Origin of the sequence: uncultured Mobiluncus sp. (assembly GCF_963511525.1) — a bacterium.
Classification (GTDB): domain Bacteria; phylum Actinomycetota; class Actinomycetes; order Actinomycetales; family Actinomycetaceae; genus Mobiluncus.
Genome location: NZ_CAUPIY010000015.1, coordinates 1 through 53036 on the forward strand (window position 1 = coordinate 1; position 53036 = coordinate 53036).

43 protein-coding genes are annotated in these 53036 nt (G+C 56.9%); 28 read left to right on the plus strand and 15 right to left on the minus strand.

Annotation, left to right across the window (positions count from 1 at the left end):
* Positions 1-336: 336 nt before the first annotated feature.
* The 3 genes from ppgK to panB form a co-directional block, all read right to left on the minus strand.
* Positions 337-1080 (minus strand): polyphosphate--glucose phosphotransferase, encoded by a 744-nt coding sequence (gene ppgK / locus RQ935_RS09145; RefSeq protein WP_311498118.1) that lies wholly within the window; start codon positions 1078-1080, stop codon positions 337-339.
* 130 nt (positions 1081-1210) lie between these two features.
* Positions 1211-2131 (minus strand): type I methionyl aminopeptidase, encoded by a 921-nt coding sequence (gene map / locus RQ935_RS09150; protein ID WP_311498119.1) that lies wholly within the window; start codon positions 2129-2131, stop codon positions 1211-1213.
* Positions 2132-2173: 42 nt separating this feature from the next.
* On the minus strand, positions 2174-3004 hold the full coding sequence (gene panB / locus RQ935_RS09155; RefSeq protein ID WP_311498120.1) for a 3-methyl-2-oxobutanoate hydroxymethyltransferase: 831 nt from the start codon (positions 3002-3004) through the stop codon (positions 2174-2176).
* A gap of 154 nt (positions 3005-3158) precedes the next feature.
* Between panB and RQ935_RS09160 the strand changes: the two genes are divergently transcribed.
* Positions 3159-4712 carry a C69 family dipeptidase gene (locus tag RQ935_RS09160; RefSeq protein ID WP_311498121.1) on the plus strand — a complete coding sequence of 518 codons (1554 nt, stop codon included), beginning with the start codon at positions 3159-3161 and terminating at the stop codon, positions 4710-4712.
* 32 nt (positions 4713-4744) lie between these two features.
* A complete protein-coding gene (locus RQ935_RS09165) occupies positions 4745-5650 on the plus strand; it encodes a diacylglycerol kinase family lipid kinase (RefSeq protein WP_311498122.1) in 906 nt (301 codons plus the stop codon).
* 131 nt (positions 5651-5781) lie between these two features.
* Here the strand turns inward: RQ935_RS09165 and RQ935_RS09170 are convergent, their stop codons facing one another.
* Both RQ935_RS09170 and RQ935_RS09175 read right to left on the minus strand, forming a co-directional pair.
* The gene (locus tag RQ935_RS09170) at positions 5782-6654 is read right to left on the minus strand and encodes a YwiC-like family protein (RefSeq protein WP_311498123.1); all 873 of its coding nucleotides are present in this window, start codon (positions 6652-6654) and stop codon (positions 5782-5784) included.
* A 54-nt stretch (positions 6655-6708) separates the two neighbouring features.
* Positions 6709-7767, minus strand: coding sequence for a methyl-accepting chemotaxis protein (locus RQ935_RS09175; protein ID WP_311498124.1), 1059 nt, complete (start codon positions 7765-7767; stop codon positions 6709-6711).
* Between the two features lie 239 nt (positions 7768-8006).
* Between RQ935_RS09175 and pheS the strand changes: the two genes are divergently transcribed.
* From pheS to argH, 10 genes are all read left to right on the plus strand, one after another.
* A complete protein-coding gene (gene pheS, locus RQ935_RS09180; protein WP_311498125.1) occupies positions 8007-9086 on the plus strand; it encodes a phenylalanine--tRNA ligase subunit alpha in 1080 nt (359 codons plus the stop codon).
* Between the two features lie 2 nt (positions 9087-9088).
* Positions 9089-11707 (plus strand): phenylalanine--tRNA ligase subunit beta, encoded by a 2619-nt coding sequence (gene pheT, locus RQ935_RS09185; RefSeq protein ID WP_311498126.1) that lies wholly within the window; start codon positions 9089-9091, stop codon positions 11705-11707.
* 57 nt (positions 11708-11764) lie between these two features.
* On the plus strand, positions 11765-12466 hold the full coding sequence (locus RQ935_RS09190; RefSeq protein ID WP_311498127.1) for a DUF1287 domain-containing protein: 702 nt from the start codon (positions 11765-11767) through the stop codon (positions 12464-12466).
* Between the two features lie 94 nt (positions 12467-12560).
* The gene (gene argC, locus RQ935_RS09195; protein WP_311498128.1) at positions 12561-13643 is read left to right on the plus strand and encodes an N-acetyl-gamma-glutamyl-phosphate reductase; all 1083 of its coding nucleotides are present in this window, start codon (positions 12561-12563) and stop codon (positions 13641-13643) included.
* Between the two features lie 79 nt (positions 13644-13722).
* Positions 13723-14886, plus strand: a complete 1164-nt coding sequence (gene argJ, locus RQ935_RS09200) for a bifunctional glutamate N-acetyltransferase/amino-acid acetyltransferase ArgJ (RefSeq protein ID WP_311498129.1) — start codon at positions 13723-13725, stop codon at positions 14884-14886.
* Between the two features lie 65 nt (positions 14887-14951).
* Complete coding sequence (gene argB, locus RQ935_RS09205; protein WP_311498130.1) at positions 14952-15881, plus strand: acetylglutamate kinase; 930 nt, start codon at positions 14952-14954, stop codon at positions 15879-15881.
* Between the two features lie 38 nt (positions 15882-15919).
* Positions 15920-17170 carry an acetylornithine transaminase gene (locus tag RQ935_RS09210; RefSeq protein ID WP_311498131.1) on the plus strand — a complete coding sequence of 417 codons (1251 nt, stop codon included), beginning with the start codon at positions 15920-15922 and terminating at the stop codon, positions 17168-17170.
* On the plus strand, positions 17163-17654 hold the full coding sequence (locus RQ935_RS09215; RefSeq protein ID WP_311498132.1) for an ArgR family transcriptional regulator: 492 nt from the start codon (positions 17163-17165) through the stop codon (positions 17652-17654). Before RQ935_RS09210 ends, RQ935_RS09215 begins: the two co-directional genes overlap by 8 nt.
* A gap of 84 nt (positions 17655-17738) precedes the next feature.
* Complete coding sequence (locus RQ935_RS09220; RefSeq protein WP_299293529.1) at positions 17739-18971, plus strand: argininosuccinate synthase; 1233 nt, start codon at positions 17739-17741, stop codon at positions 18969-18971.
* A gap of 109 nt (positions 18972-19080) precedes the next feature.
* Positions 19081-20520: an argininosuccinate lyase gene (argH, locus tag RQ935_RS09225; RefSeq protein WP_311498133.1), complete on the plus strand. Its 1440-nt coding sequence runs from the start codon at positions 19081-19083 to the stop codon at positions 20518-20520.
* Positions 20521-20554: 34 nt separating this feature from the next.
* Here the strand turns inward: argH and msrA are convergent, their stop codons facing one another.
* Positions 20555-21178: a peptide-methionine (S)-S-oxide reductase MsrA gene (gene msrA / locus RQ935_RS09230; protein ID WP_311498134.1), complete on the minus strand. Its 624-nt coding sequence runs from the start codon at positions 21176-21178 to the stop codon at positions 20555-20557.
* A gap of 80 nt (positions 21179-21258) precedes the next feature.
* Here msrA and RQ935_RS09235 point away from each other — a divergent pair, with 80 nt between their 5' ends.
* The 6 genes from RQ935_RS09235 to RQ935_RS09260 all read left to right on the plus strand — a co-directional run bounded on the left by RQ935_RS09235 (position 21259) and on the right by RQ935_RS09260 (position 29226).
* Entirely contained in the window at positions 21259-21675 is a 417-nt protein-coding gene (locus RQ935_RS09235) for a (deoxy)nucleoside triphosphate pyrophosphohydrolase (RefSeq protein WP_311498135.1), read from the plus strand.
* A 255-nt stretch (positions 21676-21930) separates the two neighbouring features.
* The gene (locus tag RQ935_RS09240) at positions 21931-23967 is read left to right on the plus strand and encodes an OPT family oligopeptide transporter (protein ID WP_399532390.1); all 2037 of its coding nucleotides are present in this window, start codon (positions 21931-21933) and stop codon (positions 23965-23967) included.
* A 41-nt stretch (positions 23968-24008) separates the two neighbouring features.
* Positions 24009-24497, plus strand: coding sequence for a carboxymuconolactone decarboxylase family protein (locus RQ935_RS09245; protein ID WP_297591020.1), 489 nt, complete (start codon positions 24009-24011; stop codon positions 24495-24497).
* Positions 24498-24505: 8 nt separating this feature from the next.
* On the plus strand, positions 24506-26056 hold the full coding sequence (locus RQ935_RS09250) for an alanine/glycine:cation symporter family protein (protein ID WP_311498136.1): 1551 nt from the start codon (positions 24506-24508) through the stop codon (positions 26054-26056).
* Between the two features lie 175 nt (positions 26057-26231).
* A complete protein-coding gene (tyrS, locus tag RQ935_RS09255) occupies positions 26232-27494 on the plus strand; it encodes a tyrosine--tRNA ligase (protein ID WP_282921795.1) in 1263 nt (420 codons plus the stop codon).
* 112 nt (positions 27495-27606) lie between these two features.
* A complete protein-coding gene (locus tag RQ935_RS09260; RefSeq protein ID WP_311498137.1) occupies positions 27607-29226 on the plus strand; it encodes a succinic semialdehyde dehydrogenase in 1620 nt (539 codons plus the stop codon).
* Positions 29227-29315: 89 nt separating this feature from the next.
* Here the strand turns inward: RQ935_RS09260 and RQ935_RS09265 are convergent, their stop codons facing one another.
* Genes RQ935_RS09265 through RQ935_RS09275 form a run of 3 tightly spaced genes read right to left on the minus strand, consistent with a single transcriptional unit; the run spans position 29316 to position 31339 of the window.
* Positions 29316-29957 (minus strand): dihydrofolate reductase, encoded by a 642-nt coding sequence (locus tag RQ935_RS09265; RefSeq protein WP_311498150.1) that lies wholly within the window; start codon positions 29955-29957, stop codon positions 29316-29318.
* 13 nt (positions 29958-29970) lie between these two features.
* Entirely contained in the window at positions 29971-30771 is an 801-nt protein-coding gene (locus tag RQ935_RS09270) for a thymidylate synthase (protein ID WP_307741352.1), read from the minus strand.
* A gap of 55 nt (positions 30772-30826) precedes the next feature.
* On the minus strand, positions 30827-31339 hold the full coding sequence (locus tag RQ935_RS09275; RefSeq protein ID WP_311498138.1) for a DUF2505 domain-containing protein: 513 nt from the start codon (positions 31337-31339) through the stop codon (positions 30827-30829).
* Between the two features lie 63 nt (positions 31340-31402).
* Here RQ935_RS09275 and RQ935_RS09280 point away from each other — a divergent pair, with 63 nt between their 5' ends.
* On the plus strand, positions 31403-32869 hold the full coding sequence (locus RQ935_RS09280; RefSeq protein ID WP_297346548.1) for a sensor histidine kinase: 1467 nt from the start codon (positions 31403-31405) through the stop codon (positions 32867-32869).
* A gap of 116 nt (positions 32870-32985) precedes the next feature.
* Here RQ935_RS09280 and RQ935_RS09285 read toward each other — a convergent pair whose 3' ends face one another.
* The 3 genes from RQ935_RS09285 to RQ935_RS09295 all read right to left on the minus strand — a co-directional run bounded on the left by RQ935_RS09285 (position 32986) and on the right by RQ935_RS09295 (position 37394).
* Positions 32986-33249 carry a WhiB family transcriptional regulator gene (locus tag RQ935_RS09285; RefSeq protein ID WP_295027371.1) on the minus strand — a complete coding sequence of 88 codons (264 nt, stop codon included), beginning with the start codon at positions 33247-33249 and terminating at the stop codon, positions 32986-32988.
* A gap of 136 nt (positions 33250-33385) precedes the next feature.
* Entirely contained in the window at positions 33386-36658 is a 3273-nt protein-coding gene (locus RQ935_RS09290) for an FtsK/SpoIIIE domain-containing protein (protein ID WP_311498139.1), read from the minus strand.
* 172 nt (positions 36659-36830) lie between these two features.
* Positions 36831-37394, minus strand: a complete 564-nt coding sequence (locus RQ935_RS09295) for a DJ-1/PfpI family protein (protein WP_311498140.1) — start codon at positions 37392-37394, stop codon at positions 36831-36833.
* A gap of 175 nt (positions 37395-37569) precedes the next feature.
* Here RQ935_RS09295 and ligA point away from each other — a divergent pair, with 175 nt between their 5' ends.
* Complete coding sequence (ligA, locus tag RQ935_RS09300) at positions 37570-39963, plus strand: NAD-dependent DNA ligase LigA (RefSeq protein ID WP_311498151.1); 2394 nt, start codon at positions 37570-37572, stop codon at positions 39961-39963.
* Between the two features lie 125 nt (positions 39964-40088).
* On the opposite strand, the gene RQ935_RS09305 is transcribed toward ligA, so the two are convergent.
* The gene (locus RQ935_RS09305) at positions 40089-41411 is read right to left on the minus strand and encodes a phosphatidylserine/phosphatidylglycerophosphate/cardiolipin synthase family protein (RefSeq protein ID WP_399532399.1); all 1323 of its coding nucleotides are present in this window, start codon (positions 41409-41411) and stop codon (positions 40089-40091) included.
* Positions 41412-41656: 245 nt separating this feature from the next.
* Here RQ935_RS09305 and gatC point away from each other — a divergent pair, with 245 nt between their 5' ends.
* The 3 genes from gatC to gatB are packed head-to-tail and all read left to right on the plus strand — an operon-like array spanning position 41657 to position 44975.
* Entirely contained in the window at positions 41657-41953 is a 297-nt protein-coding gene (gene gatC, locus RQ935_RS09310; protein ID WP_311498142.1) for an Asp-tRNA(Asn)/Glu-tRNA(Gln) amidotransferase subunit GatC, read from the plus strand.
* Between the two features lie 2 nt (positions 41954-41955).
* The gene (gene gatA / locus RQ935_RS09315; RefSeq protein WP_311498143.1) at positions 41956-43479 is read left to right on the plus strand and encodes an Asp-tRNA(Asn)/Glu-tRNA(Gln) amidotransferase subunit GatA; all 1524 of its coding nucleotides are present in this window, start codon (positions 41956-41958) and stop codon (positions 43477-43479) included.
* Positions 43476-44975, plus strand: a complete 1500-nt coding sequence (gatB, locus tag RQ935_RS09320) for an Asp-tRNA(Asn)/Glu-tRNA(Gln) amidotransferase subunit GatB (protein WP_311498144.1) — start codon at positions 43476-43478, stop codon at positions 44973-44975. Before gatA ends, gatB begins: the two co-directional genes overlap by 4 nt.
* A gap of 77 nt (positions 44976-45052) precedes the next feature.
* Here gatB and trpB read toward each other — a convergent pair whose 3' ends face one another.
* Positions 45053-46285, minus strand: coding sequence for a tryptophan synthase subunit beta (trpB, locus tag RQ935_RS09325; protein WP_311498145.1), 1233 nt, complete (start codon positions 46283-46285; stop codon positions 45053-45055).
* A 443-nt stretch (positions 46286-46728) separates the two neighbouring features.
* On the opposite strand from trpB, the gene RQ935_RS09330 reads away from it, so the two are divergent.
* The 5 genes from RQ935_RS09330 (at position 46729) to RQ935_RS09350 (ending at position 52650) form a co-directional block, all read left to right on the plus strand.
* On the plus strand, positions 46729-46998 hold the full coding sequence (locus RQ935_RS09330) for a hypothetical protein (RefSeq protein ID WP_311498146.1): 270 nt from the start codon (positions 46729-46731) through the stop codon (positions 46996-46998).
* 134 nt (positions 46999-47132) lie between these two features.
* Positions 47133-48413, plus strand: coding sequence for an AGE family epimerase/isomerase (locus RQ935_RS09335; protein ID WP_311498147.1), 1281 nt, complete (start codon positions 47133-47135; stop codon positions 48411-48413).
* Positions 48414-48593: 180 nt separating this feature from the next.
* On the plus strand, positions 48594-50126 hold the full coding sequence (locus tag RQ935_RS09340; protein ID WP_311498152.1) for an ATP-binding cassette domain-containing protein: 1533 nt from the start codon (positions 48594-48596) through the stop codon (positions 50124-50126).
* An 18-nt stretch (positions 50127-50144) separates the two neighbouring features.
* Positions 50145-51452 carry a sugar ABC transporter permease gene (locus tag RQ935_RS09345; protein WP_295027380.1) on the plus strand — a complete coding sequence of 436 codons (1308 nt, stop codon included), beginning with the start codon at positions 50145-50147 and terminating at the stop codon, positions 51450-51452.
* A 70-nt stretch (positions 51453-51522) separates the two neighbouring features.
* A complete protein-coding gene (locus RQ935_RS09350) occupies positions 51523-52650 on the plus strand; it encodes a sugar-binding protein (RefSeq protein ID WP_295027381.1) in 1128 nt (375 codons plus the stop codon).
* Positions 52651-52743: 93 nt separating this feature from the next.
* On the opposite strand, the gene RQ935_RS09355 is transcribed toward RQ935_RS09350, so the two are convergent.
* The coding region (locus RQ935_RS09355) for a hypothetical protein (RefSeq protein WP_311498148.1) at positions 52744-53036 on the minus strand (293 nt) is incomplete at its 5' end.

Genomic DNA, 53036 nt, shown 5'->3' on the forward strand with positions numbered 1-53036 from the left:
ACTAAATGACGCACAACCTAACTTTCGCGCTCAAATTGACATGAGGCACCACGCCCTCGCCTCCTCAAAAAAATTCCCCGGACTACGTGTTAGAGAGGTCGGGTAACCGGCCTTCCAGAGAAATGGCTACCGGCGCGCGGCGGTAACAAAGCGCGTTACAGAATCCGGCTTACGCCCGGCTTTTCCGCTCAAATCAGCCGGTTCGCAACTGCCGGGGCAAAAGCGGGGGGCGGCAGCCTTAGTGGTCAGTGGCAGTTTCGGGTTCGCCGGCACTGCCGAATGCAAAACGCTCCGGGACGCCGCAGCATCCCGGAGCGAAAAGGCAGTTAGCTCGGTTTACACCCCAGCGGCCAGCGCGGCAGCTCCCGCGATGCCAGCCTGGTTACGCAGTTGAGCGGGAATAATCGGGGTCTTCAGATCCAGCAGGGGCAGGAACTTGTTGTGCTGACGGGACACGCCGCCGCCAACTACGAACAAGTCCGGGCTGAACAGCATCTCGAGCTGAGAATAGTATTTTTGCAGGCGCTTGGACCACTGCTTAAAGGACAGTTTCTTGGCTGACTTTACGCCAGAAGAAGCGCGGCTCTCAGCATCTTTGCCATCAATCTCAATATGTCCCAGCTCGCTGTTAGGAACCAGAATCCCGTTATAAATGAGCGCGGTGCCAATTCCGGTACCCAGGGTGGTGACAATGACCAGGCCGGGCACATCGCGCGCCGCGCCGTAACGGACTTCTGCGTAACCCGCAGCATCAGCATCGTTGACACACTTGACCATGTGACCGGTGTGCTTGCGCAACAGGACGCGGACATCAATGCCAGCCCACCCCTGGTCGAGATTAGCAATAAACGGAACCAAATCATTCTTAACCGGGGCCGGAATCGTCAGGCCCAACGGCATGTCTTCGGGAACGTCCTTTTCCTCAATGATTTTACGGCACACTTCCGCTACGGCTTGGGGGGTCGAATGTGCGGGAGTTTTAATTCTCAGACGATCGCCAATGAAATCGCCAGTTTCCAAATCTACATAAGCGCCTTTAATACCGGAGCCGCCAACATCAATCCCAAATCCAGTTGCCACAAATAGTCCCTTTCGCGTGGGGATGAACTGGCAAATACTCTAGGGTAGAGGCCGTGATTTCACCAAATCACAGCCTGGTACCGGTAAAAATCACGTACTCGCCGGTGACTTTGGACAGTACAAAAGAAAATCAATCCTGATGGTTGCTGGGCCAGGTGAGAATCTCTCCGCCGTCCTCGCGCACCACGAGAGTGTGTTCAAACTGAGCGGTGCGTCCCCGGTCGCGGGTCACTACGGTCCAGCCGTCCCGCCACTGTTCCCAAGCGATTGAGCCCATAGTGAGCATCGGTTCAATGGTGAAAACCATGCCCTCTTCCATAACCGTGTCATACCGGGGGGAATCGTAGTGTGGAATAACCAGCCCGCTGTGGAAGGCCTCGCCGACACCGTGGCCGGTGAAATCCTGCACCACTCCGTATTCAAACCGGTTGGCGTAGGACTCGATAATCCGCCCGATAACGTTGATGGATCGACCCGGTTTGCAGACCTTAATGGCGCGCATCATGGCTTCCTTGGTGCAGTCGATGAGCTGCTGGGATTCGGGGTCAATCGCCCCGACCGGAAACATGGCACAAGTATCGCCGTGGACCCCGTCTTTATAAGCGGTGATGTCCAGGTTGATGATGTCGCCCTCCTCCAGCGGCCGGTCGTCCGGGATTCCGTGGCAGATACATTCATTGACCGAGGTACAGATAGATTTACGAAATCCCATATAGCCCAAGCAAGACGGATAGGCGCCGTGATCGCAAATAAACTCGTGCGCCACCCGGTCCAAAGCATCTGTAGTCACGCCAGGAGCGATGTACTTGGCGGTCTCCACGATGGCATCGGCCGCGATACGCCCAGCTTGGCGGATTTTTTCAATCGTTTCCTCGCTCTTAACATCGGAGGCCGTCACCCGTTCCGGGCCGTCGTGAAACATATATTCCGGGCGGTCAATGTGGGAGGGGACAGGTAAGGTGGCGGAAATGCGTCCCGGTTTCAGGTTTCCCAAGGGCGCACGGAGGGCCAGTTCGTCAGTTCGAGTTTTCTTGTGCAGCACGGTAGTCATTCTTTCGATTCAAAAGTTCTCAGGTCGCCTCTCGGGGACAGCCTAGTTTTCATGGTAGTTTTCCGGGGCCGGGAAAGTCCGGTTCACCACGGCATCACGGTAGCTTTGGGCAGCGTGTTTCAGCTCCGCCCCCACCTGACCGAACACCTGGGCGAACGAGGGTTTCCAGTCCTGCATTCCCGCCATGTCAGTCCACACCAGGACCTGTCCGGCAGCGTCTGGGCCAGCGCCGATACCGATGATGGGCACGTTGAGCTGGTCAATGGCGGCGCGAGTGGTCGCGGCGGGAACCATCTCAAACACAATCGAGAACACCCCCGCCTCTTGCAAAGCCAACGCGTCCGCAACCAAGGCCGGAGCGGCGTCGGCGCGCCCCTGCATGCGTTTGCCGCCCAAGTGGTTTTCGGACTGCGGGGTGAAACCGAGATGCCCCATCACGTTGATACCCGCATCCACAATGGCTTTGACCTGGGGTAGGATACGACGTCCCCCTTCCAGCTTCACCGCGGCAGCTCCGGCTCGCATCAGCGCGACCGCAGTATCCACGGCTTGGGCGGGGCTGGACTCGTAAGACCCAAAAGGCATATCCGCCACAACCAAAGCTCGGGAAGCCCCCGCCGCGACCGCGGCAGTGGCGCGAACCATATCGTCTAAGGTCACCCCGACGGTGGAGGACATTCCCAACATAGTGGTCCCGTAAGAATCCCCGACCAAAATCATGTCGATTTCGGCCGAATCAATAATCCTCGCGGTAATCGCGTCATACGCAGTCAGCATCGTCAGCGGACGTCCGGCTGAGAAGTATTGCTGGACGTGCTGGACGCGAAACGGCTTTCCGGGCTTGGGGCCAATGTCTGGATTATCTTTGTGCATAGTCACTCCTTGAGTCTGTCCCTATACATCCTATGACTTTGCCGGGGGCGATAGTTCCTCAGATAGACTTTCCCTCAGCATCAGATGGCGAAACGTTTTAAGATATTGGCAGACTGGGTACAGTCACCAGCAAGTATTAGAAAGGCGAAAACACATGGGTTGCACGACGATTTTGGTTGGGAAAAAGGCTTCGGCGGACGGGTCGACGATTATGGCCCGAACCGACGACTCGGGACACGGCTCTTTTGAGGCGAAACGATTTGAGGTCATCGCGCCCGAGGATTTGCCAAAAACCTACCGTTCGGTCCTGTCCCACGTGGAAATTCCCCTGCCGGAAACCGGTTTGCGCTACACCCGCTTCCCCGATGCTGATACCCACAAAGGCCTGTGGGCAGGGGCGGGAATCAACTCGGCTCGCGTCTCGATGACCGCCACCGAGACGCTGACCTCGAACGAGCGTGTGCTGGGCGCCGACCCGCTGGTTGAGTTGCGTGAAGCCCAAGGCGAGGAGGGTCAGGACGGTTTCGTGCCGGAACAGCCCGGCGGTATCGGAGAAGAAGACATGGTGGTGTTGGTGCTGCCCTACATTAAGACGGCTCGTGAAGGCGTGCTGCGTTTGGGGGAGTTGCTGCAACAGTACGGTACTTACGAAATGAACGGCATCGGTTTTGCCGATAACGACGACGTGTGGTGGCTCGAGACGGTGGGGGGACATCACTGGTTGGCGCGTCGCCTGCCGGAGGAATGCTATGCCGTCATCGCAAACCAGTTCAGCCTGGACGACTTCGATTTTGACGATGCCCTCGGGGAGGGGCGCGATTACCTGTGCTCGCCCGATTTGCGGGAATTCGTGGCGGATAATCATCTGGATACCGCGCAAACAGACGGCCAGCCGGCTCAGCGTTTCAATCCTCGCCTGGCTTTCGGGTCGCGATCGGATTCGGATCACACCTACAACACGCCGCGAGTGTGGGCATTGCAACGGTTCCTCAATCCCACGGACGTGTCTCGATTTGGTTTCCACGGGGATTCCCGCCCGGATTCAGACGACTTGGATTGGTGCCTGATTCCAGAACGCCTCATCACTATGGAGGACGTGAAATACACCCAGTCCTACCACTATCAAGGCACCCCGTTTAATCCTTACGCGAGGGCGGAACAAGCTCTGATAGGCGGCGCTGACCAGCGCGGTATGTATCGCCCGATTGGGATCAACCGTACCAATTTCGTGGCTGCCCTCCAGATTCGTCCCGAAAAACCCGCCGCCACCACCGGGCTGAACTGGATAGCCTACGGGGCCATGCCGTTCAACGCCCTGGTACCGTTCTATGCCAACGTGCGGCACACCCCGGAGTATCTGGAAGCGACGACTCAGCGGGTCACCACCGAACACCACTATTGGGCGAATCGGATTATTGCCGCCCTGGTGGACGCCCACTATCATCAGACGATTCCGCACGTGGAGCGTTACCAGCAGAAGGTCGTGGCGGCGGCTTTACAGATTGTGGCGCGTACCGACCGGGCGGTGGCTGAGCTGGGTGAGGACGCGGCCAATAACATGGAAGACTCCCGCGTTTACGAACTGCTGGAGGCCGCTAATGCCGAAATTGCAGACCTGCTGAAACGGGAAACGGACGACCTGCTGGATAAGGTTCTGTTTGATGCCAGCCTCAATATGCACAATTCGTTCTCGCGTGATGATGCCTGAACCGGCGAGAAGTTTCAGATGAGGAGCCAAAGTTGAAAAAAGCGATAGTCATTTATAACCCCGTGAAAGTCGGGGACGAAGACGAGTTTACAGCCGGTTTGAACGCGGTGGCCCAACAGCACGATTTCACCGTGGAATACCTCACCACCAGCGTTGACGACCCCGGATTTGCGATGGCAGCGCAGGCTCGAGAGAGGCATCCCGACCTGGTCATCGCCGCGGGCGGGGACGGCACCGTGCGCGTGGTCAGCACCGAGATGCGTCATAGCGAGATTCCGGTGGCGGTATTGCCGGCGGGGACCACGAACCTATTGGCGCGAAACCTCAACGTGCCTTTGGATATGAAAGCCGCCATGGAACTGGCGTTCACGGGGCAAAAAGTCTCGATGGACATTGTGAAGGTGCATAACGATACTTCCCGTAAACCTTGGTATTTCACGGGTATGGCAGGGATTGGGATAGACGCCGAAGTCATGCATCACGTGGATGAGGGGCTGAAAAAGGTGGTCGGTCCCGTGGCCTACGTCATGTCCTTTTTCAGGCAGGTCAACAATTCGGTGCATCGCTGCCGGTTCCGCATCGACGGCAAGCAGATTTTGAAACGCAACGTGATTATTTTCATGGTTGGCAACACCTCGGAGCTGACCGGCGGAATCCAGCTGTTTCCCGATGCCACTCCCTTTGACGGTTCCCTAGATTTGCTGATTGGGGCTCCGCAGGGGGTCGGCGGCTGGTGGCGCGTGGTTAAGAACGTGGTTTTGAGGCTGGGACGGCACAACAGCACGCTGGAGTATTTCAGCGGCAAACGCTTCGAAGTCCTGTTGCATAAGCCGGCGGTGTGGGAGATGGACGGTGACCCGGAAGCGGCGGCGCGGCACTGGGTTTTCCAGGTCGTTCCGCAAGCCATCACGGTTGTCGCCGGGAACCCGGTCTCATAGAACGGATAAAATCGCGAATTCGTTAGAATAGCACGGAAAACTCGGCGTTGCGCGGGGATTTACCACCCGAAACGCGGGGATTTACCACCCGAAACGCGAGGATTTACCACCACGTCAGACTCCGGCAATTTTTACAGCGCCGCTGCCACAAAAATCAATACTGAGATTGCCACTTCGGTCAGCCCGATGACTCGCGGTCGCCAGGGCTTGCCGCGTCGGCGTGCCTGCCAGGGGAACCAAATCGAACGAGCTAATGTCACCAGCCATGCGACTGCTACCAGAGGAGATACCCAAGACAGTCCGGCAAAAAACAGCGCAGCGGCAAAACCTAGGGCGTGCGAAACTATCGAAATGACCAGGAAACGCTGGTTACCACGCTGCCGAAAAATCGTCTTTACGTAGGGAACTGAAGCTGCATAATAGGCTGTGAGCTGCACAGCTACTGATATTGCCGCCGGCCAACCCCGTAAAACAGTGGATAGAGCGTGTCCGCCCAGAGCAGATGCCTCGTGAACCCCGTACATCGCGTCCTGTCCCATCCGCAAAGCCGCAGCCATCAAGCCGCAGTGATAGGCAACTAAGGTCATCAGTCCTGCTGCCAGGATAATCGTCAGACGCGCCCCTAGACCGCGTTCCCGCCTGAGGCGCACCTCACCAGCCCAAATCCCGATGAGGATAGCGAAAGCCGGAATCCAGCAGGAGAGTAGCGGCAGCACCGCCAGGACTCCTATTCCCAGCACCCCAACCAGGATTCCGTAAATCAAAACGGGGTATCGTAAGGATTTCTTCCGAGGATTCTTAATCAGGCGTAGCGCCGAAAATACAAAGAAGAAACCAATCATCCACGTGGAGAGCAGCAGCGCATGCTGCCACGCCCATCCGCCCAGTGTAGCCCCGAATAACGCCGGAACGGTGACGATGAACCAAGCCCCATGCTGATTGGGAAGCCAGGTGCGTAAAACAGACCTGACTTTCCGGTTTTCATGAGCAGGGGGTAGGGTCATGACCTCGAGTCTAGGCTTAATCTGGGAGTAATTGCGAAACCACTAACTGTCGCCCTAGCTATCCATCAACTGATCGAGCAGGGCGCCAACTTTGGCGGAGTTGTCCTCCATAGTCTCCAGATGCTGTTTCATCAGTTCGCTGTCGCCTGCTATAAAGGCCTCGACCGCGGCCTTACCAGAAACGTGGGTACCTTCGTGAACACCCTCGAGCTGTTGGAAACAGGGCTGTCCTGAATAGTCGAGGTGACCGCGCCCCTCGTAATACCACTTGCCCAAGCGGCAAGTGTGCGAGGAGGAAATTCCCTCCGGGTTCGGCTCAGCAATTCCGGTAACTTGGCGGTAAATCCCCAACTTAAAGATGAAGTGGTCGAGTTTTACCACCGAAACAAAAGAATCCGTAGTCACATGCGCAATCGAGTCGGCCATCGAGGAAACTTTATCTCCCACCGCATTCGCCGTCTGACTGGATTTTTCTTCGAATTCTTTGGATTCGTCAATAGCCTCCGTGATGTTTTCCAGGGCGCTGGCGGTGCCCTCGGTGATGGAAGTAACCAAGGCGCCAATTTCCTGTGTGGCACTGGCGGTCCGTTCTGCCAGAGTGCGCACTTCCCCTGCCACCACGGCGAAACCACGGCCAGCCTCACCTGCGCGTGCCGCTTCAATGGTGGCGTTCAGCGCCAGCAAATTTGTTTGCGAAGCGATACCTTCGATTTGCTGCACAAAGTTATGAATCGACTCGGAAGCCTTGGACAAGACCTCCATGTTCTGTCCCATGTCTTGCAGCTTTTTCGAAATGTCCCCGGCACCGTCGGCCATGTCGTGCAAATCACGGGTTGATTCCGCCATGACCCGGCGCGTCTCTGCGGTGTCAGCAGAACCCGCGTCTAATTCGGACACAATCTTTCCCAGGGATTCGCGGACGTTTTCTGCCGATCCGAAGCATCGCGCCAGAGGGTCATGAGTACTCTGGGTGAAGGCATGTTTTTGGCTCAGTTCACTGAGAGCGGTTTCTTGAGATTCTTTCTCAGCCTGAAGCTCGGTGAGCTCAGCGCGGAGACGTTCAATCTCTGCCTGTAAGTGTTGTGTTTCCATTGCGGTTTTGGCTTTTTTCACTTTGGTATCCTTGACTAAAAAAATTCTGGAAAAACAGTAAATAATTTATCTCACCAGGCGCCCTTTCTGTATCCTTTTCGCCGATTTTTTCCTTTCCGGCGCACATTTTATTCGTCCGCCCCCAGAGCGGCGAGGAATCAATGGCAGCATTGAAAAATCTTGATTACCGGGCGGGCTGGCATTTCGACTAAAGTTGAAGGGGTTTTGAGCTGGCTAGGAGTCAAGGAAATCGAGGAAAAATGAGCGAAAACGTGTTGAGTCCGCTGGATACAGAGGGTTTGGAGCGGGAAGTTGCCGCGGCGCTAGAAGCCATCGCGGCGGCGCCCGATGTGGAGTCGCTGAAAGCGGTGCGTTCCCGCTACAACGGCGACAAAGCGCCCTTGACCCTGGCAAAGAAACTTATCGGGAAGCTCGATCCTCAGGACAAAGCCACCGCGGGTCGGAACTTGGGGGCTGCCCAAGGGCGGGTTCGGGCGGCTCTGGACGCCAAACAGATTGAACTGCAGGAGGCCGCGCAGGAGGCGGCTTTGGGGGCGGAAACCGTGGACGTGAGCGTGTTGTCCTCGCGTCATCCGCTGGGGTCACGCCACCCGCTGATGGTGCTGGAAGAGGAAGTCGCGGACTTTTTCGTGTCTCTCGGGTGGGACATTGCGGCCGGCCCCCAGGTGGAACACGAGTGGTTCAACTTTGATGCGCTAAACTTTGACGCCGATCACCCGGCACGGCAGATGCAAGACACGCTCTATGTTGATTCCGCCTCCGTGGGCGGCAGCGCGGAAAACCCCGCCAACCTGGTGCTGCGTACGCACACCTCTCCGGTGCAGGCGCGTCTGTTGACGACCCGCGAGCTGCCGATTTACGTGGCTATTCCCGGCAAAGTGTTTCGTGCTGATGAACTGGACCCCACCCACTCCCCGGTGTTTAACCAGGTGGAGGGCTTGGCAGTGGATAAGGGCCTGACGATGGCGGATTTGAAGGGGACTCTGGATCACTTTGCCCGCGCTATGTTCGGCCCGGAGGCAAAAACCCGTTTCAGACCGTCTTTCTTCCCCTTCACCGAGCCTTCCGCGGAGGTCGACCTATGGTTCCCGCAAAAGAAAGGTGGCCCCGGCTGGATTGAGTGGGGCGGTTGCGGCATGGTGAACCCGAATGTGCTGCGTGCGTGCGGGGTCGACACCGAGGTTTATCAAGGGTTTGCTTTCGGAATGGGCATTGAGCGCACACTGATGCTGCGCCACGGCATAGAGGATATGCACGACATCGTGGAAGGCGACGTGAGGTTCTCAGATCAGTTCGGCGTGAATGGAAAGGGGCGCTAAAAATGGCTTTTGTTTCGATTGAATGGTTGCGGCGGTGGACGGAAGTTCCCGCGGACACCAGCGCGTCCCAACTCGCAAAAGACCTGGTAAAGGTCGGTCTGGAAGAGGAAGCCATCCACACTTCGGGGGTGACGGGTCCGCTGGTGTGCGGCCGGGTGGCCTCGATGGTTCCCGAAACAGCCTCCAACGGTAAAACCGTCAACTACTGCCGGGTAGACGTGGGCGAAGAATTCAACGATGCGCCCGGTACCGGCAAGGAACCCTCCGACATTCCCAGCCGCAGCATTATATGTGGGGCGCACAATTTCCAGAAGGGCGATCACGTGGTGGTCTCTCTGCCGGGAGCCGTACTGCCCGGTGATTTCGCCATCGCCACCCGGAAAACTTACGGCCATATCTCGGACGGCATGATTTGTTCAGCCCGTGAGCTGGGGTTAGGTGAGGAATTCGATGGCATCATCGTTTTGGAGGAATACCTAGGCGAGCGCGGTGTGGAAATTCCTGCTCCCGGAACCGACCTGCTGCCCATCTTGGGGCTGAACCAGGAACTGTTGGAAATCAACATCACCCCCGACCGCGGCTACTGCTTCTCAATGCGCGGGGTGGGGCGTGAATACAGCCACTCCACGGGCGCAAAGTTTACCGACTGGGGCTTGGCTGAAAACCTGAAAAACGGTCTGCCTACGGCCAATGATTCCGGCTTCCCGGTCGAAATCGAGGACTCGGCCCCGATTCGCGGTCATGTGGGGTGCGACCGGTTTGTGGCGCGGATAGTGCGCGGACTGAATCCGAGCGCGCCTACGCCGAAGTGGATGGTGGCGCGGCTGGAATCGGCAGGGATGCGTTCCATTTCCTTGCCGGTCGACGTGACGAACTACGTCATGCTGGACCTGGGCCAGCCCATGCACGCTTATGACCTGGACAAAGTGACCGGACCCATCGTGGTGCGCCGAGCCCGCCAAGGCGAACAGCACACCACTTTGGATGAGGTTCAGCGAACTTTGCACGCCGAAGATTTGCTGATTACTGACTGCCAGGGCGGTCACGGTGAGCGTGTACTCGGCATCGCCGGAGTGATGGGTGGTGCGGACACGGAGATGACCGAAACCTCCACTAACGTCCTATTAGAAGCCGCTCACTTCGATGCGGTGTCCGTAGCGCGTTCGGCGCGTCGTCACAAGCTGCCCTCCGAGGCTTCAAAGCGTTTCGAGCGCGGTAGCGACCCCGAACTTCCGCCGGTGGCGGCTCAATATGCGGCCGAGCTACTGGTGGAATACGGCGGCGGCACCATTGACCCGGGAGTTACTGACGTCAACCACGTCAAGCCCCAACCGACCGTAACTTTGCCTTTTGCGGCCGCAACTCAACTCATCGGGGTGGACTACGCGCCCCAGCGGGTGGAAGAACTGTTGAGCGCCATAGGCTGTAGCGTCACCAAGTCCAGTGACGACACGTTCGCGGTCGTGCCGCCCTCGTGGCGTCCCGACCTAGCTGGCGGCCCCGCCCACCTCATTGAAGAAATTGCCAGGTTGGACGGCTACGACAAGATTCCTTCCGTGGTGCCGGTCGGCCCCGCCAAGATTGGCAACCCGGCGCCGCTGCGAACCCGTCGGGAGGTCAGCGACACTTTGGCTGAAGCGGGCTTGACCGAAGTCATGACTTACCCATTCTTGGGCAATGAACACGATTTGATGGGGTTGCCGGCAGACGACCCGCGGCGAGACACCGTCAAGCTAGCCAATCCGCTGGCTGACGATGCCCCGGCACTGCGCAGTTCTCTGCTGGATACCCTGCTGAACACGGCTTCGCGAAATGTGTCCCGCGGCAATCCGCGAGTGGCGATTTTTGAGCTGGACCAGGTCGTCAGCGCGCAGGGAGTCGTTCCGGCGTCGATTCCCGGCGTGGAGGAAAAGCCCAGTGACGAAGTCATGCAGGCCCTGCGGGCGGGAGTGCCGAAGCAGCCCTGGCACGTGGCGGCAGTGCTGGCAGGAAACGCCATCGAAGCCAGCCCTCACGACGCGGCGCGTGCCTGGGATTGGGCGGATGCCATCGAGTTGGCGATTCGCGTAGCGGTTTCGCAAGGTTTGGCGGTGCGTCCCGAAGCCTTGGGTGCCGGGGGACAAGCCACGGTTGCCGCGCCTTTCCACCCCGGACGGGTCGCGCAAATTCGTGTAGGTGCGCTCACCGGCGGGAAGGTGCTGGGTTACGCTGGTGAACTGCATCCCAAGGTGTGCCAGAACTTCGGCCTGCCGCCCCGGACTTGTGCATTTGAACTGGATTTGGACGCGATTGAAAAGTCCCGCCCCAAGGATGCGTTCCAGCTGCGTCCCGTCTCGACGTTCCCGGCCGCCAAGGAAGACTTGGCGTTCGTCGTGAACCAAGACGTTCCCGCGCTGAAGGTCTATAACGCGATTGCGAAGGCCGGGGAAGGGCTGGTCGAGGAATTACGCCTGTTCGACGTGTTTGAGAATGCGGAGCAACTGGGAGAGGGCCGGAAATCCCTGGCGTTTGCGCTGCGGTTGCGTGCCGCTGACCATACGCTGAGCCCCCAAGAGATCAAGGAAACTCGTAACCGCATCATCAAGAAGGTTGAGAAAACTTGCCAGGCAACCCTGCGCTAGACGCCCGGGTCAATCAGCCGCTGCCGGCACGGTGGGCGGCGCAACTAAGGAGTAAGCATGGCTTATCGGAGTTCACGAGGTCGAAAACGCTTCGGCATTTTGGCGATTCTGCTGCTGGTAGTCATCGTCGTGGCGGGCGCTGCGTTTTATTATCTGAAATTGAACGCGAACGAAGCGTGGCGCCTGGATGACGCTTGGACCGGCCAGAATCTGAATCAACCGGGGCCCGTAGGGGAAAAGATGGTGGCGGGTGCTGTTGATTACCTTGCTACCGCGCCGAAATACGACGGTTCCAAAATTTATCCCGGCGGGGTACCTAATGACGGCACCGGAGTGTGTACCGACGTGGTGTGGTACGCCGCCAAAGCGGCGGGCATGGACTTGCGCGACCTGGTCGATGCAGATCGGCGAGCAGAACCGCAGGCTTACGCCGCCAAGGCTCCTGAAGGCGAGACCCCAAATCCAGACATTGATTACCGCCGCGTGCGCAATCTCATCGTCTATTTTGACCGTCACGCCCAGAGCCTGACCACCGACACAAACGACGTGGCGTCTTGGCAGCCCGGAGACATCGTGGTGTGGAAAGAACACGTGGCGGTTATCTCAGATCGGCGCAACGCCCAGGGTTTGCCCTATGTACTACACCACGAAGGCAGGGGAGTATTGTCTCGCTATGAAGCGGACGCTTTTAAGCAACGCGGGCAAGTGTGGCGGCACTATCGGCTGGAATCTTTGGGTGAGCAACTCGCTGGGCACTAGCCCGTTGGGGCGGTTTTTCGGTTATTTCACGCCAATCCCCGAACCTTTTAGCATAAATATGCAACTCTATGAATAAACATGTATAGTTGTTGCTATGACAGAGGTTTCAGGTAAAAAAGTCAAAGTCGCAGTCGCGGGAGCTTCCGGTTTCGCCGGTGGTGAGCTGCTGCGATTACTGTTGAATCACCCCCAGGTGGAAATCGGAGCCTTGACGGCGGCGTCCTCGGCAGGCGAGCCGTTGGGAAAGCATCATCCCCACCAGTTCCCCCTGGCACAACGAGTGCTGCAGCCCACAGATGTTGAGAGTCTGGCGGGTCACGATGTCATTTTCTTGGGGCTGCCCCACGGGGCTTCCGGGCAGGTGACACGCTCTTTGCGCGATGCCGGGGTGAAGTCCCTGCTGATTGACTGCGGGGCGGATCATCGGTTGACCGACCCGGCCGCGTGGCGTGACTACTACCATTCGGAACCGGAGGAACCTTGGGCTTATTCGCTGCCGGAGCTACTGCACGCCAACGAAAGTTCGGCTCAGGTGCAGCGAGCCGCGTTGCGCCAGGCTTCGGAGATTGCGGTTCCGGGGTGCAACGTGACCGCGGTAACTTTGGCGCTGCTGCCCGCGGTCTGGGCAGGACTGGTGGATACGTCGGACATTGTGGCGAACCTCGCGGTGGGGTATTCCGGGGCCGGCAAAGCTATGAAATCCCACTTGATGGCCGTGGCGGCATTCGGCAACGCCCAAGGCTATGCCATGGCCGGCGTACACCGGCATATCCCCGAAATCGCTCAGAATTTCCGAGTCGCCGGCGCCGCGGAAGTCAAGCTCAGCTTCACTCCCGTATTGGTTCCCATGAATCGCGGCATTCTCGCTACCGTTACCGCGCCCTTAGTCGGGTCTGGCGACGCGAGTGAACTACGCCGGGCCTATCACGAAGTTTGCGACAACGAACCGCTACTGGAAGTCCTTTCCGAGGGCATCTGGCCCACCGTGTCGATGGTGAGCGGCTGCGCAAAAGCGGCGATTCAAGTGGCGGTGGACGAACGCGCCGGTAAGGTTGTGGCGCAATGCGCTATCGATAACTTGGGCAAGGGCACCGCGGCGGGCGCTATTCAAGGCATGAACTTGGCTTTGGGCTTCCCGGAGCTGACCGGAGTTCCGGTGGTATCAACCGCACCGTAACCATTTTTTGTAAATTTATACAGGATAGCTTATATTTATAAAAACTGTTTTGGAAACAGTTTTATGCAGGAGGTAGGCAGTGAGCGTTACTTATCCCCGTGGTTTCAAAGCCGCCGGTGCCCATGTGGGCCTGCGCGGCAAGCTGCATCCGGATATGGCCATCGTGAGGAATCTGGGCCCAGATTCAACCGTGGCGGGAGTGTTTACTTCCAATCGTGTGTTTGCCGCTCCAGTGGGTTGGGATCGAAAAGTCGTTGCGAGTGGCCAGGCTCAAGCCGTGGTCATCAACTCGGCAGTCGCCAACGCCTGCACCGGTGCACAGGGGGATCGGGACGCTGCCGCGATGGCAGCGCATCTGGGTCAGGTCCTCGGTGTGGCTGAAAATGAATGTCTGGTGTGCTCCACCGGAATCATCGGACGTGCTTTAGATATGCCGAAAATGACCGCCGGCATTGATACAGTCGCCGCCAAACTACGTGAGGACGGAGGTGACGAGGCCGCCGAAGCTATCCTCACCACCGACACGAAGTCGAAAACTGCCACCCACGAAAGCCCTTCCGGTTGGAAAATCGGTGGCATGGCGAAAGGTGCCGGAATGCTGGCCCCTGCCTTGGCGACCATGATTGTGGTCATCACCACCGATGCTGTTTGGGACCAGGACGCCCTGCAGGACATACTGTCCGATACGGTTGAAAAAACCTTCAACCGCCTCGACTCGGACGGCTGTATGTCCACCAACGACACCGTGTTGCTGCTGGCATCTGGCGCATCCGGGGTCAAGCCTGACCCGGACGAGTTCGCCGCCGGCCTTCTGCAAGTCTGTAAAAGCCTAGCCCTGCAGTTACTGGGAGACGCCGAGGGAGCTCATCACGATATCGAAATTCGGGTGACCGGGGCTACCAGCGAAACGGGCGCTCTCGAGGCCGCCCGGACGATTTCGCGGTCCAACCTGGTGAAAACCGCCGTGTACGGCAACGACCCGAACTGGGGGCGTATCCTGTCCCAGCTGGGCACGGTACCGGAAGACGTCTTGCCGTTCGACCCGGCTCATGTCGATGTTTCCATTAACGGCGTAAAAGTTTGTAAAGACGGGGGGATCGGTGAGGATCCCTACCTGGCTGACATGAGTCCTCGAGAGTGCCACATTTTGGTCGAGCTGCACGCCGGCCAGGAAGAGGCTCACCTGTGGACCAGTGACTTGACCCACGAATATGTGCATATCAACGGGGATTACACCACGTAAACAACCCTAGGGGAAAATCCCCAGCTCGGAACGCGCTACAGGACCAAAGAGATGGAAGGAACACGATGATCACGCCGATACAGAAGACCGAAGTGCTGCTGGAGGCCATGCCGTGGCTGCGCAGCTACCGCGGCGCTACTGTCGTCATCAAATACGGTGGCAACGCGATGGTCAACGAGGATTTGCGTCGCGCTTTCGCCGCCGATATCCAGTTCCTGCACCAGGTCGGTTTGCGCACGGTCGTGGTACACGGCGGAGGTCCGCAGATTACCGAAATGCTGGACCGTCTGGGCTTGGAGGCGCCTTTCATCAATGGCTATCGGGTGACGACCCCGGAAGTTATGGAAGTCGTGCGCATGGTCCTCACCGGCAAGGTCCAACGTGAACTCGTGGGCCTGCTCAATGTGGAGGAATCTCTGGCGATCGGACTCACCGGCGAGGACGCTGGTTTGTTTGGAGCGCGGAAACGCCAATGCCCTCCGGACAGCGACCTGGGACTGGTCGGGGATATCGTCAATGTTCATCCCCGCGCAGTCGTGGATTTGCTGGAACGGGGCAACATTCCGGTCATTTCCTCCATCGCGCCTTCCGTTGACGACCCCAACATCGTGCTGAACGTCAACGCCGACGCGGTCGCGGCGGCCCTAGCTATCGGCTTAAAAGCGCGCAAGCTCATTATCCTCACCGACGTCGAAGGACTTTACCGGAATATAGATGACCCGGCATCCCTCATCAGGTACCTGACGGCCAGCGAGTTGGCACGTATGCTGCCGACTTTGAAATCGGGAATGGTGCCGAAAATGCAGGCCTGTCTCGATGCTGTGCAGGGCGGTGTGTCCCGAGCGACTATCATCGACGGACGCTTGGCTCACTCCATGCTCCTTGAAATCGTGACTGACCAAGGAACCGGCACCGAAGTCATCCCCGACAATGTCCGTCCGACGCGCCCTCATGACGGCGAGCCGCTGCCCACGATACAGTTCCGGCGAGCCTAGCCCCATACCTCCGAACCGGCCTAGTGAAAGAAGCAAAAATGGACGTCAAAGAGTGGAGTACGCGCTACGAAAACTCGATAATGAATACTTTTGGGACGCCGAAGACCGTGTTGACCCGCGGGGCGGGCTGCTTTGTGTGGGACGAGGACGGCCATCAATACCTCGACTTGTTGGGCGGTATCGCGGTCAATGCCCTGGGACACGGACATCCGAATATCGTCACCGCTCTGCACGAACAGGTCGAAACGTTAGGCCACGTCAGCAACTATTTTGCGACCCAGCCTCAGATTGAAGCCGCAGAGCGGATTTTGTCCATCATTGAGCCCGGCGGAGCTCCGCAGGGCTCCCGCGTGTTCTTTACCAACTCTGGTACCGAAGCGCTGGAGGCGGCGTTTAAGTTGGCGCGGGCTCGCGGGGGGGCCGCGCGCAGCAGATTCCTCGCGCTGGAAAACTCGTTTCACGGACGTACCATGGGGGCACTGTCGCTGACCTACAAATCGATTTTCCGTGATCCGTTCCTGCCCATGCCCGCTGAAGTTGATTTTCTGCCTTACAACATCGCTGCCTTGGAGCGTGCCTTTGACGGTGAGCGAGGAGAGTCCATCGCGGCTCTGTTCATCGAGCCGATTCAAGGCGAAGCCGGGGTGCGTCCGATTTCTGATGACTTCCTCAAGGTGGCGCGCGAAGTGACGGCACGCGCCGGGGCCCTGCTGGTTTTGGATGAAGTTCAAACCGGCATGGGGCGCACGGGAACCTGGATGGCTCACCACCAGTCGGGAATCATTCCGGACGTAGTGACGTTGGCAAAAGGGCTGGGCGCCGGGTTCCCGGTCGGGGCTTGCGTGGCTCTTAACGCCGAGGCGGCAAGCGTGTTAAAACCGGGGATGCACGGTTCAACTTTTGCGGGAAATCCGCTGGCTGGAGCCTCCGTGTTGGCGATGATTAACACGGTTGAAGAGGAAGGCCTGCTGTCTAACGTGCAAAACGTAGGGGAAATCTGGAAACGTGAAATCCTCGCACTGGAGCACCCCCTCATCAGCGAAGTTCGAGGGCGGGGCTTGCTGCTGGGAATCGGTTTGCGCAATCCTTTGGCCAAACCGCTGGCAGATGAGCTGTTCAAAGCAGGATTCATCGTCAACGCCCCGGATACTTTCACGATTCGGTTGGCGCCGCCGCTCATCATCAACCCGTCTCAGACCCGGATGTTTACCCAGGCGCTGCCGGAAATCCTCGAACAGGTGCAACGCCAAGCAGACCAAGAAATTCGGTTCGGAGGCTCGCGTGTCTGAAAACCTAGTAGTGCAATCCAAAATTTCCCGCCATAGCGCCATTTCGCGCCTCTTGGCGGAAAATGTGGTGCGCTCTCAAGGGGCTTTGCAGATTCTGCTGGAAAACGCCGGGTTCTCAGTCACACAAGCGACGCTGTCGCGGGACCTGGAGGAACTGGCGGCTACCAAGGTGCGCGATGAAAAGGGGGAGCTACGCTACGTTTTGGGCGGCGTGCGCACCGCCGCAGATTTGCCGTTGCAACTGCCGGGAACGTTGGAACGTTGGTGCGCCCCGCTTTTGATTCAGGCAACTCAGGCCATGAATCAGGTGGTGCTGCGCACTCCGCCAGCCACAGCTGGCACTCTGGCGTCGGTTATTGACAAAGAAAATCTGGAACACGTGTTGGGTTGCCTAGCGGGGGACAATACTATTTTGGTCATCTGCGACAGTGTGCAATCTGCCAAAGAATTGCGCGATAAACTGCGAGGCCTGGCCAAGCGCTAGACCTACACTATATTCCCCCAGATTTAAAACCTTAAGCACACAATTTTTAGACCTATTTATCAAAAATGAGAAAGAGAGAAAACAATGACTGAACGGGTAGTGCTGGCTTATTCCGGCGGTTTGGACACTTCGGTGGCTATCGGCTGGATGAAAGACAAGCTCGGTGTGGACACGATTGCGGTGTCGGTTGATGTGGGCCAAGGCGGCGAGGATATGGATGTGATCCGCCAGCGCGCTCTTGACTGCGGGGCAGTGGAAGCCTACATCGCCGATGCCAAAGACGAGTTCGCCACCGAATACTGTATGCCCTCCCTACAAACCAACGGCCTGTACCAAGGCCAATACCCCCTAGTCTCGGCGCTGTCCCGCCCGCTCATCGCCAAACACCTGGTGATGGCGGCTAAACAGTTCGGTGCCACCACCATGGCTCACGGTTGCACTGGAAAGGGCAATGATCAGGTTCGTTTCGAGGTGTCATTTACCTCGCTGGCTCCGGACTTGAAATGCGTGTCGCCGATTCGTGATTTGTCCCTGCAGCGCGACGTGTCGATTGCTTACGCAGAGGAACACCACCTACCCATCGAGGCGACGAAACATAACCCCTTCTCGATTGACCAAAACTTGTGGGGCAGGGCTATTGAAACCGGCTTCTTAGAGGACCTGTGGAACGCCCCCACCAAAGATGTGTACAACTACACCGATGATCCGGCATTTGCGGGAATTCCCGATGAAGTCGTCATCACCTTTGAAAAGGGCATCCCTGTCGCGATTGACGGAGTAAAAATGACTCCGCTGCAGGTCATTCAAGAGATGAACCGGCGCGCCGGTGCCCAGGGGATTGGGCGTATCGATGTGGTCGAGGACCGTCTGATTGGGATTAAATCGCGCGAAATCTATGAAGCTCCCGGAGCAATGGCGCTGATTACCGCCCACCAAGCCCTGGAAGCCGTGACCCTGGAGCGGATGCAGCTGCGTTACAAGCGCCAGATGGTAGAGCCGGCGTGGTCCGATTTGGTTTACGAAGCCCAATGGAATTCGCCTCTTAAGAAATCCTTGGACGCCTTTGTGGCGCACACTCAGGAATACGTGTCCGGCGACATTCGGATGGTCATGCACGCCGGGCAGGCGGTGGTCAATGGGCGCCGTTCTGAGGCTTCCCTCTACGATTTCAAACTGGCGACCTACGATTCGGGGGATTCATTCAACCAGGACGCGGCGCGCGGTTTCATTGAACTGTACGGGATGCAGTCCAAGCTGGCCGCGGCGCGTGACGTCAGGTATGGCAAGGGCATTACGCTGCAAGCCTCGCACCTCTAAAGGTCAGCGTCCCGGCTTTTCGAGCGCAGCCTCTCCACAGTACCCCGGCAGCCGAGCCATTCGGTTTGGCTGCCGGTGGTACTGTGGCGTTGAGAGAAAAGGAGTACTCATGAGTGAAAAGTTGGCCCTGTGGGGCGGCAGATTCCAGGGCGGACCTGCCCAAGCATTGGCGGCACTGTCGGTGTCGACCCAGTTTGATTGGCGTTTAGCCGATTACGACTTACAGGGCTCTTTGGCTCATGCACAGGCGCTGCGGGCGGCGGGGTTGCTAACAGAAGCGGAATACGCCGACTTGAGCGCTGCCCTGCGCCGTCTGCGGGCGGACGTGGCTGACGGAACTTTCACCTTTTCCCCCGATGATGAGGACGTTCATACCGCCCTGGAACGCGGCTTGCTGCAGGAAGACTACGCCGGACCGCAACTGGGCGGAAAACTGCGGGCGGGACGCTCCCGCAATGACCAGATTGCCACCCTCGTGCGGATGTACCTGCGCGACGCCGCCGCCCACATGCAAGGGCTGATAGCGGCGCTTTGCCAGGCGATTTTGTCCCAAGCTGACCGTGCTGGAACGCATATCATGCCCGGTCGCACGCATATGCAGCACGCTCAGCCGGTGCTGGTGGCGCATCAGCTGATGGCTCATTTTTGGCCCCAGCTGCGCAACTTAGAGCGTTTGCGGGACTGGCAAAAGCGCAATGACGCCTCCCCATACGGGGGCGGAGCCCTCGCTGGCAATACGTTGGGGCTGGACCCGAAACTGGTGGCCCGTGAGCTGGGCTTTTCCCAGGTATGTCCGAACTCTATTGACGCCACGGCTGCACGAGACGGGGTGGTGGAGTTCCTCTATGTCCTCACCCAGGTGGCGGTGGATATGTCGCGATTGGCAGAAGAAATCATTATCTGGAACACCGCCGAGTTTGGCTACGTCACTTTGGACGATTCCTATTCGACGGGGTCCAGCATTATGCCACAAAAGAAGAACCCGGATGTGGCTGAACTGGCTCGCGGCAAGGCGGGACGTCTGCTTGGCGACTTGACGGGGCTAATGACCACGATGAAAGGCCTGCCGCTGGCTTACGACCGGGACCTGCAGGAGGACAAAGAACCGGTTTTTGACGCTATCGACACCCTGGAAGTCCTGTTGCCGGCGGTGACCGGGATGGTGGATACCATGACTCTGCACTATGAGCGCTTGGAAACACTGTCTACCGCTGGTTTCTCCCTGGCCACCGATGTGGCTGAATGGCTGGTGAAACGGGGTATGCCCTTCCGTCATGCGCACGAAGTGTCGGGAGCCTGTGTGGCGTTGGCAGAAGGGCGGGGCGTTGGGTTAGAGGACCTCAGCGATGCTGATTTTGCGGGGGTCGACCCGCTGCTGACCCCTGAGGTTCGAGACATCCTGACTGCTGCCGGTTCAGTTCGAGCCCGCCGCGGGGTAGGCGGCACCGCTCCGGAGCGTGTGGCTGAACAGATTGCGGTGGCCCGCCAGCAGTTGCAAGCGTTTCAGAGTAAGAACCATTGCGCTAACACTGGTCGGAGGCCGCTATAGATACCGTCTCAACGGTGAAAGTGCTGTGGGGACATCACTCGTTTGTCAGCCGCGGAGCCTCGCAAACAAAGCCCTTGAACCCGTGATTGCAATAGCCGCGGGGGTGGTGAAACAGGTACGCCTGGTGATAGGGCTCCGCGAGCCAAAACTCGCCGGCAGCGGCCAGGCTGAGAATCTCGGTCGTAATCGGCCCTCGACCGGCCTGGGCAAGGGTTTGTCCAAAGGTTTTCCGGGATTGCTCGGCCAGCTGGCGCTGTTCCGCAGTGGTGTAAACAATCATCGAACGGTACTGGCTGCCCCGGTCGTTGCCTTGCCGCTCTCCCTGGGTGGGGTCGTGGTTCTCCCAAAACACTTTCAGCAGGTCTCCCGCGCTCGTGCGGGTCGGGTCGTAGACTATGCGGGTAGTTTCGGCGTGCCCGGTTTGACCTGTACAGACATCTTCATAACTGGGGTTTGGCCAGTGACCTCCCAGATAACCTACCGCCGTGTTGATAACCCCAGGCTGGCTCCAATAAATGCGTTCCACTCCCCAAAAACACCCCATTGCCACGTAAAGAATCTCGTAAAGCTGGGGCCACGGACCGGTCAGAGAGGTCTTAAGCACGGGGTGGACGCCGGGCAGGGCAGGTTCAGAGTTGTTTTGAAAGCCAAAATCCATAATCCTAGTGTGGCATCGTCCGTCGGGATTGTCCTAAGCGGGGTTTCTCTCCCGGCTACAGAGTTATTAGACTCGAAAGCGTGTTTCAGCCAATAGTGGTCGCAGCGGCGATTGTGGACGACCTCAGCCAACCGACGCAGGTGCTGGGGGCGCAGCGTTCTTATCCCGAACAATGGCGGGGTTTCTTTGAATTTCCTGGTGGCAAAACCGAACCCGGAGAAACTCCCGAACAAGCCCTGCGCCGGGAGTTACGCGAGGAACTGTCAGCGGAAATTATCGTGGGGGAGCGCTTGGAGGAAACTTGGCCTGCTCACGGGGGATTTCAGATGTACGTGTATCTGTGTGCTCTCGCTCCGCACAGCGTGGCACAGGTCGGAGCGGCGCATTTGTCCCTGCGATGGGTCGACCTCCAGCATTCCGAGAGTTTGCCTTGGCTGCCCGCTGATTATCCGATTCTGGCTGCGATTGCGCAGCATCTCGGCATTACCCAGAACTAAATAACGCGACATTGCGCCCGCGCCGCTGCGGGTACTTCCAGGCGTGACACGAAGCTCACTCGGTTTCGAGTTTCGGGCTCACAAGGGAGCTGCGGCGGTGTGGCGCGAAAATATGGGTTTTCTTTTGCCCGGTCAAGCTGGGGTATTGGTGTGTCAGGTCAGGATAGTGATAGTTTAGACCCCGTGTAAAAAGCTGTTTGCCCTACCGGGGGCGGCAAAAATTGAAACTATTTGTATAGAGAAGGCGAGAAATCCTTGTCCAACCAGCCTGCGGCCGCTGCGACAAAAAATGCCGGAGCCAAGTCCGCTCATCCTTACCGCGAGTTAACTTTCCGAGCCATTGTTGTCGGCGGATTAATCACCCTGATTTTCACCGCCGCTAACGCTTACCTCGGGTTGAAAGTCGGCCTAACCTTTGCCACTTCCATCCCGGCTGCCGTGATTTCCATGGCTATCCTGCGTTACTTCCATGATCACACGGTCGTGGAAAACAATATCGTCCAGACCATCGCTTCGGCGGCCGGAACGCTTTCGGCCATCATTTTTGTGGTTCCCGGCCTGGTCATGGTGGGATACTGGTCCGGTTTCCCCTACTGGGAGACCACAGCCGTGTGCATGGTCGGCGGCATTCTCGGTGTGATGTATTCGATTCCGCTGCGTCGCGCCCTGGTGACCGGCTCCGACCTGCCCTATCCGGAGGGGGTAGCGGCCGCGGAAGTGTTGAAAGTGGGGGATGAAAACGGTTCCGCCGAGGAAAATCATCGCGGCTTGCTGGTGATTATCTGGGGCGGCTTGGCGTCCGCAGGAATGGCGCTGCTCACGGCGTTAAAAGCCGCCGCGGGGTCCTTGAGCGTGAACTTTAGGATTGGCGCCGGAGGCACCATGATTGGCGGTTCGTTGTCTCTGGCCTTGATGGGGGTAGGACACCTGGTCGGTCCCGCGGTTGGCATCGCGATGCTGGTCGGTTTGCTACTTTCCTATGGCATTCTGCTGCCGATTCTGACCCAGGGCCAGGTCGCCGGTCAGGATCTCGGTGATGTGGTCAGCACGGTTTTCGCCCACGATGTGCGGATGATTGGTGCTGGAGCTATGGCGGTGGCTGCAGTATGGACCCTGCTAAAGATTATTGGCCCCATCTTGCGCGGTATCGCTGATTCCTTGAAATCCTCTAAACTGCGTGAAACCGGAAACCAAGTTCCCTTGACGGAACAGGACATTCCTTTCAAATACGTGGCTGCCATTACTTTGCTGTCCATGATTCCCATTGGTTTGCTGCTGTGGAACTTCCTTCGAGATTCGCCCATCTCGCACCATCTGGTGGCGCTCATCATCCTCAGCATTCTGTTTGTGCTGGTTCTGGGCTTACTGATTGCCAGTATCTGTGGTTACATGGCGGGTCTGATTGGGGCCTCGAACTCTCCTATCTCTGGCGTGGGCATCATCGTGATTATTGCGGCTTCGCTGTTGATTCTGTTGGTGACTGGCAACACCAGCCAGACTCACCCCACCGAACTGACCGCCTACGCGCTGTTTACGACCGCTATTGTCTTTGGCATCGCCACCATCTCGAATGACAACTTGCAAGACCTGAAAACCGGCCAGCTGGTCGGAGCAACCCCGTGGAAACAGCAGGTAGCGCTCATCATCGGGGTTATATTTGGCTCCCTGGTGATTCCTCCGGTCCTACAGCTGTTGATGACCAGTTTTGGCTTCTCCGGGATGGAGGGCGTGGATGAGACTACCGCTCTGCAAGCCCCGCAAGCGACCCTGTTGTCCACCATCGCCAAGGGAATTTTTGGCGGGGACATGAATTGGCAGTTGTTCGGTTTGGGGGCTTTGATTGGTGTCGTTATCGTCATAGTTGATGAAATCATGGGTCGCGTCAGCCGTTTCAACCTGGCTCCGCTCGCTGTGGGCATGGGCATGTACCTTAACATTACGACCACCCTGGTCATCTCGCTGGGCGCCCTAGTGGGTTGGATTTACAACCGTTGGGCGTTGCGCCAAGAAAAAGCGGAACAGTCCAAGCGTCTCGGGGTGCTGCTGGCTACCGGCATGATTGTGGGTGATTCACTGTTTGGGATTCTCAACGCTGGCATCATGGGAGCTACCAGTAACGCTGATGCCCTAGGAATCGTCCCGGATTCTTTTGCCCCCGTTGCCAAAGTCGTGGGAGTGATTGTTTTTGTGGGTTTGTTGGCCGTCAGCTACCGCTGGGTGATGAAGAAATCCGGCGAGTCCGAGTCGACACCAGCCTCAGAAATTAACGATTCTTCCCGAAGTGAAGCCTAAAAGACCTGGTCTGGGTGGGTTTACGGAAAGGAACAGACGCAATGACAGAAACAGCCGCTAGGAGAGTACCGTACTTGGATAAAGCCTTTCCCGAAGTCGCTGCTGCCATGGAGGAAGTGACTCGCAGGCTTAAGCCCGTTTACGAGCAGGTCGGTCTACCGGCTAGCCTGATTGAACTCGTTTGCCTACGTGCCAGTCAAATGAACAGGTGTGGGACTTGCCTTTCTGTACATGTGCCGCGGGCGCTACAAGCCGGTGTGTCCCAATTGCAGATTGATGTGTTGCCCAGTTGGAGGGAAGACACGGAATTGTTCACACCTCAGGAAAAGGCCGCACTGGAGTTGACCGAGCATATAACCAGGCTCCCCGAAGGAGTGCGCAACTCCAGCGTGGGGGAGCGCGCGCAGACATTCTTTACCGAAGCTCAGGTGGCTGCTCTCGAATGGTGCGCCATCATGATTAATGCCAACAACCGGATTTCAATTGCTTCGCATCACCCGATTCGCAAGTATCCACCAGTATCCAGTTAGGAGAAAAAATGCTGCCGTTTCCAGCAATAGTCCCGGTGAAGCCCGAGGAACTTTCACCTTTCGAAAAATTTAATCAACTTGTGGCCAATGCCCTCGGTACCGTCTATGGCATGAGCATTGGCTATGTGCTGATTGTGGTACTGCTCGGTTTTGGAATCTACGCGACAATTCGCACCGGTGCCGTCCAGTTCACCATGTTTTCTAAAATGTGGAAGACCGTGATGGGTTCCCGGAAAGGCTCCCATGGAGGCATCAGTTCTTTCCAGGCTTTCGCGGTGGGGTTGGCCGACCGTATCGGCACCGGCAACATCGTCGGGGTAGCTATCGCGATTACCCTGGGCGGTGCCGGCTCCATCTTTTGGATGTGGATCGTGGCTCTGGTCGGTATGGCGAGCGCTTTCATCGAGGCGACCTTGGCCCAGATGTTCAAGGTCCGCAATCCCGACGGAACCTTCCGCGGCGGCCCCGCTTTCTATATCGAACGCGGTCTCGGCTCGCGTGCCTGGGGCTCCGTCTTTGCGGTTTTGCTCATCTTTACCTACGCTTTCACCTTCCAGCTGATTCAGGCCAATACCCTGGCTGGCTTAGCAAAGGCAAACTTCGGGATGCCTACCTACGCCACCGGGCTGTTGCTGGTAGCCATCACCGCCCCGTTCTTCATTGCCGGGATTCGTTCGGTAGCGCGTATCGCTGAATATCTGGCTCCGCTGATGGCAGTCATTTACATGACTTTGGCACTGATAGTCATTATCGAGAATATCGGACAGCTCGGTACAGTTTTCGCCATGATTTTCCAGGGCGCTTTCGGTGCGAACTCGGTAGCAGGTGGAACTCTAGGCGGGCTCTTTGCGGCTCTGATGAACGGCACGAAGCGCGGCTTGTTCTCAAATGAAGCCGGTATGGGTTCCGCCCCGAACGCGGCTGCGACCGCCACCGTGTCCCACCCGGTCAAGCAGGGAATGATTCAGTCCCTAGGTGTATTCGTGGACACCATTTTGGTTTGTAGCGCTACCGCTTTCATCGTGCTGCTCGGAGGGGTCTATGATCCGAATGCGGCTGAACAGCCCTCTGACGGCGCGGCCCTCACAGTTGATTCCCTGGCTGCTTTGGGTCCTTGGACTAAGCCGATTATCCTCATCGTCATCTTTATGTTCGTTTACTCGACTTTGCTGGGTAACTTTAGCTATTCCGAAGGCAACATCAAATACCTGCTGGGCATCGAAAACAACGCGTGGATTGTCAAAGCGATTTCCATCATCGCGGTGTTCCTGGGCTCAGTGCTCTCCTTGGAAATGGTGTGGAACTTGGGCGACTGGACCGCGGCGTTGATGGCCATCATGAACTTGGTGGCTTGCACCCTGCTGTTCAAGTGGGCTCTGGGTGCCCTCAAGGATTACCAGCACCAACTGGAAACGAAGAGCGAGGACGAAATCCAGTTCTGTTCCACTGACAATAAGTTCCTTCCCGGTGAGCTTCCCACCGATATTTGGACAAAAGAAGCCATCGCGCAGGGACACAATATTTCCAGTGACCCGACTTCGTGGGAACACGGAGATTAATCTGAAATCAAGTTGGCCCCAGGAACCGCGATGTTCCTGGGGCCAACTGTATCCCCTCTCGCACGGAGTCGCTACCGCCACGCAAGCATTCGGCCTTTTCGTATGCACGCGGCAAACCCGGTAGCATAGAGGGGCGTGAAAACGCGATGACAACGAACTATTGAAGGAAGTAAACGTGAGCGATCTGATTGACGAACTGACTTGGCGGGGCCTGATTAAGCAACACACCGATTTGGACGCGTTGCGCCGGGCTTTGAACGAAGGTCCGCTCACGTTCTATTGCGGCTTCGACCCGACCGCGGCATCCCTGCATCACGGACACCTGGTGCAGCTCATTATGATGCGCCATTTGCAGCTGGCAGGACACCATCCCATCGCGCTGGTTGGGGGAGCGACCGGTTTGATTGGTGACCCGCGTATGACTTCGGAACGCCAGCTGCAGGACAAGGAAACGGTGGCGGGCTGGGCGGACCGTCTGCAGCACCAAATCGAGCGTTTCCTCGATTTCGAGGGCGATAATCCGGCGCGAATGGTCAACAACCTGGAGTGGACCGCGCCCCTGTCCGCGATTGATTTACTGCGCGACCTGGGCAAGAACTTCCGGATGGGTACCATGCTGTCCAAGGACGCCGTGGCACGGCGACTCAAGAGCGAAGAAGGCATTTCTTTTACAGAATTTTCTTACCAAATCCTGCAAGCCAATGATTACCTGCAGCTGTACCGCAAATACGGCGTCACCTTGGAAACCGGGGGCAACGACCAGTGGGGCAATCTGGTCGGGGGCATGGACCTGATTCGTAAGGTTGAAGGCAAAGATGTCCACGTGATGACGACGCCTCTGATTACGAAATCAGACGGCACCAAGTTTGGCAAATCCGAGGGCGGGGCGATTTGGCTCGATCCGGAAATGTTCAGTCCCTACGCGTTCTACCAGTTCTGGTTGAATACTGAGGACGCCGACGTAGTCAACTTGCTGAAAGTCTTTACTTTCCTGAGCCGCGAGGAAATCGAAGCATTGGAAACCGAAACACAGCAAAACCCGGGGAAGCGCGCTGCCCAACGAGCTTTGGCTGAAGCCGTGACCACCCTGGTGCACGGGGCGGATCAAACCGAGCGGGTGAAGGCCGCTTCGACGGCGCTGTTCGGACGCGGCGACCTGCGTGAGGTCGACGGGAAAACCCTGGTAGCGGCCACTGCGGACCTGCCGCGGACCCAGGCTGTGCTGGGAGAAACCAATATTTTGCATCTGTTGGTGGACTCGGGGTTGGAAAAGGGCATTGGGGCGGCAAAACGTACTGTCGCCTCCGGGGGTGCGTACCTCAATAACGAAAAGGTTGAGGACGAAAGTCGGGTCGTTACCGCCGCAGATGTGCTGCCGGGCGGGGTTGTCTTGTTCCGGAAGGGCAAACGGCAACTCGGCGTAGCCGTTACGGAATGAAGGCAATGACGGTTTTTTCCTAAACGGCGTTCACCTTTCGTAGATGAGTAATCTGTCCTAAGATGGATGTATATCCCAATGGTGTGATACTGAACTGTCAAAGGAGACTGCGATGTCCGATACGGAAACTAAGACGATTTATCCTTCTGCCCAAGCCGAAGCCCAAGCACGTCAGATGCACCAGCGCTGTGAGGCTTCTTTCCGTAGTTTGGTGCCAAACCTGGAGCGGGTGGTGGGACTGCCGGAAGGCCGTCCGTTACGAGCCGTCCAGTCCCCATTTACTGGAATTGATGCTTTCGGGGTTCCCCAAGCCACCCTGGCAGACTTGGATCAAGCCATCGTGCGTGCCCGTAGTGCGGGGCGGCGCTGGGGCAAGGCTCCTGCCGCCACCCGGGCGCAGTTTTTGTATAGACTTCATGACCTGCTGTGGCAGCACATGGACGAAATCCTCGACGTGATTCAGTGGGAAACCGGCAAGTCTCGCTACCACGCTTATGACGAAATCCAGGATATTGCCCTGAACTGCCGTTACTATGCGCGCACTCTCTCTCACGCGGTTCGCGATGAGCGCCGCCGCGGGGCGTTTCCTGGCGTGACGCGCACTTTCGTAATGTATGAGCCCAAGGGAGTTGTGGGGGTAATTGCGCCGTGGAACTACCCGCTGTCGATGGGGATTACGGACGCTATCGCGGCTTTGGCGGCTGGTAATGCCATTGTGACCAAGCCGGATTCCAACACTCCGCTGTCGGTGGTGGTCGGCAAAGCCCTGATGGTCGAGGCCGGGTTGGATCCTGATTTGTTCATTATGGTGCCCGGACGTGGCTCCGAACTGGGAACCCCGCTCATTAAACAGGTTGACTACATGATGTTTACCGGTTCCACCGCTACGGGACGGATTATTGCCAAGCAATCGGGCGAAAACCTGATTGGGGTTTCGGCTGAACTGGGCGGCAAGAACCCGATGATAGTGCTGGAGGACGCAAAGGTTGACGACGCGGTGCGAGGCCTGGTGCGGTCTGCCTACGCCAATACTGGTCAGCTTTGTGTTTCCATTGAACGTCTCTATGTCCAAGACTCGATTTATGACGAGTTCAAAGCTAAGCTCATCAAACGTATCAACGATATGAAGGTTGAGGTTTCCTTTGATTGGGAGGCCGATATGGGGGTTCTAGTTTCCGACCACCAGCTCGAAACGATTGATACCCAAGTTCAGGACGCTCTGAGCAAGGGCGCGGTAGCTCTGGCCGGCGGCCATGCACTGCCCGAAATTAGCTACACCGCTTATGCGCCCACCCTTCTGGAAGGTGTCGAGGAGGGAATGACCCTGTACGACCATGAGACGTTTGGTCCCGTGGTTTCTCTGTATCGTTTCCATACCGATGAACAGGCCATAGCCCTGGCCAATGACACGAATTACGGCTTGAACGCCTCGGTTTGGGGCAAGCCGGCTCACGCTGTGGCGGTGGCACGTCGGATTGAGGCGGGCACGGTCAATGTCAACGAGGGGTTCACCGCCGCCTGGGGTTCCACCGATGCTCCTATGGGTGGCTGGAAAGATTCTGGTCTGGGGCGTCGCCACGGTATCGAGGGCATCCATAAATACATGGAATCGCGTACGATTGCCGTGCAAAACCGCGCGGTTCCTATCGCTCCGGTTATGGGATTGAGCCAGGAACAATACGTCACGGTCTTAAAATTCGCCCTGAAAGCTATGCGGCGACTGCATCTCTAGGGATACATTTTCCTCTTCGCGACGGGTTCGGAATCGTGCCGTAACTCTCGGTGTGACCGAACCCGCCGTCCTTTGCGGGGCCGGAACGTTTAGCGGGGGATGTAGTAGCGTACCCGCCAGGCAGCGTCCCCGGATTTCGGGCGCCAGTTTTCGTCCGAACGGGTCAGATCCAGTTGCCAGAGAACCGGATCGATGACCGGGGCATAAGCCACCGTGCTCATTGGAGGCACCATCGCGGTCATGTCCAGCTGGGTGACTACCAGTAAATCCGCCAGTCCGAGCTCCATGACTTCGCGATACACTTTCGCTCCGCCGGTAATCCACACCTGGGGGGTGTTGGCGCACAGTTCCAACGCTTCGTTGAGGCTGTGGGCTACCTCGACATCAGGGGCGGTGAACTCACGAGACCCGGTGAGGACGATATTGCGCCGACCGGGCAGAGCCTGTCCCAGGGAGAGGAACGAGGCGCGTCCCATAATCACTGGATTACCCATAGTAGTGTCTTTGAAATGCTTGAAGTCCGCGGGGACGTGCCACAGCATTTTGCCGCCAGCACCCAACACTTTTGCCTTGTCCTCAGCCCAAATCATCCCGAGGACACCGATACCGTGTCCGGCGCGGGAATCAGTCGGTGAGACCTCCGGGATGGGGGTCGGGTCAGGAGAGACAGGCGGAGTCCATCCGTAGGGATTGTGTACCGGTTTATTTGCGCCAGGATTCAAGCCGACCATGCTGCCTCTCACGTCAGACCGCTACGGGAGCGGAAATCTTGGGGTGGTGTTGATAATTCGCCAGACGAATCATGTCAAAAGTGTAGCCGTCAATAGAGTCGGCTCTATCCAGTTCCAAAGTGGGGAAGGGGAAAGGCTCGCGGGACAGCTGTTGAGTGACCTGGTCCACGTGGTTGGCATAGATATGGCAGTCTCCGCCGGTCCACACGAGTTCGCCGACCTGTAAATCAGACTGTTGAGCCAGCATATGGGTCAGCAAAGCGTAGGAGGCGATGTTGAAAGGCACCCCCAGGAACATATCCGCCGAACGCTGGTAAATCTGCAGGGAGAGCCGGCCTTGCCCGACCCAGCATTGAAAGAAAGCATGGCAGGGAGCCAGCGCCATCTGATCCAACTCCGAAACGTTCCAGGCCGACACCAGCATACGCCGAGAAGAGGGGTCGTTCTTCAGGGTATCGAGCAGGTTTCTCACCTGATCCACCGGGCCGGCTGCGGTGGGCCAGGCACGCCACTGATGGCCGTAGATTGGTCCCAAATCCCCCGAGTCATCCGCCCACTCGTCCCAGATATGGATGTTGTTCTCCTTTAGCCAGCGGTTGTTCGTTCCCCCCTGTAAGAACCACAGCAGTTCGCCGACCACGCCGTGCCAGTACAGACTCTTGGTCGTGATGGCGGGGAAGCCTTGCGAGAGGTCATAGCGCAGCTGGCGCCCGAAAATCGAGCGGGTTCCCGTGCCGGTACGGTCGGGTTTTTCCACTCCGTGGGACATAATGTCGGCTAGCAAGTCCTCATATTGGTGGTCGGTGATGGTCATATCTTCCCTTCTTAAACACGCTGAAGGCGGTATAGAACCACTGTATCAGGGACCCCTACAGCAAAAATTCGTCCGCCTTGACGGTCTCTTTGGCGAAGGCGTTTTCAATGGTCTTTATCACGGCTCGCTCCACTCCTACCGCAAAAAAAGGAATCGCGCAGGTAACTTCGCCCTCCAGCGTAATCTCGGTGCCGGATTGCGGAGTTGGCTCAGATTTCGCCACCATAGTGGTCGAAAACTTTACGGGGACACCCGCCATCGAGCCGCTCATAGTGCCGTTCTCAACCCACCCGGACTGATTCAAATCCCAGACTTCCACCACTTTTAGGTTCAGCCCGGTATTGAGCTTGTTGGCCAGTTGGTCCAGGTATTCAGTAGAAATGGACACGGTGGAAGATACCCGGATACGGTTATCGACCAGGCTCAAATCAACTTGGGCGTGATCATCCAAATCCGCCCAGCGTTTTTTATAGTATTCCGGGTTTTTTAACATCGCGGTGACTTGGGCGCGAGATCCGGGATAAGCCAGGGTCTGGGTGAATTTCATGTCGGGTCTCTCCTGAAGCATCAATTACCCTTATATTCTAGATGCAGGTTGCTCAAAACACAGCCCAACGCATAACCTGAGAAGGTGTCGACGTTTAAACGCTCCCTGGGGGAACCCCCATTCCAGGCATTGACCGAAGATGCTGTAGAACAGCTGTATCGTTTGGTGTCGGATTGGCAAATCATCTCTGACCTGTCCCAAGCCGATCTGTTGCTGTGGTTGCCGAACCGTTATGACGGCATGTCTTGCGCGGCTCACTGCCGTCCAGCCACCGGACCTACGGTTCACCTCGATGACGTGATTGGGCTAAACTTGCCTGCCACTCGTCTGCCCCTGCTGGAACAGGTCCAGTTAAAAGGCGAGATTATCGAGAACCCCGTACGACGTTGGACGGGGATGAACACGGTATCCGAGGTACTGGTGCCCGTGCCTTTTGCGGGACGAAACATTGGAGTCCTGGCGATTGAGACCAACCTGGCTTTCCAGGTCGGCGAGATTGGTGGCGAGGGTTGGTTTAAAGCGGTTTCCCGGACACTGTGGAAGATGGTGGCAGCCGGAGACTTTCCCTTCGAGGTCACTCCGACTACCGGTAAGCACGGCAATCCCCGGGTGGCCGATGGGGCCTTGATGCTGGACAATGAGGGGCTGGTAGAACATTGTTCACCGAACGGGATTTCTGCTTTTAAACGGCTTGGTTTTCACAACCAGCTCCATGGCACGAAACTTAGCGACTCCGTCTTGCCGCTGTTGGAAAAAGGCGCCGTCATCGATGAGGATTTGTCAACGGTGCTTCAGGGACGATCTTCTGCCCTGGCCGAGATTGACGTGCGCGGAGTGAATTTGACCATTCGTTCGCTACCGCTGGTCGAGGAAGGGGAACGGATTGGAGCCCTGCTGCTGTGCCGTGATGTGACCGAAAAACGCCATCGTGAAAAGGAACTGTTGAGCAAAGATGCCACCATTCGCGAAGTGCATCACCGGGTGAAAAACAACCTCCAAACGGTCAGCGCTCTGTTGCGCCTGCAAGCTCGCCGTTCGGATAACGCGGTGGTTCAAGAGGAATTGTCTCAGGCGGAACGGCGAATTTCGATTATTGCGATGGTGCACGAGGCACTGTCACATACGGTTGATGAGACCGTGTCTTTTGACGACACGTTCCGTAAACTACTGGCTTTGGTGGCGACCGCGGCGTCCTCCGACCACTTCGTGGAGACGCGTTTCTTGGGCAGCTTTGGGACGCTGGGAGCGGACGCGGCCTCTGCCCTCGGGTTGGTGCTTACCGAGCTGGTGACCAACGCGATTGAACACGGTTTGGAAGGCCGTGGCGGGGTGGTAGAGGTCGAGGCCCACCGGGACGACCACAACGAGACTTTGGTGGTGACGGTGACCGACGACGGGCATGGACTCACCGGCAACTCGGTCGGTTCAGGCTTGGGCACTCAGATTGTCCAGACTTTGGTCAAAACCGAACTGGTCGGGACGGTGCAGTGGGAAAACCGAGAGCCTCCCGCGAGCGGTACGATTGTGCGCCTCACCGCTACCAAGCTGTAAGCCGGCAGCTTCCGGTCGCCTGTCGGGCTAGTAAAAAAACCGTGGTGGTGAGCCACCTAATGCGCTCACCACCAGCGGGGTCTTTCCTGGGTTTGACGCCCCCAGAGGCGTGTAACTTAGAGGCTCGAAGCGCGGCGCGCACGGGCATTGCGGGCATTGCGACGCTTCAAAGAACGACGCTCATCCTCGCTGGTGCCGCCCCAGACGCCGGCATCTTGGTTATTGTCCAGAGCCCACTTCAGGCAAACGTCCACAACCTGGCAGGTCGCGCACACAGCCTTAGCTTCTTCAATCTGAGCCAATGCCGGGCCGGTGTTCCCCACGGGGAAGAAAAGTTCAGGATCTACGGTTAAGCAAGCTGCTTGATCACGCCAGTCCATAATTGCTCCTTAGAGTTCGGTGCAAAAGAATCGGTTAGGGATTTGTAAAACTTTTGCGTGGAATAAATTCGACTTAACAAGGGTGACATCATTCCAGCGCATTTTCAAGAGATGTAAATGAAGAATTTTTCAAAAATCAGGTGATATGTGTCACATTAGCACTTGGAGGGAGTAGCGCGCCCACTTCGGAGCCCGTCTGATAAATCGCTGGAAATTCGCCAATAACCTGGAGTTTTCGGACAAAATCCATCTCGATATCGAGGTAATTTGCCGCCCGATGTCTGGCTTCGATGGTGTTTCCTAAATGGGTTAGTGTTACTTTCCGATTGGTAAAATCCGGTAATGAGAGGGTTAAATTTCCCGGCATAAGCCCAGGTGAACGCAATTCTAGGAATGTTAGGTCAAACTTCAGGCTACTCTCAATACACTCCCGTAAAATATTCAGGTTAGGGGTGCTATGTTCAGAATTGGAGACAATGACAAAGGTATCGCGGTCAATGTGTTCAAGTTCAAAATCTTCTGCCTCAATCACCCGATAACCGAGACGGCGATATTCCCGTTTCAATTGAGCCACCAGGGGACGCATCTCGGCGAGGTCGTCCACTACCCAGTGGCGCCGCGCGGGCGAAAGGCTCAGCCAATCGCGGCGCGATGAGGACCAGCCTAACGTAACAAGCTGGGCGGCGCGTGGCATTTCTCGATGGGAAAATAATTTCGGCATCTCTGTTAAGACAATTGACTCACCTCTCGAGGCCGTAGGGGTACCGTCAGGACAGTCCGCACCAGGCGTGGTGCCAACTATTTCGGCTAAGCCCTCACAGTTGGGCAGACCGATTTGGGCAGTGGCACACGTGTTGCCGATTTGCCACACCCCGCGGCCGGGCGCGACTACGGCAGGCAATGCGTCGCTCAAACGCCCGCGCACTCCGTTGGATTCAATGCCGGCAGAATGCAAATCCACCGTATCGCGTGGGCACAACACATACTTTTCCCCAGCCAAGGCTCCCCAAGCCGTATGCCCAGCGCCCAACGGAGCCGTGAAAGCCAGCAAATAGCCCCCCGCCCCATTTTCGCTCAGCAACGTTTCCAGGCGCTTGACCCCCTGGCCCGGATAGAGCCGTTCCAGCTCGTCAGCCAGTAAATCCGCGCGGTCAATAGCCACCGCGGTCCCTTCTAAACCACAGTCAGCCGCTAAGGAGATGAATTGATCGAGTTTCCACAAGTCTTTCGGGGAGAATACGGTGAGAATGTGTTGGAGCGGGGAGACTAACGGTTCGCTCAATCCGCTCCACCGGTTCCAGAACGCCGACGGGTTGGGGGTGATGACTATCACCGAGCGATTTTGCCTCAGCCACGTCGTGGTCAGGGAGGCTACGGCGGTGGTTCGTCCGCTGCCGGGATTGCCGAAAATCCCCAAGCTCGTTTGGGGCAAACGCCAGCTTTGGCGAGCCTGGTGGGGAAAGTCCAGCAGGGCGAAACTGCCGGGGGGACACGGTGTGGCCAATGGCAGATCGGGACACCAGATTTCCGGTAGGCGTGCATTGTCGCAGCCTTGCTCCCAGGCTTGGCGAATCTGATCCACACAGTGGCGTACCCAGTCGGCTTTTCCGCACCAGGCGGCTTGTGCCACGCCGGAGGTGAGCCCCTCCCAAAACAGACGCCCCGGAATGGGCGGGAGGCTCGCCGCCCGCGTATCGCTGAGTATCTCGGTCGAGTCTTGGGGAGAACGAACCCGCAGGGCAATCCGTAGGTTGGTATTAGCCAGAATCTGGCCGTTAACCACCCCACCGGGCTTTTGTGTAGCCAAAATCAGGTGCAGTCCCAGCGAACGTCCGTGCGTAGCCAGGCGAATCAGGTTTTCCAAAGTTTCGGGATGATCCGTGGCAAGGGCGCGAAATTCATCCACCACGATGAGGACTCTAGGCAGCCGTTGCCCGGTGAGCTGGTGATAATGCTCCAGGTCGCGGGCTTTAACCTGGGACAGAACCGTCTCTCGCTGCTTCAGGAATGCCTCCAGGGACGCTAGAGCACGAGAGGTGAGTTGCGGCGTCAAGTCCGTCAACACGCCGTGAGTGTGGGGTAGCGCCCCCAGCGCCTCGAATGCCGCCCCGCCCTTGTAATCGAGCAAAATAAACCGTAAATCGCGGGGAGAATAGTGCAAAGCCAGTGCCATCAACCACGTGGTCAGCAGCTCCGATTTCCCGGCCCCGGTCGTGCCCGCCACCAGGGCGTGAGGTCCTTCTTTCACCAAATCAACCAGCCACGGACGTTCTGCGGTGCTCACCCCGAGCTGAGCGCACAAGCCTGGGGGAGGTGCCTGCCAGCTTTGGGTGATAGCTTCGGGACTGGTTTGCCACCACTGGCTGACATCAACCAAGTCGGGCAGGCTTTCGGCGGGGGGTATGGCGGTCAAGCTAAGGCGTCGCGGATTGTCCCCCAAGGCCTCCAGGAGAGAGCCGAACCAGGCGGCCGTAATAACACGGCGGCGTGGGGGCGGATTGAGGATACGTTGCGCCCATGGCGGAGGGGTATCGGCGGTGATGGTCATCCCGACTTCGTCCGTCTCCAAATGCGGGGTTTCGCCGGGGTTAAACACGCGAATCACCAGGGTTTGCGGTGAGGTCTGGCCCGGTTCTTCGCGAGGTTTGATTCCGCGCCACGGGTCGGGATTCTTTTCGCTGAGCCGAGCCTGACCAAACAGGATGGCCTGGGCGATGACCCACCGGGCTTGGTCCGCGCCTTTTGCTCCTGTGAAACACAGCGTTTCTCCCGGTTGAATCTGCAGGACGCGCCGGCGCAGTTTCCGACCCGAAAACACCCGAATCACGCTGACCTTTTGCGAGGGCGTCACTAGGGGAGCAGCAGCGGCGAGCCACAGCTTTTCCGGGGTCGGTACCGCCAATGCCCGTCGGATGAACACCACCAGGGTAATCACGCCGGCAATGCCCAGAATCACCAGCAGGCGCCACCCCAGGAAAGCCCCCAAACCCAACATGAGCAGCAGCGGCAGGAACATAAACAAAGCGGTGCGTCCCGCAAACTGTCGCGGCGCCGGGGGAGGAGTCAGACGAAGGTCAGGTGGACGGTAGCTTAGGCGCAAGATGGTGGCCCCAAGTTTTAGGCGCGCACCGGGCTTGAGGCGGCAGGCCCGACGTATCCGGTGGGTCCAGGGCAACGTTTTCCACATTTTGTACACAGGCGCGGAACCGGGAAACGGCAAAGCGCGCAAAGTTTTTTTCGACGGCTCCAGGTGCAGATTTTGACGCGAGACTTGCGGGTCGCTCAGTCCGCTCAGTCTGCCAAAAATCCCTGGAATCGCGGGCAATGCTTGGCCTGAATCGGGTCCTTTGATAACGACCCAGAGCAGGGGAGATGTCAGAGCCGCCCGTGGTTGCAAAAAATGTTCCATACCCTCAAGTTAGGGACCACAACCGATTTTCGCAAACGGTTATCCACAGGCTGTGGATAACCGTAGGTGAGGACTTGTTGATAACCCTCAAAAAGTTGTGCAAAACCTGTTTAGAGCGCAGTTCTGATCCGGAGAACCAGGATAGTAGTCGTAAGAACCTAAACCAGAAAAATCAGTGAGTTTGGTAGCAAATCTGGGCAGCGACCTGTTGTGCCTGAGCCTCATCGCGCAGCAGAGAAATAATAGCCAAAGCAAAGTCGATGGAGGAGCCCAGCGCCCGCGCGGTGATAATCCGGCCATCACGAATCAAGCCGGCATCGGAATAGTCGGCGTTCCCCAGGCCGTCTTGGAAACCGGGATAAACAGTTGCTCTGTGCTCATCGAGCAAGCCCAGCGCCCCCAACACGGTCGGCCCGGCGCACACCGCCGCCAGATTCCCCTGGTGAGAACGCAGAATCTGGGATAGTTTGGCTGATGCCTTGAGATTATTTACCCCGAGCTTGCCACCGGGAATAATCAGGACTTGTTCGCCGCTAGGAGCAAAGTTGTTGATGTGTTCATCGCAAGTCAGGGGAACCCGGTGCGAACTCACGATGGTTCGCGCCTTTTCATCATCACCGGCGGCATCGTTGACCGCCACCGTTTGTATCTCGATGCCTCCGCGTCGCAGCAAGTCCACGACCAGCAGGGCTTCACATTCCTCGACACCATCGGCCACAAAAATACTGGCTTCCATTTCGTCTCCTAACCATCGGATTCAGTTTCGTATCCAAGTTTAGCGACGTAAGGGTTCGCGGGGGGTCTCAGGAAGGAAGCCCCGGTTAATTTCGGGCGACACAGCGACAAATTCTGTGCAAACAGCGCCGGGGCGAAACTGCGGACTTTTCGTCTCCGGCTGGCCTTAAGATGGAATCGTGAAGAAACAAACCTCTATCCCTGAGGCTGCTTTAGCCCAACATGCTGACCTGGTGGACCAAATCGAGGCAGCGCGCACGGACTACTACGACGAAACTCCTGAAACCGGCGTGACCCGGCTGAGCGATGCGGACTATGACGCCTTGTTCGTACAACTGCAGCTGTTGGAGGCGGCCTACCCCGGCCTGGTGACCCCGGACTCTCCAACGCAAACAGTCGGGGGTGGCGGGCAAACGGCGAGTACGGAAGGGTTCCCCCCGCATCGCCACCTGCAACAGATGGGATCTATCGATGACGTTTTCTCTTACACGGAGGTTGACGCGTGGTGGGCGCGGGTGGACAAGAGCCTCGATGGCCAGGATTTCTCGGTTTCTGCCGAGGTCAAGGTAGATGGGTTGGCCATGAGTTTGACCTACCTTCACGGGACGCTCGCGGTTGGGGCTACGCGCGGGGATGGATTTACCGGCGAGGACGTGACTGAAAACGTGAAAACCATCGCGACCGTGCCGGTGCGTCTCGATGGTGAAACAGTGCCGGAACTGGTGGAAATTCGCGGCGAAGTATACCTGCCGTTGGCGGATTTTGACGCTATGAATGCGGCCCGCGAACGGGACGGAGAAAAACTGTTTGCTAATCCGCGCAACGCGGCCACCGGCTCTTTGAAACAAAAAGACCCCGACCAGGCCGCTAAACGTCCCCTCGCGTTTTTAGCCCACGGGGTTGGGGAAGTACGTTGGGCTAGCCCCGAAGCGGTAGCGCAGCTGGGGACCCAAGAGGACTTTTATGAGCTATTGGAATCGTGGGGTTTGCATTCCGTGCGGGAAACCCCCGCCAGCTTGGGGCTACCTCTGGCGGGAATGCGCTCCCTCTCCGAGGTTCACTCGGTTTTAGACCAGATGACGGCGCATCGTCACGATTTTGCCCACCAGATTGACGGCGTAGTGCTGAAAGTTGACAGCTTTGCACAACGGGACGCCCTGGGGTCTACGGCGCGGGCGCCACGTTGGGCGTGTGCCTACAAGTTTCCTCCCGAAGAGGTCCACACCCGTTTGCTGGGTATCGAGGTGCAGGTGGGACGCACCGGACGAGTCACACCTTTCGGGGTGATGGAGCGGGTCTTGGTTGACGGCTCCTACGTTTCGCGCGCCACGCTGCACAACGCCAAAGAAGTCGCCCGGAAAGACGTACGGCCCGGCGACACCGTCGTGTTGCGCAAAGCAGGGGACATCATTCCCGAAATTTTAGGGCCGGTAATGTCCCTCCGGCCAGCTGGTTTGCCCCAATGGGTGATGCCCGATACCTGCCCCTCCTGCGGGACTAGGCTCGGAGCGCAAAAGGAAGGTGACATTGACTTACGTTGTCCCAATCAGTCGGGATGTCCGGCACAGATTACCGAGAGGCTCATTCACGTAGGCTCACGCAACGCCTTGGACATTGAGGGCTTGGGTGAGGAAGGCGCTCTAGCGCTAACCCAGCCGGAGTTCGGGCGCGCCGATGTGGCTGCTGCCCTCGCGGCTGGGGGTCGCTGTGAGCTGGAGGACGGAACCATTGTCGCTGTTCGGCCTGGTCAGGAACTCGGCCTGGAAGCTATCGAGGATCTCTTGCCGCCTGTTCAGTCCCCGGTCCTGACTTCAGAAGCGGGTTTGTTTGCTTTGCAGCCTGAGGATTTACGCGACGTGATGGTGTGGCGCGAGATTCCGGGCACTGACGGTCGGGATTGGCAACAGGTTCGGTTCTTTTGGGCGAAACCAAAACCATTGCCGAAAGCCGCTCAGGAAGCTACCGGACAGCGCTTCGGGCCTCCCGTGGCTGGGAAAGTCGTCCAGACGTTCTTTGAGCAGCTACAAGCTGCGAAGTCAAAAGAACTGTGGCGGGTTTTGGTGGCCCTATCCATTCGGCATCTGGGCCCGGTCGCGGCTCGGACCATAGCCCGACAGTTTGCCACGATGTCTGCTATCCGAGCCGCTAGCGTGGAACAGCTCGGTGAAGTCGAGGGAGTAGGCGAGGTCATTGCCGCCTCTATTCACGACTGGTTCACAGTCCCGTGGCATCAAGAAATCGTTGATGCTTGGGAAGCCGCGGGAGTCGGGGCAGTCAGCCAAGCTGAAACGGCGAGCGGAACCTCTCTGGCTGGGGAATTAGCACCAACCCTGGCCGGCCTGACCGTAGTCATCACCGGAAACGTCCCCGGCTACACTCGTGAATCCGCCCAGTTAGCGGTAGAAGCCCGCGGAGGGAAAGCGACCGGTTCGGTATCAAAAAAAACTGACCTGGTCGTGGCCGGTGCAGGCGCGGGGTCAAAACTGGCGAAAGCCCAGGCGCTGGGCATTCCCGTCATCGAATCTGCTGACTTCAACGCCCTGCTAGAAAAGGGCTTGTCGCGAACCTGAGCCAGTCCTGCGATTGGCGGCAGCCCGGGTCGAGACGTGGGCAGCATGGTTCTGAGCGCAGTGCAAGCCGCGGGTAGCCACCGGCGGATTCCTGACGTGTGGGCGAAACCCCTGAATATCCAGCTCTACAAAACCGAGCCGAGCGGGCGCAACAGACGCTCAATGACCCGATTAACGACGGGTCGTTCCTCCCACTGCTCCAGGGTGAGTTGCCGAGCGTTGGTCAAGTCGTTGAGGAACACTTGTTCCATCTGGTCGGCCAGGTCGGTGGAAAAAATCTCCATATTAATTTCATAGTTGCCGGTCATAGACAGACGGTCGATGTTCGCGGTCCCTATTGTGGTCCAGCAGCCGTCGGCGGTAGCGGTCTTGGCATGGACCATAGCCTCCTGGTAGAGCCAGATTTCCACCCCGGCCTCCAACATTGGGGAATAGTATGAGCGAGCCACCCAGTCGGCCGCAATATGGTTGGAGGTTTCCGGCATCAGCACTTTAATATCCACCCCGCGCCACGCTGCCGCAATGAGTTCGTCCAAAATATCCCGATCCGGAATGAAGTAAGCCTGAGTAATCCAAAACCGCTTTCGAGCCTTGTTCAACGCTTTGATATACAGGCCGCGGACAGGGAATAGCAGACGGTTCGGTTCGTTGCGAGCCACTTCGATTTCAGGAATCCACTGGCGGGGCTTAAATTGGGGCAGCCTAGGCAGATGCCGGGTTTTATGAGCATTCCAAAAATCGGTGAAAGCGTCGGTCAGCTCCCACACTGACGGGCCGGTCACACGCAGGTGGGTATCGCGCCACTGAGTCGCATAGAGTGAACCGATATTGTACCCACCAATAAACCCAACCTTGTTGTCAACGGTGAGGAGTTTGCGGTGGTCGCGCCCGGTGGAACGCAGCGAGAGAAAGAACGAACGAAACAGCCCGAAACGCAGAACGTGCAGGTTACGTAGGTGAGGGAAGCGAGTCATGGCGGAGGGAACATTGATGTTGCCGAAAGCATCCCAAATAATGAAGACCTCGACCCCGCGCTTGGCGGCGTCAATCAAAGCCTCTTTGAACAAATGCCCGATTTCGTCATTCTTCCAGATGAAAGTCTCAAAGAAGACGTGAGATTGCGCCGAACGGATGGCTTGCAGCATCGCGGTGTATACCTCAATCCCCGAGGTGTAGACCTGCATCTTGTCCTCGGCGAAACTGATTTCGGGCAGTTGAGTGATCGGAAAAGGCTTGACAGTGGACTGACGCCAGGTTCTCAGAGTATCGATAACGACTGTTATCGCCCCGGCAATGAGCTCAAACAGCAGGAACCCACCAAAAAATCGTGCCAACACTTTGGGCAGTTCCTGAGGGGTCTTTACCGCCAGTTCAGAAAGCCGGGTAAAGAAACGGGCGATCCGGCGGAAGGCCTCACCGCGCGGCTTCGCACTACCACGACTGTGCATTCCGTGTTGCAGTTCTCCCGCTCGTTTGCCCATATTTGTATTCCTTTCCCACTAACAGTGTAGTGGACGCAATCCCAGTGCCACCAGCGTGTCAGGGCACAAGCCCGAAAAGGCTTTCCTGGTTCCCCAAGGCTTAGTTGCTTTTGCTCCGCCAGTTTTACCATCTGGGCAGGGCATGGCGAAGCGGCGGCGCCCCAGACAGCAAGGTTTAACCGCCACGCTGGATTTTCGTTAGACTCTAAGGTATGTCGACTATTGATGCTGATGAAGTGAGGCGCGTCGCTGGCTTGGCCCGAATTGCGCTGACCGAGGAAGAAATCCAAAAATTCGCTGTTGAACTGGACGTGATTACCCAGGCGGTGGCGAAAGTAAACGAGGTAGCGAAACCGGACATTCCGGCGACTTCGCACCCGATTCCGCTCACGAATGTGTGGCGTGAGGACGAGGTGGGTCAATGCCTCGACCACGATGAAGTACTCCAAGCCGCCCCGCAGCCAGACCGCGGGATGTTCGGCGTACCCAAGATTATCGGGGAGGAGTAAATATGAGTAACACAGAACTTTACCTGTTGTCTGCCCACGATTTGGCCGCGAAGCTGGCGGCCAAAGAGGTCACCAGCGAGGAACTGGTGCGGGTGTTTGCCGACCGGATTGAACACCTCGAGAAGGACGTCCACGCTTTCCTGTTTGTTGACGTGGAAGGGGCACTGCAAACCGCTAAACAGGTCGACGCAGACCGCGCTGCCGGCAAGAAACTGCATCCTTTTGCGGGAGTGCCAATCGCGATTAAAGACAATATGGTGCAACGGGGCAAACCCACCACCTGCGCTTCAAAAATCCTGGAAGGCTGGCTGCCGCCCTATGACGCCACCATCGTGCTCAAGCTCCAAGAGGCGGGACTGCCAATTATGGGTAAAACCAACATGGATGAGTTCGCCATGGGATCGTCTACCGAGCACTCGGCTTTCGGCCCGACCCGCAACCCGTGGGATTTGGAGCGGATTCCGGGCGGATCAGGCGGCGGTTCGGCCGCGGCGGTGGGAGCCTTCATGGTGCCGTGGGCGCTGGGTTCGGACACGGGCGGTTCCATTCGTCAACCCGGGGCTGTGACCGGTACCGTCGGCGCGAAACCGACCTACGGTGCGGTGTCCCGCTACGGTTTGATTGCGATGGGGTCCTCCCTGGACCAGATTGGCCCGGTCACTCGTGACGTTCGTGACGCGGCGGCGCTACAGATGATTATCGGGGGGCACGATCCGCTGGATTCCACCTCTCTGGATGAACCGGTACCGGACATTACCGGGGCGCTGGCCGAAATTGGCACAGATGCGACCGGTTTGCGTGTCGGGGTCGTCAAGCAGCTGCAAGGCGAAGGCTACCAGGCTGGGGTGTTGCAGCGTTTCCAGCAGGCTGTGGAGCGTCTGCAAAAGGCGGGGGCGAACGTTATCGAAGTGGATTGCCCTTCCTTTGAGTATGCTTTGGCGGCCTATTACCTGATTATGCCGGCAGAAGTGTCGTCTAACCTGGCTCGTTTCGATGGGGTTCGTTACGGTCTGCGGGTGTTGCCGCAGGACGGCGAGGTTACCACGGAACGCATGATGGCGGCGACTCGTGAGGCGGGCTTCGGTGATGAAGTGAAGCGCCGCATTATTTTGGGTACTCACGTGCTATCTGCGGGTTACTATGACGCTTACTACGGTTCGGCGCAAAAGGTGCGTACTCTGCTACAGCGTGACCTGGCGGCAGCCTTTGCACAGTGTGATGTGCTGCTCACACCTACCGCCCCGACCACCGCTTTCAAGTTTGGCGACAAACTCGACGATCCGATGAGTATGTACCTGAACGATGTGGCGACCATTCCCGCCAACTTGGCTGGGATTCCCGGTATTTCGATTCCTGCCGGGGTGGCCCCGGAAGACGGTATGCCCGTGGGGGTGCAGGTGCTGGCTCCCGCCCGCGGGGACGTCACCATGTATGAGGTGGCAGCCCGGATGGAAGCCCAACTGGCAAAGTCGGAGGAGCCGATGCCGCCCTGCCCGGCCGCGGCATGGAAGGAGGGCGCAAAATGAGCGACAAATTGATGAGCTACGAAAAGACTACCGAACGTTTCGATCCCGTTTTGGGGTTGGAGGTTCACGTTGAGCTGGGCACGAAAACCAAGATGTTCGACGCGGCTCCCAATACTTTCGGGGGCGAACCGAACACAAACATCACCCCGGTTTCCCTGGGGTTGCCCGGATGCTTGCCGGTGGTGAACAAGCGTGCCGTGGAGTACGCGATTCGTATCGGTTTGGCGCTGAACTGCCAAATCGCCGAGTACTGCCGGTTCGCGCGGAAAAACTATTTCTATCCCGACCTGACTAAGGCATTCCAGACCTCCCAATATGATGAGCCAATCTGTTACGACGGCTGGCTCGATGTCGAGTTGGAGGACGGTAGCGTGTACCGGGTGGAAATCGAGCGTGCCCACATGGAGGAAGACGCCGGCAAGAACACCCATATTGGCGGGGAAGACGGCCGTATCCAAGGAGCGGATCACTCCCTGGTGGACTACAACCGCGCCGGAGTGCCGCTGGTAGAAATTGTTACCAGACCCATCACCGGGACCGGGAACCGCGCCCCCGAGGTTGCCGCCGCTTATGTGCGTACCTTGCGGGATATTTTCCGGGCTATCGGGGTCAGTGAAGCCCGGATGGAACGCGGCAATGTGCGCGCAGACGTGAACGTGTCTTTGCGCAATAAACCGGAGGACCCGATGGGGACTCGCACGGAAACCAAGAACGTGAACTCCTTTAGAGGCATCGAAAAAACCGTGCGCTACGAGATGCGTCGCCAAGCGGCAATCCTTGCCGAGGGCGGCAAGATTGTCCAGGAAACCCGCCACTACCACGCGGCGGACGGGACGACCTCTTCGGGCCGCGAGAAATCCGATGCCGAGGATTACCGTTACTTCCCCGAACCGGATTTGGTGCCATTGGCGCCGAGCCGGGAATGGGTGGAGGAAATCCGTCAGACCCTGCCCGAACTTCCTGCCGTGAGGCGCAAGCGCCTGCAGGGTGTGTGGGGATTCACCGACATCGAAATGCGCGACATTGTCAACGCCGGCGCGGTGGACCTCATTGAGGAAACGGTTTCAGCCGGAACCGACGCGGGCGGAGCTCGCAAGTGGTGGATGGGCGAAATCGCGCGTTTGGCAAAGGGCGAGGAAAAAGACCTGGAGGAAATGGCGATTACTCCCGCCCAAGTGGCCGAACTGCAAAGCCTCGTCGAGGACGGCAAGATTAACGACAAGTTGGCCAAACAGGTTATCGCGGGCGTGCTGGCAGGCGAGGGCAATCCCGGTGAAGTCGTGAAGGCACGTGGCTTGGAGGTCGTTTCCGACACGGGCGCTTTGGAAACTGCTGTGAAGCAGGCGATTGCTGATAACCCGGATGTCGTCGAAAAGATTAAAGGCGGCAAGATGGCGGCTATCGGTGCGCTGATGGGCCCGGTTATGAAAGCCACCCGCGGTCAAGCCGATGCCGGAACGGTAAAGTCCCTGATTGTAAGCGAACTCGGACTGTAACCGAATCCTATTTCACCTTTAAATGTTTTGTTCCCGAACCAAATGGTCCGGGAACAAAACATTTTTAGAGCTTTGGCCTATTTGACGTATTCCTCGCCGGTGCCGTAATGCTCAATCACGTAGTCGAGGTCCTTATCCCCGCGACCTGACAGGTTCACCAGGATGGATCCCGTCTTGCCCTTACGGGCTTCCTTGATGGCGTAAGCCAGAGCGTGAGAGCTTTCGATGGCGGGGATAATGCCTTCCAAGCGCGAGAGCAAGAACAGGGCTTCAATAGCTTCCTCGTCTCGAATGGTCACGTAGTTGACGCGTTCCATATCGTGTAGCAGGGAGTGTTCGGGGCCAACCGAGGGGTAGTCCAGGCCGGAGGCGTTGGAATAGACCGGCGCGGGTTCCCCCTTTTCGTCCGCGAGCATAATTGAGTTGAATCCGTGCATCACGCCTTCGCCGCCGTAGGTAATGGAAGCCGCGTGATCACCCAATGCCGTGCCCCGGCCTTGTGGTTCCACGCCGTAAATCTCTACCGGATCGGCCAGGAAGGGGACAAACATGCCGATGGCGTTGGAACCGCCACCCACGCAGGCCATCACTTTATCCGGCAGATGTCCGGTCTGTTCCAGGAACTGAGCCCTGGCCTCGGCTCCAACCACCTCTTGAAAATCGCGCACCATAACTGGGAAAGGATGCGGACCGGCGGCGGTACCGATACAGTAAATCGCGTCGTGGTATTCCTCGGAATAAGCCATGAAAGCGGCGTCCACGGCTTCTTTCAGGGTCTTGAGACCCGCACTGACTGGAATCACGCGCGCGCCCAGCACTTTCATGCGCGCCACGTTCGGAGCCTGCTTAGCGATGTCGACTTCACCCATGTAGATGTCGCATTCCAGGCCGAAGTAGGCGGCGGCGGTGGCTAGGGCCACACCGTGCTGTCCGGCACCGGTTTCCGCGATGAGCTTCTTTTTTCCCATGTATTTTGCAAGCAGCCCCTCGCCCATGCAGTGATTGAGCTTGTGCGCCCCGGTATGGTTCAGGTCCTCGCGCTTCAGATAAATCTGGGTGCGGCCCAGTTTCTGACTCAGGCGCTGGCAGTGGTACACCGGGGTGGGCCGGCCCTGGAAATCCTTACGAATGCGGCGCAGCTCGGCAATAAATTGGGCGGATTGAGCAATCGTCTGGTAGGCCTCGGCGTACTCGTCAAAGGCTTTGACCAGCTCCGGGTCCTGCAGGTAGTTGCCGCCGTATTTGCCGAAGTATCCCTTTTCGTCGGGGTATTCCTTGAGATAGTTGTCAAAATCGCGGTATTTGTTCATCGTTTCCTCCAAAGTTTTCGCAATTCCATACTGAAACCGATTTGGTCCGAATCCGGACCGGTCACAAGATAAAGGTACGCAGTTTTTCGTTCGAAGTACAGTCATGTCCAGTATTCGAGCAGATTTGTCTCATATAATGAATCGACACCTGTCAGCGCTGGGTGTGGAGGTTTTGACCTTCGGATCGGGGAAGGGTAGTTAAATCCGTCTTTAGGTTACATCTATTTTGCATAATCAGCTCGAATTAGAATTGTCAATGTTATTTAAAAATCTACATATATGCTTTTTAATATAAGCAATTAATACGTTTTGTTATTATTGCAAGGTTCTGAACTGCGGAAACGCCGGTTGTTAAGGTTAGGGTTTACAATCGAGAAAAAATAGTTGACAGTTGTAATTAAGACTTATTCATTTCTGTTACTTATCCCGAAAGGAAAGAAGCCATGAGTACTCAACCAGTAGTTAGTGATTGCGCAGTATCCGATTGCTCTTACAACCACGACGGCTGCCAAGCCACCGCGATGACCATGGGCACCAAGGGCTGCTCCACCTTTATTGCCTTGCCTCAGGTCGGAGGCCTCGGAAAGCAAGCCGCGGTCGGGGCTTGCCAGAAATCCGACTGCAGCTTCAATGAGCACCTGGAGTGTCAGGCGACTGCCGTCAAAGTTGGTGGAAAGACAGGCGAGTGCCTTACCTATAACCGCGCTGCTTAGATTTCCCCTATAAATACATAAATCTGTGTGTGCGAACAGACGCTGGTTCGCACACACAGCTGTTTTTAGACCTTAACTATTTTGAATATTCTGTATCCCCGTGAGCTAGGTGGGGCTACATTAGAATTTCAGTCATGTGTGAAATTCTTGATTTGCGTTCTTTGGCTGCCCGTGAGCTTCCAGCGTTGTGTGAATTCGGCATGAAATCTAAGGTTCCCGCCGGATTTGGTTATCTCGGTCCGAATGGTGACATCATGCCCGAGCTAGGGGCACAACTGTGGATTAATTGCCGAATGACGCATATGTTTTCGCTGTTCACCCTGGCGGGGATACATCCCGAGCAATCCCGCGAACTGGCTACTCACGGGATTCATGCCCTGCGGGAATACTTTGCGGACCATGAACACGGCGGTTGGTTTTCTTGGATTGAAACCGAACTCGATGCGTCAGGGCAGTCTCGACCCAACCTCGTGAAAGGACCCCGTAAGGAAGCCTATGCACATGCGTTCGTGATTGTCGCGGCCAGTTCCGCCACTGTCGCGGAAATTCCGGGGGCGCGCGAACTGCTGGACGAAGCCAGGCGCATCCAGGATGCTTACTGGTGGGACGAATCAGCGGGGAGAGCCCGAGAATCTTACGCTAGGGACTGGACAGAGCTGGAAGACTACCGCGGTGCGAACGCGAATATGCACACTTTGGAGTCGTGCCTGGCAGCTTTCGATGCGACTGCAGACACCGAATACCTGCGGCGGGGTGCGTCCATTGCCACGAAAATTATTAATGAGTCAGCGAGGGAATACGACTGGAGAATCCCCGAACATTACACCAGTAACTGGCGTATAGACTCTGATTACAACCGCGATAAGCCGAACGATCCTTTCCGTCCGTGGGGAGCCACGCCGGGCCACGGTTTTGAGTGGGCACGTCTGATTTTGCAGCTCCAGGGCGCAGCCGAGGCTGCTGGGTTAGATTTGAATTTGGATTGGGTTCACGAGGCCGCAGCGGGACTTTACCGTACCGCGCTGGCGGCGTGGGGTAGCGATGGCGCCGATGGGATTCCCTACACGACAGACTTCGAGGGCCGCCCGGTTTCCTCCCAGCGGATGCACTGGGTCATTTGCGAAGCTATCGGGGTAAGCCTGGTGATTTCTAAGCTCGCCGCTCGCTTTAGTTCAGATTCCCAACTTCCGCAGTTGGCCCAGCAGTGGGCTGACAAGTTTTGTGTTTACGCGCAAGACAAATTCATTCAACATCCAGGACAATGGTCCCATGAACTTGACGTGAATAATCAGCCCGCCTGCGTCACCTGGGTTGGAAAAGCGGACATTTACCATGCGGGACAAGCAATGTTCCTGGTTAACCTGCCGGCACAACCGGGGTTTGCCGCGGCGTTGAAACAGTCAAAATCTGCCTGAAATAGGCTCAGAAATACTTGAAATATCAAAGATGGCTGAGAATTGATACCGATTACACAAATAGGTAGACTTTCGTTCGGCTTGTGAACGTATTCACGCAAGAACTCGGTGTAATTGGCCAGACAGTGAAGTCTAGGAGCAGAAGTGAACGAATCTAAGGATGTAGGCAACATTTTAGAGATGCGCCACATCACCAAGGAATTCCCCGGTGTCAAAGCGCTTGATGATGTTAATTTCCAGGTCAAACAGGGCACTATCCACTCCCTGTGTGGTGAAAACGGTGCCGGTAAATCTACCCTGATGAAAGTGCTGTCTGGAGTATGGCCCCATGGAACCTATCAGGGGGACATCGTCTACCAAGGCGAGGTTCGCCGTTTTAAGAACATCCGAGAGTCGGAAGCGGCCGGGATTGGTATCATCCACCAGGAACTCGCACTGATTCCTGAACTCTCAATTGCAGAAAATATTTTCTTGGGCAACGAAATTAAGCAGGGCGTAGGCATAGATTGGTTCCAGACTAGAAAACGCGCCGTGGAATTACTTCGGGAAGTGGGTCTCGACGATGACCCGGATACCCCTATCAAAGAGATTGGGGTGGGCAAGCAGCAGCTGGTGGAGATAGCCAAGGCTCTGTCCAAGAACGTGAAACTACTAATCCTTGATGAGCCGACTTCCGCACTGAACGAGGAAGAATCGGCCCATTTGTTGGACCTGATGCGCCAGCAGCGTCAAAGCGGTATCAGCCAGATTATGATTTCTCACAAACTCAATGAAATCGCTGCTATTTCTGACGCGATTACCGTGATACGTGACGGAAAAACGATTGAGACTATGGAAGTTAAAGACGGTGACGTCGACGAGGACCGCATCATTCACTCCATGGTGGGTCGGCCTTTGGACAATCGTTTCCCCGACCGTGATCCGCATATTGGCGAAGTGCTGTTTGAGATTAGAGACTGGAGAGTGTATCACCCGGTCAATACCGAGCGGCTCATCTGTAAAAACTCGAATATCCAGGTACGCAGTGGAGAAGTCGTGGGCCTGGCGGGGTTGATGGGTTCGGGGCGTACCGAGTTGGCACGTTCAGTTTTTGGCCATTCCTATGGAATTTTTGAGTCTGGTCAAACGTTCATGGAAGGTAAAGAAATCTTTATGAGGTCGGTTCCAGCCGCTATTGAAGCCGGACTGGCCTATCTTCCGGAGGACCGAAAGGTGCAGGGGCTAAACCTTCTGGATGACATCAAAGGTGAAGTTATCTCTGCGAAACTAAAGAAAGCTACCGGCAACACACGCGCGATTGATTGGCACACAGTCCGTCAGACGGCTGAGGAGTATCGCCAGAACTTGCGTATCAAGAGCCCTTCAATCGATAACCTCATATCGTCACTTTCCGGTGGAAATATGCAAAAGGTCGTGCTTGCTAAATGGATGTACACCGACCCGAAGGTATTGATTCTGGATGAGCCGACACGTGGGATTGATGTGGGCGCCAAATTTGAGATTTACACGCTCATCGGCAAACTTGCTGCCGCTGGAATCGGTGTCATCGTGATTTCTTCAGAACTTCCGGAGCTACTGGGCATTACAGACCGTATCTATACGATTTTTGAAGGAAAAGTCACCGGTGTATTCGATACGAAAGATGCCGACCAAGAGTCGCTCATGCGTCTCATGAACCCCACAACTTCTAAATCCGGCAGTGCTGCCGCCTAACAGGGAGGAAAATTACCAATGCCAGCATTGAAACAACTACTAGGCGGCAACCTGCGCCAATTGGCTATGGTTATCGTCTTGATTCTGGAAATTCTTTTATTCCAGTTCCTGACGGGCGGCACCGTTCTTTCCGCTCAAAACTTGCAAAACGTCCTTTCTGGAAACACCTACGTGCTGATTCTGGCAATGGGCATGGTGCTGGTGATTATCGCTGGACACATCGACCTGTCAGTTGGTTCGGTGGCGGCCGTAATTGGCATTGTGCTGGCGAAGGTCACATCTGAGCAATCCGGAGCGGGGTTGCCTTGGTGGCTTGGCATCGGTGTCGCGCTGATTGTGGGTGTGATTATCGGTAGCTGGCATGGATTCTGGGTTGCCATCGTGGGGGTTCCCGCCTTCGTTGTGACCTTGGGCGGTATGTTGTTGTTCCGCGGGATGAACCAGTTTATTGGCAAGTCCCTGTCGATTCCTGTTCCGGATCAGGTGAAATTTATCGGTGCCGGCTATATGAATTGGTTGCCGCCTATAGCCATAGGTAATTGGATAATTAACTCGGAAACCATCATCTTAGCCATGATTGCCGCTCTCCTGATGGTGTTCATGCGCACCCGCAAGCGTGTCCGTCTGGCGAAGGCTGGAGCAGAACTGCCCGCTAGCTGGATTTTTGTGGTTCAGGTGGTCTTTACTTGCATTATTATCCTGCTGTTTGGATGGATTTTTGCGACTGGACGACCGGGGACTTCCCTGCCTATCTCTGGCATCATCGTGATTTTGCTGTTCCTGTTCTACAACTTCCTGTCTCGCAACACTCCTCTTGGGCGAGGCATCTACGCCGTAGGCGGTAACCGCGTGGCCGCGGCATTAACCGGTATCTCGGTGAGGAAAGTGAACTTCTTTGTAATGTTCAACTCCTCGGTCCTGGCAGCTATCGCGGCGGTGTGCTTCGTGGGACGTTCCGGAGCATCTACACCGTTTGATGGCAACTTATGGGAGCTTGATGCCATCGCCTCCGTATTTATCGGTGGCGCTTCAGTCTGGGGCGGTATTGGTACTTTGGGTGGCACTATGGTGGGTGCTTTGGTGATGGCTTTCCTGAACAACGGTTTGCAGCTGCTTGGCGTGGGCACAGACTGGACTCAGATGATTAAAGGTCTGGTGCTGCTTCTTGCCGTAGCCTTTGACGTACTGTCCAAGAAACAGGGCAAACCTTCGATTATTGGCCTATTCAGTGCCACTCGCAAACGTAACCAAGCATCGTCCGACACGGCGCTTGTGCCTGAAAATGACTCGAAAAAAGAATCGCCTGAGCAGGAAGCGAAGGCCTAATTAGTCACAAAGAACTTGGGCAACTGCCCAAACCTGGGGCACCAGGACTCGACACAAAAGTGAGGTAACCATGCAAATAATCAAGAGAATCGCCGTTCTTGGCGCCGCTGGCGCATTGGCGTTCGCACTGTCAGGCTGCGCAGGCAATGCCGGCAACGCTGATAAGTCGGGAGACGACGCCGGGGCAAGCAGCTCGACTGGTCTGGATTTGGGCATCTCTATGCCTCAAAAGACCTCTGAGAACTGGGTAGAAGCCGAGAAGTACTTCAACGACCTGTGCAAGAGCGAGGGCCTGAAGTGCTCGGTTCAATTCGCGAACAATGGTGTTTCTGAACAGCAAAACCAGATTGATACGATGCTCACCAATGGAGCGAAGGCTCTAATCATTGGCGCTATTGACGGCACCTCCTTAGGTAATCAGGTGCAGAAGGCTGCTGATGCTGGCGTGCCCGTCATTGCTTACGACCGCCTGTTGATGGCAACTGAGAACGTCGACTACTACGTTGCTTACGATAACTTTGGCGTGGGCGTGAAGCAGGGCGAGGCTTTGCTGAAAGGCTTGGAAGCCAAGAAGCCTGGCGGCCCGTGGACCATCGAAGTGGTAGCGGGTTCTAACGATGACTCGAACTCGGCCAAGTTCTTTGACGGAGCCATGTCCGTATTGCAGCCGGAAATTGATGCCGGTAAGGTGACGATTGGTTCTGGTCAGAACACACAGGCCCAGGCTGCTACCCAAGGCTGGGATCCCAAGAACGCGCAGAGCCGTATGGACGCCATCCTGGCTCAGAATTACCCCGGCGACAAGGTTCCGGACGGTATCCTCTCCCCGAATGACACTCTGGCTCGCGCTGTCTTGTCCTCTTGCGAACAGGCTGGCAAGACCCTCCCGGTCGTGACCGGTCAGGACTCCGAGATTGAGTCTCTGAAGTGGATCATGCAGGGTAAGCAGTACTCCACCATTTCCAAGCCGACCAAGCCGCTGGTGGAAAGCGTTGTGGCTTTGGCTCAGAAGCTCTTGAAGGGCGAAAAGGACGTGAAGGACCTTAACGGTATCGCAGTGGATGACAAGCAGTACGACAACACTAAGAAGGTCGTCCCGGCCTTCCTGTTGCCTCCGGTGGTGGCAACGAAGGACAACGCTGCGGAAGTTTACAAGGACGAGCCCACAAAGCTGGAAGCGGTTAACTCTGTGAAGTAGTCCTTTAGTTTAGGATTTTGGCCTGCTAGACCGAGACCCTACTCTATGTAGATTTGGCTGCGGTCCCGTCGTATCCGGCGGGGCCGCAGCTGTTTAATAACTGTACTGTCCTGCGTGCCAACATTCTTGGTGCAGCCGGTGCTGCAAGGCAAGTGGCTCTATCTGCGCGAACATATATGATATGTTATTTTCCGACACGCCCGGGATGTGCGAATAGGTACTCAGATTTGCATCCTCCGAAAGTGACGTGTATAGTTTTATCTGTTGCGCACTTTTGCGGTGAGCAACGCCCCGATTGTTGAAATCTCGGTGAAAACTGGGGTGGATCGGTGAGTGGGTTTGTTGGTTTTGATCTCGATAGCGTTTTGTTTTTTGTTTACGCGTTT

Coding starts and splice junctions, on each gene's coding strand:
- map (WP_311498119.1), bottom strand. CDS start 2,131: ATGACTACCGTGCTGCACAAGAAAACTCGAACTGACGAACTGGCCCTC.
- panB (WP_311498120.1), bottom strand. CDS start 3,004: ATGCACAAAGATAATCCAGACATTGGCCCCAAGCCCGGAAAGCCGTTT.
- RQ935_RS09160 (WP_311498121.1), top strand. CDS start 3,159: ATGGGTTGCACGACGATTTTGGTTGGGAAAAAGGCTTCGGCGGACGGG.
- RQ935_RS09170 (WP_311498123.1), bottom strand. CDS start 6,654: ATGACCCTACCCCCTGCTCATGAAAACCGGAAAGTCAGGTCTGTTTTA.
- pheS (WP_311498125.1), top strand. CDS start 8,007: ATGAGCGAAAACGTGTTGAGTCCGCTGGATACAGAGGGTTTGGAGCGG.
- pheT (WP_311498126.1), top strand. CDS start 9,089: ATGGCTTTTGTTTCGATTGAATGGTTGCGGCGGTGGACGGAAGTTCCC.
- RQ935_RS09190 (WP_311498127.1), top strand. CDS start 11,765: ATGGCTTATCGGAGTTCACGAGGTCGAAAACGCTTCGGCATTTTGGCG.
- argC (WP_311498128.1), top strand. CDS start 12,561: ATGACAGAGGTTTCAGGTAAAAAAGTCAAAGTCGCAGTCGCGGGAGCT.
- argB (WP_311498130.1), top strand. CDS start 14,952: ATGATCACGCCGATACAGAAGACCGAAGTGCTGCTGGAGGCCATGCCG.
- RQ935_RS09210 (WP_311498131.1), top strand. CDS start 15,920: ATGGACGTCAAAGAGTGGAGTACGCGCTACGAAAACTCGATAATGAAT.
- RQ935_RS09220 (WP_299293529.1), top strand. CDS start 17,739: ATGACTGAACGGGTAGTGCTGGCTTATTCCGGCGGTTTGGACACTTCG.
- argH (WP_311498133.1), top strand. CDS start 19,081: ATGAGTGAAAAGTTGGCCCTGTGGGGCGGCAGATTCCAGGGCGGACCT.
- msrA (WP_311498134.1), bottom strand. CDS start 21,178: ATGGATTTTGGCTTTCAAAACAACTCTGAACCTGCCCTGCCCGGCGTC.
- RQ935_RS09245 (WP_297591020.1), top strand. CDS start 24,009: ATGACAGAAACAGCCGCTAGGAGAGTACCGTACTTGGATAAAGCCTTT.
- RQ935_RS09250 (WP_311498136.1), top strand. CDS start 24,506: ATGCTGCCGTTTCCAGCAATAGTCCCGGTGAAGCCCGAGGAACTTTCA.
- RQ935_RS09260 (WP_311498137.1), top strand. CDS start 27,607: ATGTCCGATACGGAAACTAAGACGATTTATCCTTCTGCCCAAGCCGAA.
- RQ935_RS09265 (WP_311498150.1), bottom strand. CDS start 29,957: ATGGTCGGCTTGAATCCTGGCGCAAATAAACCGGTACACAATCCCTAC.
- RQ935_RS09270 (WP_307741352.1), bottom strand. CDS start 30,771: ATGACCATCACCGACCACCAATATGAGGACTTGCTAGCCGACATTATG.
- RQ935_RS09275 (WP_311498138.1), bottom strand. CDS start 31,339: ATGCTTCAGGAGAGACCCGACATGAAATTCACCCAGACCCTGGCTTAT.
- RQ935_RS09285 (WP_295027371.1), bottom strand. CDS start 33,249: ATGGACTGGCGTGATCAAGCAGCTTGCTTAACCGTAGATCCTGAACTT.
- RQ935_RS09290 (WP_311498139.1), bottom strand. CDS start 36,658: ATGGAACATTTTTTGCAACCACGGGCGGCTCTGACATCTCCCCTGCTC.
- RQ935_RS09295 (WP_311498140.1), bottom strand. CDS start 37,394: ATGGAAGCCAGTATTTTTGTGGCCGATGGTGTCGAGGAATGTGAAGCC.
- RQ935_RS09305 (WP_399532399.1), bottom strand. CDS start 41,411: ATGCACAGTCGTGGTAGTGCGAAGCCGCGCGGTGAGGCCTTCCGCCGG.
- gatC (WP_311498142.1), top strand. CDS start 41,657: ATGTCGACTATTGATGCTGATGAAGTGAGGCGCGTCGCTGGCTTGGCC.
- gatA (WP_311498143.1), top strand. CDS start 41,956: ATGAGTAACACAGAACTTTACCTGTTGTCTGCCCACGATTTGGCCGCG.
- gatB (WP_311498144.1), top strand. CDS start 43,476: ATGAGCGACAAATTGATGAGCTACGAAAAGACTACCGAACGTTTCGAT.
- trpB (WP_311498145.1), bottom strand. CDS start 46,285: ATGAACAAATACCGCGATTTTGACAACTATCTCAAGGAATACCCCGAC.
- RQ935_RS09330 (WP_311498146.1), top strand. CDS start 46,729: ATGAGTACTCAACCAGTAGTTAGTGATTGCGCAGTATCCGATTGCTCT.
- RQ935_RS09335 (WP_311498147.1), top strand. CDS start 47,133: ATGTGTGAAATTCTTGATTTGCGTTCTTTGGCTGCCCGTGAGCTTCCA.
- RQ935_RS09340 (WP_311498152.1), top strand. CDS start 48,594: ATGCGCCACATCACCAAGGAATTCCCCGGTGTCAAAGCGCTTGATGAT.
- RQ935_RS09345 (WP_295027380.1), top strand. CDS start 50,145: ATGCCAGCATTGAAACAACTACTAGGCGGCAACCTGCGCCAATTGGCT.
- RQ935_RS09350 (WP_295027381.1), top strand. CDS start 51,523: ATGCAAATAATCAAGAGAATCGCCGTTCTTGGCGCCGCTGGCGCATTG.